This window comes from Microbacterium sp. NPDC090003 (assembly GCF_044748385.1).
Lineage (GTDB): Bacteria > Actinomycetota > Actinomycetes > Actinomycetales > Microbacteriaceae > Microbacterium.
Genome location: NZ_JBIVFW010000002.1, coordinates 1 through 54,882 on the forward strand (window position 1 = coordinate 1; position 54,882 = coordinate 54,882).

The 54,882-nt window shown below is 71.3% G+C and carries 53 protein-coding genes, 1 rRNA gene and 1 pseudogene (1 of these 55 only partly in view); 28 read left to right on the forward strand and 27 right to left on the reverse strand.

All coding sequences use genetic code 11. The annotated features are described in order from the left end of the window. Positions 1-85 (forward strand): 5S ribosomal RNA (gene rrf, locus ACIPVN_RS12840); the annotation flags it as partial. Positions 86-184: 99 nt separating this feature from the next. Here rrf and ACIPVN_RS12845 read toward each other — a convergent pair. Further along, on the reverse strand, positions 185-943 hold the full coding sequence (locus ACIPVN_RS12845; protein WP_400443398.1) for an IclR family transcriptional regulator: 759 nt from the start codon (positions 941-943) through the stop codon (positions 185-187). Positions 944-1,025: 82 nt separating this feature from the next. Between ACIPVN_RS12845 and hutH the strand changes: the two genes are divergently transcribed. From hutH to hutI, 3 genes are read left to right on the forward strand one after another with little or no spacing between them, the layout of a single operon-like run. Further along, positions 1,026-2,567, forward strand: a complete 1,542-nt coding sequence (gene hutH, locus ACIPVN_RS12850) for a histidine ammonia-lyase (protein WP_400443399.1) — start codon at positions 1,026-1,028, stop codon at positions 2,565-2,567. After that, a complete protein-coding gene (gene hutU, locus ACIPVN_RS12855) occupies positions 2,560-4,233 on the forward strand; it encodes a urocanate hydratase (protein ID WP_400443401.1) in 1,674 nt (557 codons plus the stop codon). Before hutH ends, hutU begins: the two co-directional genes overlap by 8 nt. Positions 4,234-4,265: 32 nt before the next feature. After that, positions 4,266-5,444, forward strand: coding sequence for an imidazolonepropionase (gene hutI / locus ACIPVN_RS12860; RefSeq protein ID WP_400443402.1), 1,179 nt, complete (start codon positions 4,266-4,268; stop codon positions 5,442-5,444). A 25-nt stretch (positions 5,445-5,469) separates the two neighbouring features. On the opposite strand, the gene ACIPVN_RS12865 is transcribed toward hutI, so the two are convergent. After that, positions 5,470-6,024, reverse strand: a complete 555-nt coding sequence (locus ACIPVN_RS12865; protein ID WP_400443403.1) for a TetR/AcrR family transcriptional regulator — start codon at positions 6,022-6,024, stop codon at positions 5,470-5,472. A 97-nt stretch (positions 6,025-6,121) separates the two neighbouring features. Here ACIPVN_RS12865 and ACIPVN_RS12870 point away from each other — a divergent pair, with 97 nt between their 5' ends. Beyond that, positions 6,122-6,832, forward strand: a complete 711-nt coding sequence (locus ACIPVN_RS12870; protein WP_400443405.1) for an MBL fold metallo-hydrolase — start codon at positions 6,122-6,124, stop codon at positions 6,830-6,832. A 29-nt stretch (positions 6,833-6,861) separates the two neighbouring features. Here ACIPVN_RS12870 and ACIPVN_RS12875 read toward each other — a convergent pair whose 3' ends face one another. Genes ACIPVN_RS12875 through ACIPVN_RS12885 form a run of 3 tightly spaced genes read right to left on the reverse strand, consistent with a single transcriptional unit; the run spans position 6,862 to position 10,217 of the window. After that, the gene (locus tag ACIPVN_RS12875) at positions 6,862-7,449 is read right to left on the reverse strand and encodes a cysteine hydrolase family protein (RefSeq protein ID WP_400443407.1); all 588 of its coding nucleotides are present in this window, start codon (positions 7,447-7,449) and stop codon (positions 6,862-6,864) included. Further along, on the reverse strand, positions 7,446-8,888 hold the full coding sequence (locus tag ACIPVN_RS12880) for a purine-cytosine permease family protein (protein ID WP_400443408.1): 1,443 nt from the start codon (positions 8,886-8,888) through the stop codon (positions 7,446-7,448). Before ACIPVN_RS12880 ends, ACIPVN_RS12875 begins: the two co-directional genes overlap by 4 nt. Positions 8,889-8,933: 45 nt before the next feature. Continuing rightward, positions 8,934-10,217, reverse strand: coding sequence for a M18 family aminopeptidase (locus ACIPVN_RS12885; RefSeq protein WP_400443410.1), 1,284 nt, complete (start codon positions 10,215-10,217; stop codon positions 8,934-8,936). A gap of 383 nt (positions 10,218-10,600) precedes the next feature. On the opposite strand from ACIPVN_RS12885, the gene ACIPVN_RS12890 reads away from it, so the two are divergent. Then, positions 10,601-12,235 carry a DUF222 domain-containing protein gene (locus ACIPVN_RS12890; RefSeq protein ID WP_400443412.1) on the forward strand — a complete coding sequence of 545 codons (1,635 nt, stop codon included), beginning with the start codon at positions 10,601-10,603 and terminating at the stop codon, positions 12,233-12,235. 311 nt (positions 12,236-12,546) lie between these two features. On the opposite strand, the gene ACIPVN_RS12895 is transcribed toward ACIPVN_RS12890, so the two are convergent. Beyond that, complete coding sequence (locus ACIPVN_RS12895; RefSeq protein ID WP_400443414.1) at positions 12,547-13,032, reverse strand: YfbM family protein; 486 nt, start codon at positions 13,030-13,032, stop codon at positions 12,547-12,549. Positions 13,033-13,239: 207 nt separating this feature from the next. Here ACIPVN_RS12895 and ACIPVN_RS12900 point away from each other — a divergent pair, with 207 nt between their 5' ends. Beyond that, complete coding sequence (locus tag ACIPVN_RS12900; protein WP_400443416.1) at positions 13,240-14,388, forward strand: alcohol dehydrogenase catalytic domain-containing protein; 1,149 nt, start codon at positions 13,240-13,242, stop codon at positions 14,386-14,388. 97 nt (positions 14,389-14,485) lie between these two features. Here the strand turns inward: ACIPVN_RS12900 and ACIPVN_RS12905 are convergent, their stop codons facing one another. After that, the gene (locus ACIPVN_RS12905) at positions 14,486-14,998 is read right to left on the reverse strand and encodes a CinA family protein (protein ID WP_400443417.1); all 513 of its coding nucleotides are present in this window, start codon (positions 14,996-14,998) and stop codon (positions 14,486-14,488) included. Continuing rightward, positions 14,995-15,543: an FHA domain-containing protein gene (locus ACIPVN_RS12910; protein WP_400443419.1), complete on the reverse strand. Its 549-nt coding sequence runs from the start codon at positions 15,541-15,543 to the stop codon at positions 14,995-14,997. The genes ACIPVN_RS12905 and ACIPVN_RS12910 overlap by 4 nt, the downstream gene beginning before the upstream one ends. A 200-nt stretch (positions 15,544-15,743) precedes the next feature. Here ACIPVN_RS12910 and ACIPVN_RS12915 point away from each other — a divergent pair, with 200 nt between their 5' ends. From ACIPVN_RS12915 to ACIPVN_RS12925, 3 genes are all read left to right on the forward strand, one after another. Then, positions 15,744-16,091, forward strand: coding sequence for an ATP-dependent DNA ligase (locus tag ACIPVN_RS12915; protein WP_400443421.1), 348 nt, complete (start codon positions 15,744-15,746; stop codon positions 16,089-16,091). Positions 16,092-16,217: 126 nt separating this feature from the next. Further along, complete coding sequence (locus ACIPVN_RS12920; protein WP_400443423.1) at positions 16,218-17,102, forward strand: SDR family oxidoreductase; 885 nt, start codon at positions 16,218-16,220, stop codon at positions 17,100-17,102. Positions 17,103-17,137: 35 nt separating this feature from the next. Further along, entirely contained in the window at positions 17,138-18,127 is a 990-nt protein-coding gene (locus tag ACIPVN_RS12925) for an EamA family transporter (RefSeq protein ID WP_400443425.1), read from the forward strand. Here the strand turns inward: ACIPVN_RS12925 and ACIPVN_RS12930 are convergent. Together ACIPVN_RS12930 and ACIPVN_RS12935 are read right to left on the reverse strand one after the other, a co-directional pair. Beyond that, entirely contained in the window at positions 18,099-18,899 is an 801-nt protein-coding gene (locus ACIPVN_RS12930) for a YidC/Oxa1 family membrane protein insertase (protein ID WP_400443427.1), read from the reverse strand. The two genes, ACIPVN_RS12925 and ACIPVN_RS12930, sit on opposite strands and share 29 nt — an antisense overlap. Before the next feature lie 72 nt (positions 18,900-18,971). After that, positions 18,972-19,244 (reverse strand): DUF6412 domain-containing protein, encoded by a 273-nt coding sequence (locus tag ACIPVN_RS12935; protein WP_400443429.1) that lies wholly within the window; start codon positions 19,242-19,244, stop codon positions 18,972-18,974. A 53-nt stretch (positions 19,245-19,297) separates the two neighbouring features. Between ACIPVN_RS12935 and ACIPVN_RS12940 the strand changes: the two genes are divergently transcribed. Beyond that, positions 19,298-20,341 carry an NAD(P)H-dependent flavin oxidoreductase gene (locus ACIPVN_RS12940; protein WP_400443431.1) on the forward strand — a complete coding sequence of 348 codons (1,044 nt, stop codon included), beginning with the start codon at positions 19,298-19,300 and terminating at the stop codon, positions 20,339-20,341. A 20-nt stretch (positions 20,342-20,361) separates the two neighbouring features. On the opposite strand, the gene purU is transcribed toward ACIPVN_RS12940, so the two are convergent. Next, entirely contained in the window at positions 20,362-21,213 is an 852-nt protein-coding gene (gene purU, locus ACIPVN_RS12945; RefSeq protein ID WP_400443433.1) for a formyltetrahydrofolate deformylase, read from the reverse strand. 94 nt (positions 21,214-21,307) lie between these two features. On the opposite strand from purU, the gene ACIPVN_RS12950 reads away from it, so the two are divergent. Further along, a complete protein-coding gene (locus ACIPVN_RS12950; RefSeq protein ID WP_400443435.1) occupies positions 21,308-21,775 on the forward strand; it encodes a glutaminase in 468 nt (155 codons plus the stop codon). Between the two features lie 45 nt (positions 21,776-21,820). Here ACIPVN_RS12950 and ACIPVN_RS12955 read toward each other — a convergent pair whose 3' ends face one another. The 6 genes from ACIPVN_RS12955 to ACIPVN_RS12980 all read right to left on the reverse strand — a co-directional run bounded on the left by ACIPVN_RS12955 (position 21,821) and on the right by ACIPVN_RS12980 (position 30,294). After that, positions 21,821-22,537: a GMP synthase gene (locus tag ACIPVN_RS12955; protein ID WP_400443437.1), complete on the reverse strand. Its 717-nt coding sequence runs from the start codon at positions 22,535-22,537 to the stop codon at positions 21,821-21,823. A gap of 46 nt (positions 22,538-22,583) precedes the next feature. Further along, complete coding sequence (locus ACIPVN_RS12960; RefSeq protein WP_400443439.1) at positions 22,584-23,312, reverse strand: LysR substrate-binding domain-containing protein; 729 nt, start codon at positions 23,310-23,312, stop codon at positions 22,584-22,586. A 56-nt stretch (positions 23,313-23,368) separates the two neighbouring features. Continuing rightward, positions 23,369-23,776 (reverse strand): DapH/DapD/GlmU-related protein, encoded by a 408-nt coding sequence (locus ACIPVN_RS12965; protein WP_247625234.1) that lies wholly within the window; start codon positions 23,774-23,776, stop codon positions 23,369-23,371. A gap of 82 nt (positions 23,777-23,858) precedes the next feature. Beyond that, a complete protein-coding gene (locus ACIPVN_RS12970; RefSeq protein ID WP_400443442.1) occupies positions 23,859-24,632 on the reverse strand; it encodes a DNA-formamidopyrimidine glycosylase family protein in 774 nt (257 codons plus the stop codon). Further along, positions 24,632-25,450, reverse strand: coding sequence for an EI24 domain-containing protein (locus ACIPVN_RS12975; RefSeq protein WP_400443445.1), 819 nt, complete (start codon positions 25,448-25,450; stop codon positions 24,632-24,634). The genes ACIPVN_RS12970 and ACIPVN_RS12975 overlap by 1 nt, the downstream gene beginning before the upstream one ends. Before the next feature lie 62 nt (positions 25,451-25,512). Continuing rightward, positions 25,513-30,294: an ATP-dependent helicase gene (locus ACIPVN_RS12980; protein WP_400443448.1), complete on the reverse strand. Its 4,782-nt coding sequence runs from the start codon at positions 30,292-30,294 to the stop codon at positions 25,513-25,515. A gap of 70 nt (positions 30,295-30,364) precedes the next feature. Between ACIPVN_RS12980 and ACIPVN_RS12985 the strand changes: the two genes are divergently transcribed. Together ACIPVN_RS12985 and ACIPVN_RS12990 are read left to right on the forward strand one after the other, a co-directional pair. Further along, the gene (locus tag ACIPVN_RS12985) at positions 30,365-30,772 is read left to right on the forward strand and encodes a DUF6157 family protein (RefSeq protein WP_400443451.1); all 408 of its coding nucleotides are present in this window, start codon (positions 30,365-30,367) and stop codon (positions 30,770-30,772) included. Between the two features lie 60 nt (positions 30,773-30,832). Further along, positions 30,833-31,924 carry a hypothetical protein gene (locus ACIPVN_RS12990; RefSeq protein ID WP_400443454.1) on the forward strand — a complete coding sequence of 364 codons (1,092 nt, stop codon included), beginning with the start codon at positions 30,833-30,835 and terminating at the stop codon, positions 31,922-31,924. 41 nt (positions 31,925-31,965) lie between these two features. Here the strand turns inward: ACIPVN_RS12990 and ACIPVN_RS12995 are convergent, their stop codons facing one another. Together ACIPVN_RS12995 and ACIPVN_RS13000 are read right to left on the reverse strand one after the other, a co-directional pair. Further along, entirely contained in the window at positions 31,966-33,567 is a 1,602-nt protein-coding gene (locus ACIPVN_RS12995) for an ABC-F family ATP-binding cassette domain-containing protein (protein WP_400443457.1), read from the reverse strand. 254 nt (positions 33,568-33,821) lie between these two features. Continuing rightward, positions 33,822-34,478 carry an alpha/beta hydrolase gene (locus ACIPVN_RS13000; RefSeq protein WP_400443459.1) on the reverse strand — a complete coding sequence of 219 codons (657 nt, stop codon included), beginning with the start codon at positions 34,476-34,478 and terminating at the stop codon, positions 33,822-33,824. Positions 34,479-34,572: 94 nt separating this feature from the next. Between ACIPVN_RS13000 and ACIPVN_RS13005 the strand changes: the two genes are divergently transcribed. Beyond that, entirely contained in the window at positions 34,573-35,184 is a 612-nt protein-coding gene (locus ACIPVN_RS13005) for a DUF4916 domain-containing protein (RefSeq protein WP_400443462.1), read from the forward strand. 27 nt (positions 35,185-35,211) lie between these two features. Here ACIPVN_RS13005 and ACIPVN_RS13010 read toward each other — a convergent pair whose 3' ends face one another. Next, complete coding sequence (locus ACIPVN_RS13010; protein ID WP_400443465.1) at positions 35,212-36,276, reverse strand: threonine aldolase family protein; 1,065 nt, start codon at positions 36,274-36,276, stop codon at positions 35,212-35,214. A 62-nt stretch (positions 36,277-36,338) separates the two neighbouring features. Here ACIPVN_RS13010 and ACIPVN_RS13015 point away from each other — a divergent pair, with 62 nt between their 5' ends. Beyond that, entirely contained in the window at positions 36,339-37,760 is a 1,422-nt protein-coding gene (locus ACIPVN_RS13015; RefSeq protein ID WP_400443468.1) for an MFS transporter, read from the forward strand. A gap of 28 nt (positions 37,761-37,788) precedes the next feature. Here the strand turns inward: ACIPVN_RS13015 and ACIPVN_RS13020 are convergent, their stop codons facing one another. Both ACIPVN_RS13020 and ACIPVN_RS13025 read right to left on the reverse strand, forming a co-directional pair. Beyond that, a complete protein-coding gene (locus tag ACIPVN_RS13020) occupies positions 37,789-38,430 on the reverse strand; it encodes an SDR family NAD(P)-dependent oxidoreductase (RefSeq protein ID WP_400443470.1) in 642 nt (213 codons plus the stop codon). 146 nt (positions 38,431-38,576) lie between these two features. Then, positions 38,577-40,016 carry a DUF6421 family protein gene (locus tag ACIPVN_RS13025; RefSeq protein ID WP_400443472.1) on the reverse strand — a complete coding sequence of 480 codons (1,440 nt, stop codon included), beginning with the start codon at positions 40,014-40,016 and terminating at the stop codon, positions 38,577-38,579. Between the two features lie 72 nt (positions 40,017-40,088). On the opposite strand from ACIPVN_RS13025, the gene ACIPVN_RS13030 reads away from it, so the two are divergent. The 3 genes from ACIPVN_RS13030 to ACIPVN_RS13040 are packed head-to-tail and all read left to right on the forward strand — an operon-like array spanning position 40,089 to position 41,899. Then, positions 40,089-40,544 carry an Lrp/AsnC family transcriptional regulator gene (locus tag ACIPVN_RS13030; RefSeq protein ID WP_400443474.1) on the forward strand — a complete coding sequence of 152 codons (456 nt, stop codon included), beginning with the start codon at positions 40,089-40,091 and terminating at the stop codon, positions 40,542-40,544. Between the two features lie 19 nt (positions 40,545-40,563). Then, the gene (locus tag ACIPVN_RS13035) at positions 40,564-40,854 is read left to right on the forward strand and encodes a DUF4287 domain-containing protein (protein WP_400443477.1); all 291 of its coding nucleotides are present in this window, start codon (positions 40,564-40,566) and stop codon (positions 40,852-40,854) included. Positions 40,855-40,903: 49 nt separating this feature from the next. Next, entirely contained in the window at positions 40,904-41,899 is a 996-nt protein-coding gene (locus tag ACIPVN_RS13040; protein WP_400443480.1) for a 1,4-dihydroxy-2-naphthoate polyprenyltransferase, read from the forward strand. A 6-nt stretch (positions 41,900-41,905) separates the two neighbouring features. On the opposite strand, the gene ACIPVN_RS13045 is transcribed toward ACIPVN_RS13040, so the two are convergent. Together ACIPVN_RS13045 and ACIPVN_RS13050 are read right to left on the reverse strand one after the other, a co-directional pair. Continuing rightward, positions 41,906-42,211, reverse strand: a complete 306-nt coding sequence (locus ACIPVN_RS13045) for a DUF4229 domain-containing protein (protein WP_400443483.1) — start codon at positions 42,209-42,211, stop codon at positions 41,906-41,908. Between the two features lie 47 nt (positions 42,212-42,258). Next, positions 42,259-43,116 (reverse strand): hypothetical protein, encoded by an 858-nt coding sequence (locus ACIPVN_RS13050; RefSeq protein WP_400443486.1) that lies wholly within the window; start codon positions 43,114-43,116, stop codon positions 42,259-42,261. A gap of 162 nt (positions 43,117-43,278) precedes the next feature. Between ACIPVN_RS13050 and ACIPVN_RS13055 the strand changes: the two genes are divergently transcribed. The 6 genes and pseudogenes from ACIPVN_RS13055 (at position 43,279) to ACIPVN_RS13080 (ending at position 49,451) form a co-directional block, all read left to right on the forward strand. Then, complete coding sequence (locus tag ACIPVN_RS13055) at positions 43,279-44,259, forward strand: glycosyltransferase family 2 protein (RefSeq protein WP_400443488.1); 981 nt, start codon at positions 43,279-43,281, stop codon at positions 44,257-44,259. Next, positions 44,256-45,632, forward strand: coding sequence for a polysialyltransferase family glycosyltransferase (locus ACIPVN_RS13060; protein WP_400443491.1), 1,377 nt, complete (start codon positions 44,256-44,258; stop codon positions 45,630-45,632). The genes ACIPVN_RS13055 and ACIPVN_RS13060 overlap by 4 nt, the downstream gene beginning before the upstream one ends. Before the next feature lie 13 nt (positions 45,633-45,645). Beyond that, the gene (locus tag ACIPVN_RS13065) at positions 45,646-46,866 is read left to right on the forward strand and encodes a cytidylyltransferase domain-containing protein (protein ID WP_400443494.1); all 1,221 of its coding nucleotides are present in this window, start codon (positions 45,646-45,648) and stop codon (positions 46,864-46,866) included. 105 nt (positions 46,867-46,971) lie between these two features. Beyond that, the gene (locus tag ACIPVN_RS13070) at positions 46,972-47,844 is read left to right on the forward strand and encodes an N-acetylneuraminate synthase family protein (RefSeq protein WP_400443497.1); all 873 of its coding nucleotides are present in this window, start codon (positions 46,972-46,974) and stop codon (positions 47,842-47,844) included. Then, on the forward strand, positions 47,841-49,262 hold the full coding sequence (locus ACIPVN_RS13075; protein ID WP_400443500.1) for a DUF6716 putative glycosyltransferase: 1,422 nt from the start codon (positions 47,841-47,843) through the stop codon (positions 49,260-49,262). Before ACIPVN_RS13070 ends, ACIPVN_RS13075 begins: the two co-directional genes overlap by 4 nt. A 113-nt stretch (positions 49,263-49,375) precedes the next feature. Then, positions 49,376-49,451, forward strand: a pseudogene (locus tag ACIPVN_RS13080). 23 nt (positions 49,452-49,474) lie between these two features. Here the strand turns inward: ACIPVN_RS13080 and ACIPVN_RS13085 are convergent. Together ACIPVN_RS13085 and ACIPVN_RS13090 are read right to left on the reverse strand one after the other, a co-directional pair. Beyond that, complete coding sequence (locus ACIPVN_RS13085; RefSeq protein ID WP_400443503.1) at positions 49,475-50,695, reverse strand: alpha/beta hydrolase family protein; 1,221 nt, start codon at positions 50,693-50,695, stop codon at positions 49,475-49,477. A gap of 22 nt (positions 50,696-50,717) precedes the next feature. Then, complete coding sequence (locus ACIPVN_RS13090) at positions 50,718-51,341, reverse strand: TetR/AcrR family transcriptional regulator (RefSeq protein ID WP_400443506.1); 624 nt, start codon at positions 51,339-51,341, stop codon at positions 50,718-50,720. A 70-nt stretch (positions 51,342-51,411) separates the two neighbouring features. Between ACIPVN_RS13090 and ACIPVN_RS13095 the strand changes: the two genes are divergently transcribed. The 3 genes from ACIPVN_RS13095 (at position 51,412) to ACIPVN_RS13105 (ending at position 54,011) form a co-directional block, all read left to right on the forward strand. Beyond that, a complete protein-coding gene (locus tag ACIPVN_RS13095) occupies positions 51,412-52,713 on the forward strand; it encodes an MFS transporter (RefSeq protein WP_400443508.1) in 1,302 nt (433 codons plus the stop codon). Between the two features lie 25 nt (positions 52,714-52,738). Then, a complete protein-coding gene (gene arfB, locus ACIPVN_RS13100; RefSeq protein WP_400443510.1) occupies positions 52,739-53,179 on the forward strand; it encodes an alternative ribosome rescue aminoacyl-tRNA hydrolase ArfB in 441 nt (146 codons plus the stop codon). A gap of 94 nt (positions 53,180-53,273) precedes the next feature. Beyond that, on the forward strand, positions 53,274-54,011 hold the full coding sequence (locus tag ACIPVN_RS13105) for a DUF4870 domain-containing protein (RefSeq protein ID WP_400443513.1): 738 nt from the start codon (positions 53,274-53,276) through the stop codon (positions 54,009-54,011). An 86-nt stretch (positions 54,012-54,097) separates the two neighbouring features. On the opposite strand, the gene ACIPVN_RS13110 is transcribed toward ACIPVN_RS13105, so the two are convergent. Next, positions 54,098-54,882, reverse strand: partial view of a Vms1/Ankzf1 family peptidyl-tRNA hydrolase gene (locus ACIPVN_RS13110; RefSeq protein ID WP_400443515.1) — the 3' portion only. The gene runs 364 nt beyond the window's last position; 785 of the gene's 1,149 nt are visible here — the last part of the coding sequence; its start codon lies beyond the right edge, outside the window; its stop codon occupies positions 54,098-54,100.

Below are 54,882 nucleotides of genomic sequence, written 5' to 3' on the forward strand. Positions count from 1 at the left end.
TTACATTCCGAACCCGGAAGCTAAGCCTCACAGCGCCGATGGTACTGCAGGGGGGACCCTGTGGGAGAGTAGGACACCGCCGGACTTCTTTTAAGAAAAAGAGCCACCCAATGCTGGGTGGCTCTTTTTCGTTTTACGGGCGTGTACATGCGATCGCCTGCGCATGCTGAGTGCGCACACACGTTCAGTGTGCAAGCCGCGCCTCGAGAACAGAGGCGGTGCCGCGCACGGCATCCGCCAGGTGCGCCTCCGAGACGTCGTTGCCTGCCCAGGTGACGGCCACAGCCGCCACCGGCCAGCCGTTGTGATCGCGCACCACGGCTCCGACCGAGCGCAGCCCATCGGCCACCTCGCTGTCCTCGGTCGCGTACCCGCGCGAGCGTGCGTCGCGCAGCACCTCGCGGAGCTCCCGCGGTGTCCGCGGCCCGACGCCGGTGCGATCAGGGAAAGCGGAGGCGCTCGGATACAGTGCGCGCACCTGCTCGCGGGGGAGCGCGGCCAGCATCGCCCTCCCGCTCGCGGTGAGATGCGCGGGCAGTCGCACACCGACGTCGGTGACGAGCGCCGGCCGCCGCGGTGCGCGCTCCTCGACGATGTACAGCACGTCGCCACCGCTCATCACGGCGAGGTGCGCGCTCTCGCCCAGACGGTCGGAGAGGGACGCCACCAGCGGGCGCCCGAGCCGAGCGAGCGGCTGCTGCCGGGCGTAGCCGCCGGCGAGTTCGAACGCCGAAGTTCCCAAGCCCCACCGACGATCCTCACGCAGGTGCACCACGAAGCCGTGCAGCGCCAGGGTGCTGAGCAGGTGATAGACGGTCGACCGGGGCAGTGCGAGGTCCCGCGCGATCGCCGATGCGGCGACCGGCGCCGGCCGTCCGGCCAGGTAGCGGAGGATCCGCAGGGTGTGCTCGGCCGCGGGTACCTGCGCGGGAGAGTCGGCCACGGTCTCCGGATTGTCTGGTATCACAGACACAGGATGTCACGATCCGCTGCCGCGGGCGACCCCGCCGGTGTGGAATCGAGACATGAGTGAACTCGCCCCCGTGCTCGTCGGCGCCGCCCCACTGACTCCCGCCGATGTCGTCGCCGTCGCCCGCCACGGCGCTCCCGTCGTGATCGCCCCCGAGGCGCTCGCGCGCGTCGCCGAGACTCGCGCCGTGATCGACGGGTTGGCTGCGGACCCGCATCCGCACTACGGCGTCTCGACCGGGTTCGGCGCCCTCGCCACCACGTTCATCGCTCCCGACCGTCGTCTGCAGCTGCAGGCGAGCCTCATCCGCTCGCACGCGGCGGGAACGGGCGCCGAGGTCGAAGCCGAGGTCGTTCGCGGCCTGCAGCTGCTGCGACTGCAGACGCTCGCCTCGGGTCGCACCGGCGTGCGCCCCGTGGTCGTCGAGACCTACGCGGCGTTGCTCAACGCGGGCATCGTCCCGGTCGTGCGCGAGTACGGATCGCTCGGCTGCTCGGGTGATCTCGCCCCGCTCGCCCACATCGCGCTGGCGGCGATGGGGGAGGGAGACGTGCGCACCGCCGACGGCGCACTCGCCCCGGCATCCGAGGCTCTGGCGGCCGCCGGCATCGCGCCGGTGACCCTCGTCGAGAAGGAGGGCCTCGCTCTCATCAACGGTACCGACGGGATGCTCGGGATGCTGGTGCTGGCGCTCCACGATCTGGAAGCCCTGCTCCTGACCGCCGACATCGCCGCCGCCATGTCGATCGAGTCGCAGCTGGGGACCGACGCCGTCTTCGCCGCCGATCTCATGGCACTGCGTCCGCAGACGGGGCAGGGCGTCTCGGCCGCACACCTGCGTGCGTTCCTCGGTGACTCGCCCATCGTGCACAGCCACAAGGGCCCCGAGGACGGCCGGGTGCAGGACGCGTACTCGCTGCGGTGCTCGCCGCAGGTGCACGGAGCCGCGCGTGACACCGCAGGGTACGCGGCGACGATCGCCGGCCGTGAGCTCGCGAGCGTCATCGACAACCCGGTCATCACGGTCGACGGGCGGATCGAGTCGAACGGCAACTTCCACGGGGCGCCGGTCGCCGCCGTCCTCGACTTCCTCGCGATCTCGGTCGCCGACGTCGCCTCGGTGTCGGAGCGGCGCACCGACCGAGCACTCGATCCGGCGCGCAACCACGGCCTCCCGCCGTTCCTCGCCGATGAGGTCGGCGTCGACTCGGGCCTCATGATCGCGCAGTACGCCGCGGCCGGCATCGTCTCGGAGCTCAAGCGCCTCGCGGTACCGGCATCCGTCGACTCGATCCCCTCGTCGGCGATGCAGGAGGACCACGTCTCGATGGGGTGGGCGGCCGCGCGCAAGCTGCGCCGCGCCATCGACGGACTCGGCCGGGTGCTCGCGATCGAGATCCTCACCGGTGCCCGAGCCCTCGACCTGCGCGCCCCGCTGCAGGCGGGTCCTGCCACCGGGGCCGTGCGCGACCTCGTGCGCACGGTCGCCGGCGGCCCCGGCCCCGACCGATTCCTCTCCCCCGACATGGAGGCCGTGACCGCGCTCGTGCAGTCCGGCGCCGTCGCCCGCATCGCACAGGAGCACGCGAATGACTGATCAGAAGCCCACCCTCACCGACACGACGCGCACCGTTCACGCGGCGCGCGGCAACCAGCGCACGGCGAAGAGCTGGGGTGCCGAAGCCGCCAAGCGGATGCTGATGAACAACCTCGACCCCGAGGTGGCGGAGCACCCCGAGAGCCTGGTCGTCTACGGGGGTACGGGCCGCGCCGCCCGCAGCTGGGAGGCGTACGACGCGATCGTGCGCACCCTCGACGAGCTCGAGCCCGACGAGACGCTGCTCGTGCAGTCGGGCAAGCCCGTGGGGGTCTTCCGCACGCACGAATGGGCGCCGCGGGTGCTCATCGCCAACTCGAACCTCGTGGGCGACTGGGCGACCTGGCCGGAGTTCCGCCGACTCGAGGAACTGGGTCTGCTCATGTACGGCCAGATGACGGCCGGCTCGTGGATCTACATCGGCACGCAGGGCATCCTGCAGGGGACCTACGAGACCTTCGCCGCCGTGGCCCGCTCGCTCGGCCGCGACTCGCTGCGCGGCACACTCACCCTCACCGGGGGTGCCGGGGGCATGGGTGGCGCGCAGCCGCTCGCGGTGACCATGAACGACGGCGCGGTGCTGATCGTCGACGTCGACGAGTCGCGCCTCGCCCGTCGGGTCGAGCACGGGTACCTCGACGAGTACACGACCGATCTCGACGCCGCCGTGGCCCGCGTCCTCGCGGCGAAGGATGCCGGAGAGGCGCTCTCGGTGGGTGTCGTGGGGAACGCCGCAGAGGTGTTCCCCGAGTTGCACCGCCGTCGCGTGGCGATCGACATCGTGACCGATCAGACCAGCGCGCACGATCCGCTCGCGTATCTGCCCGTCGGCGTCGCGGTGTCGGAGTGGAAGGCCGAGGCCGAGCGCGATGCCGAGGAGTTCACGCGGCGCTCGCGGGAATCGATGGCGGCTCATGTCGCCGCGATGGTCGCGTTCCAGGACGCCGGTGCGGCGGTCTTCGACTACGGCAACTCGATCCGTCGCGAGGCGGAGCTCGGCGGCTTCGACCGCGCGTTCGCGTTCCCCGGCTTCGTGCCGGCATACATCCGCCCGCAGTTCGAAGAGGGGCGCGGCCCCTTCCGCTGGGCCGCGCTCTCGGGCGACCCCGAGGACATCGCCAAGACCGATCGTGCGATCGCCGAGCTGTTCCCCGACGACACCGCGCTGCACCGCTGGCTCGAGAAGGCCGGCGAGAAGGTGCACTTCGAGGGTCTGCCGGCCCGCATCTGCTGGCTCGGATACAAGGAGCGGCATCTCGCCGGGCTGCGGTTCAACGAGATGGTCGCCTCGGGCGAGCTTTCGGCTCCGATCGTGATCGGGCGCGACCACCTCGACGCAGGCTCGGTGGCCTCGCCCTACCGCGAGACCGAGGCGATGAAGGACGGCTCCGATGCGATCGCCGATTGGCCGCTGCTCAACGCGCTGCTGAACACTTCGTCGGGCGCCTCGTGGGTGTCGCTCCATCACGGCGGAGGAGTCGGCATCGGTCGCTCGCTCCACGCCGGTCAGGTGACGGTCGCCGACGGTACCGACCTCGCCGCGCAGAAGCTCGAGCGTGTGCTCACCAACGATCCGGGCACCGGTGTGATGCGGCATGTCGATGCGGGCTACGAACACGCCCGTGAGGTGGCGCGCGAGCGCGGCCTGAACATCCCGATGCTCTGAGCCGCGCTCCTCGAACCTGAAAGGCTGACGCCATGACGACGCTCCTCACGAACATTGGCGAGTTGACGACGAACGCTTCGGCGGCGGGCGCATCGACGGGCTCGGAGACCCGGGTGGGCACGCTGCACGATGCGGCAGTGCTCATCGACGGCGACCGCATCGCCTGGGTGGGGGCAGCGGCGGATGCTCCGTCCGCCGACGAGATCGTGGATGCCGCGGGGCGGGCGGTGATCCCCGGGTTCGTTGACAGTCACAGCCACCTGGTGTTCGGGGGTGACCGCGCGGTCGAGTTCGAGGAGCGGATGGCGGGACGCAGGTACGCGGCCGGTGGCATCCGCTCGACCGTCACGGCCACCCGCGCGGCGACCGACGACGAGCTGCGCGCGCGGGTGCGCGGGTTCCTCGACGAGATGCTCGCGCAGGGCACGACGACCGTCGAGATCAAGAGCGGCTACGGGCTGAGCGTCGCCGACGAGGAGCGTCTGGTACGTCTCGCCGCCGAGGTGACGCCCGAGGTGACCTTCCTCGGCGCGCACGTCGTGCCGGCCGAGTACGCCGACCGCGGTGACGAGTACGTCGACCTGGTGATCGGCCCCATGCTCGACGCCTGCGCCCCGCACGCGCGGTGGATCGACGTGTTCTGCGAGACCGGGGCCTTCACGGTCGCCCAGTCGCGGCGCGTGCTGGAGGCCGGGATCGCTCGCGGTCTGGCGCCCCGTGTGCACGCCAGTCAGCTCGGGGCGGGGGAGGGCGTCGCGCTCGCGGTCGAGCTGGGCGCGGCATCCGTCGACCACGGCACCTACCTCACTTCCGACGACGTCGCGCTGCTCGCGGCATCCGACACCGTGCTCACCCTGCTGCCGGGCGTCGAGTTCTCGACCCGCCAGCCGTACCCCGATGCGCGCCGCCTCATCGACGCCGGCGTCACGGTCGCGCTCGCGTGCGACACCAACCCCGGGTCGAGCTTCACGTCGTCGATGCCGTTCTGCATCGCCGTCGCCGTGCGCGACATGGGCATGACCCCGGCGGAAGCCGTGTGGGCCGCGACCGCCGGTGGAGCCCGGGCTCTGCGCCGCGACGACGTCGGGATCATCGCTCCGGGGGCGCGGGCGGATCTCGTGCTTCTCGACGCACCGACCCGCATCCACCTCGCTTACCGCCCCGGCGTGCCGCTCGTAGCGCGCGTGTGGAAGGACGGCGTCGCGGTCTGAGTCGTCGCTTCGGGCTTTCCGGCGGTCAGGCGGTCAGCCCCGCGAGGAGCCGGCGCAGTCCGTAGTCGAAGGCCTGGCCGACGTCGCCGCCGAGCCGGAACGCCCCGGACAGCTCCATCTGCAGGAAGCCCGTCGCCCAGGCGGTGAAGAGGCGCGCGGCGTCGAGAGCATCCGCCTCGCCGACGAGCGCGGCGGAGGCGCGCAGCACGGGCTCCGATGTGCGGTGCAGCGCTTCGACGGGAGCGGATGCCGTGAACATCAACCGGAAGCTCTCGGGATGCTCGTGGGCGAACGCGCGGTAGACCTCGGCGAGGTGTGTGAGGTCGCTGCGGGCGGTGTCCGCGTCGGCGGCGTCTGCACCCGCGGTGTGCAGACGCGAGCCGAGCTCGTCGATCGCCGCTTCGGCCACCGCTGTGAGCAGGGCATCGCGGTCGCGCACGCGCTTGTAGAGCGAGGGTGCACGCACGCCGACGCGGGAGGCGACCGCCTGCATCGTCAGGCTCGCCGGCCCGGACTCCTCGAGGATCACACGCCCGGCGGCGACGATGGCCTCGGTCGAGGTGCGTTCGGGTGCCGGCATGGGCCCTCCTTGATGGCTATTGACAATAGCCATCATAGCTACGTATCGTAGCCTTCGCAATCGTCCACCGATCGCACGCGTCCCGAAAGGACCCACCATGCCGCTCGCCCCGCACCTCCACCGTCTCGGCAACGACATCGTCGCCTCGTACCTGATCGACGCACCCGAGGGAATCACCCTGATCGATGCCGGACTCCCCGGCCACTGGCGCGATCTGCAGCGCACCCTCGCCGAGATCGGGCGCCCGCTCACCGACATCCGCGGCGTCGTGCTCACCCACGGCGACAGCGACCACATCGGCTTCGCCGAGCGACTGCGGCGCGAGGTCGGGGTGCCCGTGTTCATCCATGCCGCCGATGCGCACCGCGTACGCACGGGCGAGAAGCCGAAGACCGCGATGGGGCCGGCCCGGATCGGACCGATGCTCGGGTTCCTTGGCTACGGGCTGCGCAAGAACGCCTTCCGCACACGCCACGTCGCCGAGGTGCGCGAGGTCGGCGACGGCGACGTGCTCGACCTGCCCGGCTCGCCCGTCGTGATCGGGATGCCGGGGCACTCGCCCGGCAGTATCGCCGTGCACGTCCCCCTCGTCGAGGCCGTCTTCGTCGGCGACGCGCTCACCACCCGGCACGTGCTCACCGGGCGGGTCGGCGCGCAACCCGCCCCGTTCACGGATGAGCCGGGGGAGGCGCTCGCCTCCCTCGATCGGCTCGCCGGGGTGTCGGCATCCTGGGTGCTGCCCGGGCACGGAGCTCCCTGGCACGGGTCACCCACCGAGATCGCCGCGGCGGTGCGGGCATCCGCCTGACGGGGCCGCCGCCGCTCCGCGTGCGGGACTCAGCGCCCGGCGAGCACCGTCGCTGTATCGCTGATCGTGATCTGCGGCGGGTAGAGGCCCATCACCTGGATCGCCGCGGCGTGGTTCTCGGCGGTCGACCCCGCACAGGCGTCGGCCGCGACGGTGACGTGGGCCCCGGCATCCGCGGCGGCCAAGGCCGTCGAGATCACGCAGCAGTCCGTCGAGACACCGGCCAGCACGATGTGCGCTCCGCGCCCGACGGTCCGCTCGATCTCGGCGCCCCACTTGCCGAACGTGGGCAGGTCGAGCGTCGGCAGCGGCGACAGCGCGGAGGCTTCGGGGACGAGCGCGAACAACGGGTCGGTCGGCGGCTGATCGGCGAACGGCCACGCGGCGAAGTAGTCACCCCACGAAGTCGTGCGATCGGCCGTCGGCATCCATCGCGTCACGAGCACGCGCTCGCCGAAGGACTCCGCAAGAGCCCGGATGCGGGGCATCGCGTCGGCGAAGAACGGCGAACCCCAGGCGGAATCGGGTGCCGCGAAGATCGCCTGCGGATCGATCACGACCAGCCACGGTGCGGTGCCTGCACCGCCCTCGGGTTCCGATCCCGCCGACGTGATCACACCTGCTCCTGCCGGCGGATCCTGCCCGCACGCGCGACGTACGTCACGAGGAACGACAGCACGAGGGCGAAGAACACGCCGAGGTTCGCGTAGGCCCACTCGCCGTCCTTGCCGCCGATCAGGAACAGCAGATAACCCTGCCAGTTGTTCCACGGAGCGTCGTCGGCGAAGTTGTTGACGACGAGGCCCCAGCCGATGACGCTGGTGACGACCATCGTGCCGATCGAGGTCCAGTCCCAGGCCCCGTAGCGGCCGCGGGCATCGAACAGCGCCTGCTCGTCGTAGTCCTTCTTGCGGCGGAGGATGTCGGCGATGAGGATGCCCGCCCACGACGCGAGCGGAACACCGAGCGTGATCAGGAAGCTCTGGAACGGGCCGAGGAAGTCGGTCGCGAAGAACACGACGAAGATGGTGCCCGCGGTGAGGATCGCCCCGTCGATCGCGGCGGCCGAGGGGCGGGGGATGCGGATGCCGAGGCTGAGCAGCGTGAGGCCCGAGGAGTAGATGCCGAGCACCGCGCCCGAGACGAGGGCGAGCACGGCGGTGAGCAGGAAAGGCACGAGCACCCACAGCGGCAGAATGGTCGCGAGCGCGCCGATCGGGTCGGCCTGCACGGCGGTGAAGAGATCGTCGTTGGAGCCCGCGAGCAGCAGACCGAACACCACCAGGATCACGGGAGCGACCGAGCCGCCGATCGTGTTCCACGCGACGATCGCTCCGTCGGATGCCGTGCGCTTCTGATAGCGCGACCAGTCGGCGGCGATGTTGATCCAGCCGAGTCCGAAGCCGGTCATCACCATGACGAGGGCGCCGATCACCTGCCCGATGCCGCCGTCCGGGCGGGCGAGCACGGCTTCAAGGTCGATGCTCGGGACGGCCAGGATCACGTAGAGGATCGTCACCGCGCCGGTGAGCCAGGTGAGTACCGACTGCATCTTCATGATGGCGTGGTACCCGAGCACCGAGGCGCCCACGATGAGCGCCGCGACGATGACGGTCGCCGTGATCCTGAGAGCGATGCTGTCGCCGTCACCGCCGAGCTGCGTGATGACGGTGGCGGTGGCGAGCACGGCCATGATGGCGAGGAACGTCTCCCAGCCGATCGACGTCAGCCAGGACACGATGCCGGGCACCTTCTGCCCGTGCACCCCGAACGCCGCACGCGAGAGCACCATCGTCGGCGCCGATCCGCGCTTGCCGGCGATCGCGATGAGCCCGCAGAGCAGGAAGGAGACCACGATGCCCACGATCGAGACGATCGTCGCCTGCCAGAACGAGATGCCGAAGCCGAGCACGAACGATCCGTACGACATGCCGAAGACCGACACGTTCGCCGCGAACCACGGCCAGAACAGGTCGCGCGGCTTCGCGGTGCGCTCGGACTCGGGGATGATCTCGATGCCGGCGCGCTCGATGAGGCCGGGCGGATTCTGCGTCATCCCCTCATCCTGGCACCGGCCACGGACGGGCGGGCGAAAAAGACCTCAGGACCGGAAGAACGCCTCGGCGGTGCGGGCGAGATCGTGCAGGTCCGAGACGCCGGCGAGCTCGCGCGCGGAGTGCATCGACAGGATCGGGATGCCGACGTCGACCGTGCGGATGCCGAGCCGGGTCGCCGTGATCGGTCCGATCGTCGAGCCGCAGGGCACCCCGTTGTTCGACACGAACTCCTGCGTCGGCACACCGGCCCGCTCGCACCAGGCGTGCCAGGCGGCGGCGCCGACGGCATCCGTCGCGTAGCGCTGGTTGGCGTTCAACTTGAGGATCGGACCCGATCCGAGCACCGGCTGCACCACGGGGTCGTGCTTGCCGACGTAGTTGGGGTGCACCGAGTGACCGACATCGCTCGACAGGCACCACGACGACGCGAAGGCACGGCGACGCTCGGAGGCATCCGCCCCCAACCCGTCGGAGATGCGCCCCAGGATGTCTTCGAGGAAGGGGCCGGCGGCGCCGGAGCGCGAGTTCGACCCGAGCTCCTCGTGATCGAAGGCCGCGAGCACCGCGATCGGGGCGCCCGCCTCGGCCTCGTACGCGGCGAGGGCGACGACGCCCGCATGCACCGAGGCGAGGTCATCGAGGCGGCCCGAGGCGAAGAAGGCGTCGTCCTTGCCGAACACGGCGCCGCGCGCGGTGTCGGCGATCACGACGTCGTAGCCGCGGATATCGGCGGCGTCGACACCGGCGGATGCGGCGAGCTCGCCGAGCACGTCCGCCTCCGTCGGGTCGCCGAGGCCCCAGACCGGCTGCGTCTCGACCTGCTTATCGAGCGCGAGCCCGCTGTTCGCGGTGCGGTCGAGGTGGATGGCCAACTGCGGCAGGCGCAGCAGTGCGCCGGTGTCGGCGAGCACGACGCGGCCGCCGGTCAGCGCGAGCCGGCCCGCGAGACGCAGCTCGCGGTCGAGCCAGGAGTTGAGAAGCGGTCCGCCGTACACCTCGACGGCGGCCTGCAGCCAGCCGCGGGTGCCCGTCGTCGGCTGCGGCTTGAGCTTGAAGCCGGGGGAGTCCGTGTGCGCGCCGAAGACGTGCACGGGCGTGGTGGGCGCGGCATCCGTCGGTACCACCCACGCGATCGTCGCACCGTCGCGCACGACGACGAAGCGACCGCCGGGCTGGGCCGGCCAGGCGTCCTCCTCGTTGAGGCGCGTGAAACCCGCGCCCTCGAGGCGGTGGGCGACCTCGGTCGCGGCGTGATAGCTCGAGGGGGAGGCGGCGACGAAGTCGGCGAGGTCCTCGGCGTGGGCGAGGGCGACCGGAGTGACGGGCATGGAGGGCCTTCCTGCAGACGGGCGTCCTTCGAGCGTACCCGCGGATGGCGACGGGCCCGATCGTTCACCGCGGGGGAGTGAGGTGCGCGTCGAGAGCGCCGATCGTTCCGGGGCTCGCTGTGTCCCGTGCTCGCGCAGGCGGCTGGGTCCGTGAGCTTGTCGAAGGGCCCCGCCGCGTCCCGTACTGGGTCCCTGAGCCTGTCGAAGGGTCCCAGCCCCGTCCCGCGACTGGGTCCCTGAGCGTGTCGAAGGGTCCCGCCGCGTGTGCACTCGTTCTGCACCGGTGTGGTGTGGTTGCGAGTTCTCCACCGATCACGTCGATATGTTCGTTGGTCTGGGGTTTTCGCGTCTGAATGTCGGTGGCCCCTGGTGGACTGGGGTGCATGAACAGCACCGCCGAGCTTCTGGATCGGGTCGCCGCCGACCTGGCCGTGGTGCTGCGCGCGGATGTCGTGGCGGGGTTGTCGGATGCCGAGAAGATGCAGGTGTTGCGTGCCGCCGGGGAGGTCGCCCGGCGGGTCGATGCGGTGGTGGTGGAGACGGTCGGGTCGGTGGATCAGCGTCCGGCGGGGTCGGGGGAGCTGGCGTTCTGCGGGAGGTTCGGATGCCGGAGCATGAACGAGCTCGTCCAGCGGGTGCTGCGCACGGACGCGGCCGGCGCGGCACGGGTCGTGAAAGCCGGGAAGATCGTCCGGCGGGAGTTGGACTTCTCCTCGGGGGCGATGCTGCCCGCCCGCTGGCCGGCGTTGCGGGAGACGTTGCTGGCTGGCGCGGTCGGGGTCGCGGGGCTGCTGGCGGCGACCGGGCCGGTGGAGCAGGCCGGCGTCAGGATCGGTGCGGCGGATCGGTTGCGCGCCGATGCCGAGTTGGCGGAATACGCGCGCGGGCTCGTCGCCGTCGACGATGGATCTGACGCGGATGGCCATGTCGAAGCGGGACCACCCGCGACACCCGAGGACTTGAAGCTGTTGTCGCGGGTGATCGTGACCTACCTCGATCCCGACGGCGCAGAACCCGCCGAGGAGCGGGCGATGCGCGCCCGCGGGATCGTCCTCGGGCGGGTGAAGGACGGGGTGATCCCGATCCGTGGGTCGCTGCTGCCCGAGACGGCGGGGCAGTTGCAACGCATCTTCGACGCCTACCTCAACCCGAAAGTCGACGGACCACCGATCCCTGCGACCCCGCTCCCGGACGACGGGTTCGAGGACGGAGTGCGTTTCGTCCCTTCCGCCGACGACGCTGCGCTCGGTGCGGATGACCATGCGCTGAACAGCCAGACGCATAGCCTCCTCGCCGACGATGTCCTCCCGCCGGGCGACCCGGGCGGGATGGTCGATGACCGGTCCCGGGCGCAGAAGCAGCACGACGCTCTCGCCGCCGTCCTCGGCATCGCCGCCCGCCACGGTGACATGCCCACCCTCGGTGGTGCCGCCCCCACCCTCGTCGTGTCGGTGGCTGCGGAGGATTATGCGTCCGGGCGGGGGTGGGCGCACGTCGACGGGGTCGACGACGCCCCCGTTTCTCTCGCGACCGCCCGGCACACCGCGTGCGGGGGCAGTATCCAACGCGTCACCTGCGACCCGGGCGGGCGCATCATCGGGATCGACACCACCGACCGGATCTTCACCGCCCACCAACGCCGCGCGATCGCCCTCCGCGACACAGAATGCCTCATCCCCGGCTGCCACGTCCCCGCAACCTGGTGCGAGATCCACCACGTCACCGAACACGCGCGCGGCGGACCCACCAGCACCGACAACGGCGTCACCCTCTGCTGGCACCACCACCGCACCCTCGACACCAACGGCTGGACCATCCGCATGCACCACGGCGTCCCCCACGTCCGCGGACCCGCCTGGTGGGACCCCCACCAACGCTGGCGCACACCCCGACCCACCACACGCACCACCACACGCCACCCCACACCCGCCACCATCACCACACCCACCATCACCACACCCACCACCAGACGCCACGCCACCCCGGCGCGCCCACCACGACCACCGATCCGCGCATGAACACCGCTCGTCGGCCCCGGCGACTCCCCGAGATCAGCCGCGAGCATCACCCGCCCGTGACCGGTTGCGTGAGCGGTGCCATGAGCGATGATTCCCCAGAACCGCGCCGCGGGGATCGCGCAAGGCAGCACCTGCGCGGTCGACCGCGCGCCGAGGCGCGCGCCTCAGAAGCGGCGCGCGCAGCGGAGGCAGAACGCGCAGCAGAGGCAGAACCCGCAGCAGAGGCAGAACGCGCAGCAGAGGCAAGACACGCCTCAGAGGCAGCACGCGCCTCAGAGGCAGCACCAGCCTCGCTAGGGGCAGGACGAGTCTCAGTAGATGCTGATCACCAGGTGACGCTCGGCATCGGCGGCCTGCTGGTGCACGCGCCGCAGTTCGGCGAAGGCATCCGTCAGCTCGGCCCGCAACTGCGCAGGGTCGTCGGTCCAGATGTTCGGGTAGACGCGCGCCGAGGTGAACGCGGCGAAGTCGACCGTCGCGAGCGCCTCGTCGAGATCGACCGCGTCGAGGGCTTCGATGATCGGCTCGAGCTCGTCGTTCTCCGTGCAGCCGACGAAGTCGTCACCGCCGAACGCGTGCACTCCCACGACGGCTTCGCTCAGCGGATCGTCCTCGCGCGGCGCGGATGCCGACACCCCCGTGAGCAGGAAGTGCAGACCATCCCACATCTTGTCGACGTAGACGGTCGTCGCGCCGGCCTCTTCGAGTTCCTCGAGCGTCGACAGCAGCACTTCGGGCGACAGCGACACCAGCCGATCGAGCGTGCCCTCATCGATCAGCGTGTATGCAGCCCTCATGCCCATCCGAACCCTCCCCGTTCGTCGCGGTACCGCTCCCAGCCTAGAGCGCACACGAGAAGCACCGAGCCACCCGGCGAATCCGAACCGGATGGGAGGTGAACAGCCTCTGAACACTCGCGGGTGCGCCCGAATGCGTCGTTCTCGTCCTGGAAGAGTCGGAGAAGACTCGGGGAACGAGATCGCGCAGCTGACACGGGGAGCGACATGGGAACGATGCTGACCCGCCCGCCCGGGCACCGGCGCGACGTGACGCTGCGACCGGCGGCCACCGCGATGGTATTCGTCGGCGAGGGGCAGCCCCACGAGACGATCGCCGTACCGGGCGTCGCCCTCGCCGACGGGGATGTGCTGGTCGCGGTCGAGCTGTCGACCATCTGCGGATCCGACGTGCACACGGTGCAGGGGCATCGACCAGCCCCGGTGCCGCTGGTGCTCGGACACGAGAGCGTCGGCCGGGTGATCGCGCTCGGCGACACCGGGGCGACCGCGACCGACGGTGCGCCGCTGCGCATCGGCGACCGCGTGGTGTGGTCGATCACCGTGTCGTGCGCGAGCTGCGACCGGTGCCTGTGCGGCCTGCCGCAGAAGTGCCGCACGCTCGGCACGTACGGCCGCGACCGCATCGGCGTGCACGGCGAGCTGACCGGAGCCTTCGGCAGTCACATGCAGTTGCGCGCGGGAACCACGATCGTGCGCGTTCCCGAGACGCTCCCCGCATCCGTCCTGGCGCCCGCGTCATGCGCGACAGCCACCGCCTGGGCCGCCGTCGCCCGCGCGGCCCGGCATCGCGATCTCGACGGCGCGCGGGTGCGCGTCCACGGTGCCGGCCTCGTGGGGCTGTCGGCCGCGGCCATCGCCGCCGAGCAGGGTGCGCGCGTCGAGGTGCTCGACCCGAACGATGAGCGCCGCGCCCGTGCCCGGGAGTGGCTCGCACCGAGGGGAACGCGTTCCCGGAGCGAGCGCAGCGAGACGCGGGACTCCGCGCCCTTCGATGCCGCAGGGACCCCGGAACCCGACATCGTGATCGAGGCATCCGGCCATGCCGTCGGTGAGGCGCTCGACGGGGTGGCCGTCGGCGGGATCGTCGTGCTCGTCGGCAGTGTCTTTCCCGCCGACCGCGTGCCGCTCGACGCCGAGAGCGTCGTGCGGCGCCTCGTCACGGTCGCGGGTGTGCACAACTACACGGGGAGCGATCTCGCCGAGGCGGTGGCGTTCCTCGCGGGGCGCGGACGCGCCTACCCTTTCGCGGATGCCGTGGGCGCCGTGCGGCCTCTGAGCGACCTCGACGGGGCGCTCGCCGAAGCATCCGTCCCGGGAGCGCCCCTGCGCATCGGACTGCTCCCGGGACGGTGATCGAGGCGGGAGAGACGGAGCGAGGGCACAGAGCCGGTGCTTCGGCCGAGCGCCGAACGCCGAGCGGATTCTCCGCGCGCGACGGGGCGGAGAGCGGTCAGGAACCCGCGCGGCGAGGGCCCGCAGCGTGCACGCCCTCGATCCGCACCGCGAGAAGACGCACGGCTTGGGAAACCGTCGACTCCAGAACTTCTGTGGGATCGCCGGACAGCATCAGGGCACGGTGACCGACACCATCGGCGGATGCCCAGCCGAGGAACACGGTTCCCGCAGGGTGCCCGTTGTCGTCCGGCCCCGGCCCGCCCACGCCCGTCGTCGCTACGCAGAGATCGGCATCGAAGAGCTTCCGTGCGCCCTCGGCCATCTGCTCCGCGACCTCGGCAGAGCACGGATCCAGCCCGGGGGTGACCCCGAGAACCCGCTCTTTCTCCGCGGACTGGTAGGCGACCGCTCCGCCACCGAACCAGCGTCCGGCATCGTCACCCCCGCCGACTGCGCTCGCCAGTCGCCCCGACGTCAGCGACTCGGCCACGCAGATGCGCAGCCCACGCTCGAGCGCCGTGCGACTCAGGTGCCGGAGGTCGTCGGACGCGTCGGCACCGTTGCTCACCGCGCGTCGTCCTCCGCGGAGTCGGCCGGACCCGGCGTGCCCTCTGCGGGTCCGTCGGGAGCCGCAGCCTCGTCGGGGCCCGCCGCCGCCTCGTCGTGCGCGTAGTCGGGCCGCGGCGGCTGCAGCGGCTGGTCGTCGAACTCTCCGCCCTTGCGGCCGCCGAAGGGCCGGCCATGATCGGCGAACTCCTCGCGGTGGTAGACGAACGTCCACGGGCCGGCGGTGAACCGCGCGCCCGTTCGCAGGGTCTCGGTGCTCGGGGCGGAGTGGGTGCCGTCGGCGTTGTCGCTCGCGTTGCGCTCGCCCTCACCGTGCAGTTCGAGCACGTACTCGTCGCGCTCGTCGTGGGTGATCGTGGCGTGCACGGGGTCGGTGTCGGCGAGACGCAACTCGTTGCCCGCCGCAGAGCCGATGCGCACGACGTCGACGTCGAGGAGGAACTCGGTGCGCTCGTCGTCTCGCGAGATGCGCAGCTTCGGTTCGCCTGCGCCCCACTCGGCGTGGGTCGTGGTGGGGGTGTAGCCCTCGGTGCCTGGATCGGTCATCCGTCATCGCCTCCTCAGCAGGTTGGATCTCGACTCTAGGGTCGGGCGCGGCGCCGTCGCAGGGGCTTGACTTCGCCTCGCCGGGGTGTTCATGTGACGACGGGTTCCACGCGGGAAACGATGAGGGCATACGCTTACTCGTATGGGGTGATCCCGACGGCCGGGTCGGAGAACCGAAGCATCGCACCAAGGAGCACCTGATGGGCAAGTTCGTCTACGAAGGCGGAGTCAAGACCGAGATCGAGGATCGGGCGCTCACGCACCTGCAACTCGTCATCACCGCCAAGCTGCGCCGGGGCGAGCCGTTCCCGTTCAGCTGGCGCGAGGACGCGAGTGTCGGCGGCGGCCGCACGACCGTGTGGATCCAGCCGGCGAGCTCGCTGGTCTTCAAGTACTTCGGCAGTCGACAGCCGTCGATCAACCGCGCGTGGATCGAGGCACTCGCTTTCACGGCCAACGCCCCGAGCGGACTGTACCTCGTTCCCGAGCCGGCCGAGAACGGTGAAGCGCCGGCGACGACCGAGATCCCGCCCGCACCGCAGAGCTGAGGGCTCCGGTCGGAGCATCCGCCTGTCAACCCCCTGGAGACGGGCCCGGGCTGACGGCATCGTCGGTATCTCGCGCACACAGACTTCTGCGCACCGAGACCGACGATACGGAACCCAGGTGACGAGATGACCGATTTCCCGACCGATCCCCGACACGCCCACCGCGAGGAGGGTTTCCCGGCGCAGCAGCAGGACCAGCCGGGCCTCACCGGATTGACGCTGCCCACCCCCGATCACGGGGAGGCGAGCTATGTCGGCCACGGCCGACTCGACGGCCGGCGCGCCCTGATCACCGGCGGTGATTCGGGCATCGGTCGCGCGGCGGCGATCGCGTTCGCTCGAGAGGGCGCCGATGTCGCGATCGCGCATCTTCCGGAGGAGCAGGCGGATGCCGATGACACGGTGCGCCTGATCCGCGACGCCGGACGCACGGGCGTGAGCCTCGCCGGAGACCTCCGCGACGACGACTTCGCCACCGCGATCGTGTCGCACACCCGCGAGGCTCTGGGCGGTCTCGACGTGCTCGTCCTCAACGCCGCCTACCAGCACGACATCGACGGATTCGAGAACCTCGACCCCGCCCGCATGCGCCGGGTGTTCGAGACGAACCTGGAGGGGACGCTGCTGACCGCCCGCGCCGCCTTCCCCGACCTCGAGCCCGGGGCGAGCATCATCGTCACGACCTCGGTCCAGGCGTACAACCCCTCGCCCGGGCTCGTCGACTACGCCATGACGAAGGCCGCGCAGGTCGCGTTCGTGCAGGCGCTCGCCGAGGAGGCCGGACCCCGGGGCATCCGGGTGAACGCGGTCGCGCCGGGGCCGATCTGGACACCGCTGATCCCCGCCACCGGCTGGGACGAGGAGCGCCTCGCGAGCTTCGGCCAGGACACCCCGCTCGGTCGCGCCGGCCAGCCGGCGGAGCTCGCGGGGGCGTACGTGTACCTCGCATCCGCGGAGTCGTCGTACACCTCGGGCATCGTGCTGCCCGTCACCGGGGGCAAGCACCTCTGACGGGGGCGCCGGGGCGGCGGAGCTACGCTGGAGGGGTGCAGAAATCCGCGTCGTCCCGGACCCTGACGGGCGTCGCCCTCGTCATCGGTTCCTGCCTCTCGCTGCCCTTCGGGGCGGCCGTCGCGGCACAGCTCTTCCCGGTGCTCGGCCCCTGGGGAGTGACGTCGCTGCGTGTGGCGATCGCCGCCCTGCTGCTGCTCGTCATCGTGCGCCCGCGCACCCGGCGCTGGACGCGACAGCAGTGGGCCGCGGCGCTGCTGTTCGGGCTCTCGCTGGCCGCGATGAACGGCTTCTTCTACGCCGCGATCGATCGCATCCCCCTCGGGCCCGCCGTCGCGATCGAGTTCCTCGGACCCCTCGTGCTGGCGGCGGTGCTCACCCGCCGGCTGCCGGACGCCGTCTGGGTCGGGGTCGCGGTGATCGGCATGGGGCTGCTCCTCGTCGACGGCGTCGTGGGCGCCGAACCGCTCGATCCGCTCGGCGTGGTGTTCATCCTCATCGCCGCCGCATTCTGGGCGATGTACATCCGCACCAGCGCGAAGGTCGGGGCGGTGATCCCGGGCAGTGGCGGGCTCGCGGTGGGACTCGTCGTCGCCGCGGTGCTGCTGCTCCCGGTCGGCATCCCGACCGCGACCGTCGTCGCCGCCGACCCGCAGCTCCTGCTGCTCGCGGGGATCACCGCCGTGCTGTCGTCGGTGATCCCCTACAGCTTCGAACTCGCGGCGCTGCGCCGTCTGCCGCAGCGTGTGTTCGGCGTGCTGCTGAGCCTGGAGCCCGCCTTCGCGACGCTCGCGGGGTGGCTCATCCTCGGTCAGGACGCCTCGCCGCTGCGCCTCCTCGCGATCGCCCTCGTCGTCGCCGCGAGCATCGGGACGACCCTCGGCATCCGGCGGGCCCGGCGGCGGGCGGACGATACCGAGTCCGCCGCCGATCCCGCCGCCGATCCCGCGACCGGGCCAGCGCCCGATCGCGGGAGCGGCCCCGAGACCGGGGTGTTCACCGCTCCGATACCGCTGCCCGACTGACCGGCGCCGCGGCGCCCGTCGCGGCCAGCGGGTAACGACGACGCAGCAGCATCCGCTGCACGAGCGTCCACACCACGGTGACCGTCAGATAGAGGGCTGCGGCGAGCGGCACGAACACCGCGAACACAGCCGTCAGGTAGTGGAGCGAGCCGAACACCCGCTGCATCGCGGGGGAGTTCATCGCCGCGCCCATCGACGATTCGTCATCGACCGGGGCGGGTCGGAACACGCGGCGCGTGACCTCCGCCGTCGCGATGATCACGAGCAGCAACGCCCCGAACACGATGAAGGTGGCCGGGGTCGCCGTGCCGCCGAACACGGCGGAGACGAGGCTCGTTCCCAGCGGCGCCCCCCACAGGTCGTGCGAGAGCAGCTCGTTCGGATGCCCGGCGATCTCCGGGCGGATGAACAGCGTGTACAGGATGCCGACGACCGGTGCCTGCGCGAGCACCGGGAGCATGCCCGCAAACGGGGAGGTCTTCTCGTCGCGGTAGAGCGCGAGCATCTCCTTCTGCAGCCGTTCGGGATTCTTCTTGTGGCGGCGCTGCAGTTCGCGCAGCTTCGGGGCCAATCGCGAGCGCGTCTGCTCGGCTTTGGCGGTCGAGAACCCGACCAGGATGAGCAGGGAACGCACGAGCAGGGTGACGAGCACGACGGCCAGCGCGGCGGCGGATGCCCCGGCGAGAGGTTCGAGCAGGGTGGAGAGCCCGGCGAGGGCGCCGTAGGCGGCGTCGAGAAGGGCGGCGAGGGGCGGGAAGGCGAAGAGGTCCATCGGAGTGTCCGTTCATGAGGTCGGGAGGGGTCGGCGAAAGCCGCGTGGTCCCTCCCGTTCTCGGGCGGAGGACTACGCGGGGATCGCGACTCCCGGCGCTCGCGGACGCGGGTGGCCGGGCGCATCGGGATCGCTCTGCGCGAGCAGCGCGGACGCATCGATCGCGCGCCAGGGATGCGGGGCGCGGGTGTCGATGGCCGTGCGGACACTCAGCGCGACGGCCAGCACGAGGGCGGTCACGGCGATGACGGCGATGGCCACACCGAGGGCGGCGGCATCGGGCATCGCGACGAGACCGAGGGTCGCGAGCAGCACGCTCAGCATCCGCTCGATCCACTCGCCCATGCTGCGAGGGTAGCACCGGGCCCTGGGGGCGAGGGCGGGAATAGGCTCGGAGCATGAGTGATCTGCGTGAGCTGTTCGGCGTCGAGCATCCGATCGTGCAGGGGCCGTTCGGCGGGCTGTCATCGGCCGCACTCACCACGGCGGTGAGCGAGGCGGGCGGGCTGGGCTCGTTCGGCCTCTACGGTTACGACGGCGACCGCATCCGCGCCGTCGGGGCGCAGCTGCACACCGCCACCTCGAAACCGTTCGCACTCAACGTCTGGCTGCCCACCGGCGACGAGGTCGAGCCGAACGCCCAGCACATGATCTTCGCCCAGGCGCTGCAGCCGTTCTACGACGCGGTCGGCATCGACGCTCCGGCCCGGCCGGAGCGGTACCTCGCCCCGCTCGACGAGCAGCTCGATGCGATCTGGGAGGTCGCCCCTGCCGTGCTCAGCGTCGTGTTCGGGGTGCCGAGCGCCGAGGTCATCGACGAGGCGCATCGGCGCGGCATCCGCATCGTCGGAACGGCCACGACGGTCGCCGAGGCCGTGGCCCTGGATGCCGGCGGCGTCGATGCGATCGTCGCGAGCGGCATGGAGGCGGCGGGGCACCGCGTGTCGTTTCTGCGGCCCGCCGAGGACTCCCTGGTCGGCACGTTCGCACTCGTGCCGCAGGTCGTCGATGCGGTCTCGGTGCCCGTCATCGCCGCGGGCGGCATCGCCGATCGCCGCGGGGCGGCGGCGGCGTTCGCGCTGGGAGCGAGCGGGGTGCAGGTGGGCACCGCCTTCCTCGCCACCGACGAGTCGGCGGTCACGGCCGCGCACCGGGCGGCGATCCATGCGACGGCCGCCGAGGAGACCGTGCTCACCCGCGCGATGAGCGGACGACTCGCGCGCGGCGCCCGCAACCGGGCCGTGCGCGCGATCGAGGCGAGCGGCACCATCGCCCCGTTTCCGATGCAGAACTGGTTGACCGGCACCTTCCGCGCGGCGGCGGGGGAGCAGGGGTTCGGCGAACTGCAGTCGCTGTGGATGGGTCAGGCGGCGCCGCTCGTACGCTTCGAGACCGCGGGCGAGGTGTTCGCCGAACTCCGGGCGGGTGTGCCGCGGGGATGACGCTCCGGCGAGCGGTCCGTCTAGAGGATGACCGTCGAGCGGCCGTGCACGATCACACGGTCCTCGGCATGCCACTGCACCGCGCGGGCCAGCACGAGGCGCTCGACGTCGGCACCGCGGCTCTGCAGGTCGGCGGCGGACTCGCCGTGCGTCACACGCGTGACGTCCTGCTCGATGATCGGCCCTTCGTCGAGGTCGGCCGTGGCGTAGTGGGCCGTGGCGCCGATCAGCTTCACGCCGCGATCCTTCGCCCGAGCGTAGGGATTGGCGCCGATGAAAGCCGGCAGGAACGAGTGGTGGATGTTGATGACCGGGGCGCCGACACGCTCGATGAAGTCGTCGGTGAGGATCTGCATGTAGCGCGCGAGCACCACGAGATCGACGTTGCCCTGCAGGAGCTCGAGCTGACGAGACTCCATGGCGCCCTTGTCGCCTGAGGGGATGTGCACGAACGGCACACCGAACGACCGCACCGACTCGGCGAGGTCGGGGTGGTTCGAGATGACCATCGTGACGTCGATGTCGAGCTGGCCGCGCTGCGTGCGCCACAGCAGCTCCATGAGGCAGTGGTCGTACTTCGACACGAAGATCGCGACGCGCTTGCGGCGGGAGACGTCGTGCAGCGACCACTCCATCGAGAAGCGCTCGGCGACCTGCGCGATGCTCGCCTCGAGCGCAGGGCGGGCGGCCGAGAGACCCGGCAGGTGGATGACGGTGCGCTGGAAGAAGCGTCCGCCCTCGGAGTCCGTCGAGTGCTGATCGAGCGAGATGATGTTCGCTCCGTGCTCGGCCAGAGCATTGGCGACCGCCGCGACGATGCCGGGCTGGTCGTCGCAGGCGATCAGAAGGCGAGCGGTATCGGGCTGTGACATGGCGTCTCCTCGGGGTGTGCATCGATTCTGCCGTGCGAGCGGCCGTCCCGGCGAATCGCGCCCGTCACGAGCCGCTGCTCGCTAGCCTGGAGGGATGCATCCGACCGCTTCCGACCTGCTGACCCGCGCGGTCGCCGACCTCGCGGGCGCCCCGAAGGAGGGTCTTGGCGAGGAGCGCGACTCGCGCTGGCGGGGCAAGCGGATCGTGCGCGTCGGCGAGGTCTGGCACCTGGGCGTGCTGCTGCTCACCGACACGCACGCGCTGGCGACCGCCGAGGTGCTGCGTGCGGCCGACCCCGGTCGCCGCGGCTACACGGCGGAGTCGGCGCGCGAACGGGCCGAGCGCCGAGCCGAGGCCCTCAAGGGCGGCTTCGATGAGGGCGAGGTCGTGCACGTCGGGTGGAGCGTGATCGACGTCGACGCGGTGGATGCCGGGGGCTCGTCGGGGCCGCTCGCGCTGGTCGACGGCGTCCCTTCGGTGCGATGGAGCACCGCCGGAGGCCTCATGCCGCTCGAGGCATACCTGCGCGAGCGCGTCGAGCTGCTGCGCGGGGCGAACTGAATCGGGCGTTTTTCTGGCCTCGGGTGCCCGCCTCAGGTGCCCGTCTCAGGCGAACGTCTCGGCGAAGCGGCGCAGGAGCGCCGCGCCCTCCGTGACCGATGCCGACAGCACCTGCCCCTGCACGCGATCGAACTCCGCCGGGTCGAAGTAACCGGTCGTGCGGTAGAACGTCATGCGGTCGGCGAAGTCGCGGGGCGTCGGCTCCGGGTGGAACTGCGCGGCGTACAGGTGGGTGCCCACGCGGTATGCCTGCACCGGGCACACGTCGTTCGTCGCGAGCAGCTCGGCGCCCGCCGGGAGCCCGGCGGCGCTCTCCTTGTGTGCGGTGAAGACGGTGAGCGCGGGTGCACTCGGACCGAACACGGGGTCGGCGGCACCGGCATCCGTCGTGCGGATCACGGTCGCGCTCGCCGATTCCGGCGTCGAGGTGACGACCTCGCCGCCGAGGAGGCGCGTGACGACGCCGATGCTGAAGCAGGTGAAGAAGACGGCGGTCTCGGCTGCGATCGCGCGGCGGGCGATGTGCTCGAGGTCGGCCTCGACCCGCAGCTGCACGGCGGACTTGGCGGTGTCGGAGACGTTGAACGGCGAACCGCCGACGACGATCCCGCGGTAGCCCTGCAGGCGCTGCTCATCCAGGGGTGCGTCGAGAAGATCGAGGCGATCCACGACGTCCACGCCCAGCGCGCGGCGGAAGGAGGCGTGCTCGGCATCCGCGGCCCCGATCTCGGGTCGCACGCAGACGTAGAGAAGCGAGGACATCAGAAGATTCTAACGAGAGCGCGGCGGCCGGCCGGTCGACGGTGACTCACCGTGACGACTGCGCCGTGCGGCCGCGGACGATGCCGACGAACGTCTCGACGTCGGGCGTCGTGCGCTCGCGCAGCCAGGCGAGGGCGACGGTCGATGTGGGACCGTCGACGAGCGGGCGGTAGTCGGCGTCTTTGCGGTGGTGCAGGCGCGCGAGAGACATCGGCACGACCACCGCGCCGGCGCCGGTCGCCGCGGTGGCGATGGCCTCCGCGGTCGACAACGGCGCGAAGCGCGGCGCGAGGGTACCCGGTGCGTCGATCGCGGGCAGGACGTCATCGGTCAGCGCGATGAGCACTTCGCCCGCGAGGTCGGCGAGGCGCAGTCCGTCGGCGGCGAGGAGGTGCGACTCGATCGACGCGACCACCACGGGAATCTCGTCGTACAGCGGGATGACGTGCAGCGTGTCGACGATCTCCGCACCGAGGGGCAGGCGCACGAGGGCGGCGTCCAGTCCGTCGATCGCGGCATCCTGATCGGCCGCCTCGACCGCCACGACCTCGAGGGGCACGTGGGGCATCCGCTGCTTCCAGGCATCGATCCACTTACCGGGAGTCGCGCCGGGCACCACCCCGAGGCGGAACGTGCGCGGCTCCTCCGGGACGGATGCCGGGGCGTCGAAGACGACCTTCTTCGACTGCTTCGGCTGACCGGGCCGACGCTTCTGCTGCGGCGGCTTCGTCGTCTTCTGCGGGCGCCGCTGCGGTCGCCGTCCCTGAGTCGCCATGCGATCAAGGGTATCCGGCGACCACGCGGTCGGCTGCCGCAGGGGTCAGCCGTGCGTCAGGCGGCGAGCCAGAGGCCCTTGCGGTTCGTCGCGACGGTGAGACCCGCCGCGACCGTCTCGTCGTCGCCGATGCGTGCGCCTCGCACGATGCGTGCGCCCGCGCCGATCTCGGTGCGGACGCCGATGTGCGCGCCGTCGCCGACGGCCGCGCCCTCTCCGATGTGTGCGTGCGCCTCGATGTGCGCTCCGTCGCCGATCACGGCGTCCGGTTCGATCCACGCGCCGCGCGCGATGGTGGCTCCGGCGCCGATGCGGGCGCCCGGTTCGATGTAGGCGCCGGCTTCGATGTGCGCCTTCGGGTGCACCTTCGCGCCGTGCGCGACGAGTCCTCGGCCGTTGGCGTGCTTGCGGTAGCGCAGCGTGTCGCCTCGGTCGTTCTCGATGTCGACGTAGTTCTTGCCCACGATTCCTCCCGTGCTCCGGGGTTTTCCCCAGTGATACCAATAACCACGTGCCTTCGGGATTCATTCCCCGGTATGGAACCGGTCAGCGCTGGCAGACGGGGCACCAGAAGGTGATCCGCTCACGCGTCGGATCCGCGCCCTGTTCGCCCCGCCGGATGAGGGTTCCGCACCGTCGGCACGGACGCCCCGCGCGGCCGTAGACCCAGGTGGCCTGGCCCGGACGATCGACGCCGGTGAACGTGCGATTGCGGCGGTCGCGGTTGGCGCGGATCGTGCGCGTGCCGAGATCGAGGAGGGCGGCGGTGTCGACGTCCGCGGCCGGCGTGGTCGGCAGTATCCCCCGCAGGAACAGGAGTTCCGCGGCGTACTCGTTGCCGAAGCCGGCCACGTTGCGCTGGTCGAGGAGTGCGACGTGGATGCTGCGCGCATCCGCCGACAGCCGCAGGGCCGCCTCTCGGGGATCCCAGTCGGCGGAGAGCGGGTCGGGGCCGAGGTAGCCCACGAGGTCGTCTTCGTCGCGGGTGGGCACCAGCTCGATCTCGGCGATATCGACTCCCACGGCTTCGCGCTCGGCCGTACCGACGATCGCGCGCACCTTGAAGGCCGGATGCCGCCACTTCTCGCCCGGCCGATACACGAACCAGGCGCCGTCCATGCGCAGATGGGAATGCAGGGTGCTCTCGCCGATGCGCAGGAGCAGGTGCTTGCCGCGGGGTACCGCGCCGTGCACCGTCTGTCCGGTGAGGTCGGCGGTGGCGAAGCGCGGCACGCGCAGGTCGAATCGGGTCACGGTGCCTCCGGCCAACGCCTCGTCGAGGCGCCGCGCCGTGCGGAAGACGGTATCTCCCTCGGGCATCAGCGGGGTCCCGCCGGGGGCTGGGGCGGGGGCGGGGGCGCGGAGAGGTTCTGGTCCTGCATGCTGCGGCTGCGTTCCTGCATGCTGCTGCTGCGTTCCTGCATGCTGCGGCTGAGCATCGTCGAACCGGCGACGGCGGCGGGCATGACCGCGACGGCACCACCGGGCACGAGGAAGCAGAGCTGGGTGGCGACGCCGAAGCCGAGCACACGCGCGCGACTGCCCGCGAACAGGGCGGCACGGTCGGCGGGAGTAAGATCTCGGGCGTCGAACGCGCGCCCGGTGAGCTCGCGCGCGAGGAGGCGTCCCGACAGGACCACGCCGAGCACGGGGCCGACGAAACCGCCCACGAGCGGCAGGAGACCGGCGATCAGCACGACGATCGCGATGAGGATACCCAGCACGACGAGGCGCAGGCCCTCGCCGATCGTCGTCCAGAAGCTGCCGCCGTCGGCCGGGGGCGGATCGCCGAGGTCGACCTCGACCGCGTGCCAGATGCGCTGATAGAACGGGTCGCCGATCGTGAGGGTCAGGGCCGTGAACACGGCGCTCGCGAGGAAGATGGCGGCAGCGACGATCACGAACCCGACCGCCGTGCGGAACAGCGACCGCCAGGGCTCGATCCAGCCGTCGGCGAACGGCGTGGCCCACGCGGTGATCGAGCCCATGCCCAGCACGAGCGGGAGGATCGCGGCGATCAGGAGCGCGAGGGCGATGACAGCCGGTACGAGCCCCAGCGCCATGAGCCCGGGGCGGGTGCGCCACACGGAGAACCCGCGCAGCAGAAGGCCGACTCCGGTGCTGAACTCTCGGATCATGACTCTCACAGTAGAGGGGGTGGGCGAATGGGCAGTGGCGGGCAGGAGCGGTCGGCCGGTGGTCAGACCGCCTTGCGGAGCGTGAAACCGCGCGGTGTGGCCACGAACCCGGCGTCCTGCAGGGCGAGAGCGAGCGGGGTGCCGTAGACGCCCTCGCCGTCGATCTTCTCGACCGTGAGGGTGTCGAGGCGTCGAGCGCGGGCGGTGTCGGCGAGGTCGGCGGCAGCGGATCGCAGCACCTCGGGGTCGTCCGTGAAGGACAGCACCGTGCGGCCGCCGCGCTCGAGGTACAGCACGAGCGCGCCGTCGACGACGACCACCAGCCCGCCGGCTTTGCGCCCGGGACGATGCGAGACGCCGTCGCGACGGGGCCAACCGAGCGCCGCGCCGTAGGGGTTCGCGGGGTCGGTCGCGGCGAGGGTCACCGCCGTGCGAGGCGGCGGGTCGGCGAGACCCGCGAACGTGCGCAGCCGGTCGACCGTGGCCGATGCCGCGAACTGCGCCGCCCCCAGCTTCTCGATCACGTAGCCGCGGCGGCAGTGCCCGGCCTCTTCGAAGCCGGCGAGAACCCGGTACGCCTGGGCGAACCCGCCCGGCACGCCCTCGGCCTGCACGGCGCCGCGTGTCACGACGCCGTACCGGTCGAGCAGGAGCCCGGCGGTCACCGTCGCACGGCGGGCGGGATCGGTCTCGGCCGCGGGGAGGAGCGACCAGCGTCCGCCGATCGCGGTGGGGCGTGCGGGTGTGCGCCCGAGGGAGACGCCGCGGTAGGTGCGCGTGCGCGGGGCGCGACGGGTCACCCGGTGCGCCTGCGATCCGCCCGCCAGGAGCGAGCGGATCGGAGCGAACGTGTCGTTGGTGACGTGCCCCGACCAGGTGAGCGACCAGAGTGCCTCGAGCACCGACTGCTCGTTCTCGGCACCGGTCATCTCCTTGAGCTGCGCCGCGAAGTACGCACCGCCCATCCCTCCGGCCGCTCCGATGCTCCCTCCGGCGCCGGGGTTCGCGGCATCGACGCGCGCACCCGGCCCGCCGAGGGCCCCGAGCAGGCGGGCTTCGAGCGAGTCGGCTGCGATCTCGGTGTCCGGCTCGGGCAGTGTGAACGGCGCGAGATCGGCGGGGTGCAGCGACACCCATCCATCGCGCCCGGGGAGAGTGCCGTGCCCCGACCAGATGACTTCTCCCGAAGAGGTGAGCTCGTCGAGCATGCCTGGGGCGTAGCCCCGGACACGGGAGGGCAGCACCAGCGACTCCCACGCACTCGCGGGAATCGGCACCCCGGCGAACTGCTCGATCACGGCGAGCACGCCGTCGATGCCTTCGAGCGGGCGGGTGAGGTGCTGCCACTCGGGCAGGAACCGCGCGTACGCCTCGGGCGAGACCGGTTCGACGCTGCCGCGGATGGCGGCCAGCGACCGCATGCGCAGGCGGCGCAGCACCTCGGCGTCGCACCACTCGATGTCGTCCCGGGTTCCCGCACCCGCTGCACCGGAGGACCCGGCGGCCGGGGCCGATGCCTCGGGCAGGAAGTACCCGCTCGTGAGACGGCCCGCGTTCTCGAGCCGCTGGAGCGTGTGCCGGGCGACGGCCGCGCCGATGCCGAAGCGGGTGGCGACGGCATCCGTCGTGAAGGGGCCGTGCGTGCGCGCGTGACGCGCGACGAGATCGCCGAGCGGGTCGGCGAGCGGCTCGAGGAACGCGACCGGGATGCCGGTGGGGAGAGCCGCGCCGAGTGCATCGCGCAGTCGCCCGGCGTCTTCGATCGCCGCGATGCGGACGGTCCCGGCGATCGTCACGGGGATCGCACGTCGGGCCTGCACGAGGGCGTCGAGGTGGGCCGCGGCGACGCTCTCGTCGGCCTCGACCTCGTCTTCCGGTTCGCGGTCGCCTTCCGGCGCGAGCCGCGCCGCGACCTCGGCGGCATCGAGCGGGCCGAGCAGCCGCAGCAGATCGGCCGTGCCCTCGAGCCCGCGCGCGCGACGCTCGGGGTCGAGGCGCTGCGCCTCGCGCTCGAACTGGGCGATGACCTCGGGATCGAGCAGTTCGCGCAGCTCGACCGTGCCGAGCAGCTCGCCCAGCAGCGCGGGATCGACGGAGAGCGCGGCGGCGCGGCGCTCGGCGAGCGGGGAGTCGCCCTCGTACATGAATGCGCCCACGTAGCCGAAGAGCAGGTCGCGGGCGAACGGTGAGGGCTGTGCGGGCTGCGTCTCGACGAGGCGGATGCGCCGGTCGGCGATGGAGGTCGTGAGCCGTCGCAGCGAGGGCAGGTCGTAGACGTCCTGCAGCACCTCACGGAGCGTCTCGAGGATCACCGGGAACGTCGGATGCCGTCGCGCGACCTCGAGCAGCTGCGCCGAGCGCTGACGCTGCTGCCAGAGCGGGGTGCGGCGGTTCGGGCTGGTGCGCGGCATGAGCAGCGCGCGGGCCGCGCACTCGCGGAAGCGCGAGGCGAAGAGCGCCGACCCTCCGACCTCCTCGGTGACCAGGTGCTCGATCTCGTCGGGGTCGAAGACGAACAGCTCGGCGCCGGGCGGTTCGGCCTCGGCATCCGGGATGCGCACGATGATGCCGTCGTCGCTCGCGACCGCCGACCCCTCGACGCCCAGGCGTTCGCGCACGCGGGCGTTGATCGCCAGCGCCCACGGCGCGTGCACCTTCATGCCGTAGGGGGAGTGCAGGATCACGCGCCAATCGCCGACCTCGTCGCGGCCGCGCTCGACCGTGAGCGTGCGATCGGTCGGGAGGGTGCCCGTGGCCTCGCGCTGCTCGCTGAGGTGGGCGAGCAGATTGGATCGGGCCTGTTCGTCGAGCCCGGCGTCGATGAGGCGCTGCGCCGCCTTCTCGGGGGTCGCCGCCGACACTTCGCGCGAGAATGCACCGAGCGCCTCGCCCAGTTCGAACGGTCGTCCGATGCCGTCGCCGTGCCAGAACGGCACCTTGCCGGGCTGGCCGTAGGCGGGGATCACATTGACGCGGTCATGCGTGATCTCGGCGATCCGCCAGCTGGTCGTGCCGAGCGTGAACACATCGCCCACGCGCGATTCGTAGACCATCTCCTCGTCGAGCTCACCGACCCGGGCGCCCGTCGACTCGCCCGCCACGAACACCCCGAAGAGCCCGCGGTCGGGAATCGTGCCGCCGCTCGTGACGGCGATGCGCTGCGCGCCCGGACGGCCCGTGAGGGTGCCGGCGTCGCGGTCCCAGACCAGGCGCGGGCGCAGCTCGGCGAACTCGTCGGACGGGAAGCGCCCGGCGAGCAGGTCGAGCGTCGCCTCGTACGCCGACCGCGGGAGTGAGTGGAACGGCGCCGAGCGGCGCACCGTCTCGAACCACTCCTCGACGCTGATCGCCCCCAGTGCGCTCGCCGCGACGGTCTGCTGCGCGAGGATGTCGAGGGGGTTGCGGGGCACCTGGATGGCCTCGATCTTGCCGGCGAGCATCCGCTCGGTCACGATGGCCGTGTGCAGCACGTCGCCCCGGTGCTTGGGGAACAGCGCCGCTCGGCTGATCTCCCCGACCTGATGACCGGCCCGGCCGACGCGCTGCAGGCCCGACGCCGCCGACGGTGGAGCCTCGACCTGGATCACGAGGTCGACGGCCCCCATGTCGATGCCGAGCTCGAGGCTGCTCGTCGCGACGACGCATCTCAGCACGCCCGACTTGAGCTCCTCCTCGACGAGCGCGCGCTGCTCCTTCGAGACCGAGCCGTGGTGAGCCTTGGCCAGCACGGGGTCGGCGCCCGCGGTCGCGCCTGCCTGCGCCATCATCTGAGCGGGGACGGTCTGGTCGGGCAGCTCGCCGCCGGTGCGCTCGGAATAGATCTCGTTCAGGCGGCCGGTCAGGCGCTCGGCGAGCCGACGCGAGTTCGCGAACACGATCGTCGAGTTGTTCTGCAGGATGCGGTCGACGATCGCCTCCTCGACGTGCGGCCAGACCGATCCCGTCACCTCGGTGTACTCGGCATCCGCCGTCTCGCCGGACCCGGTCGCTGAGCCTGACGACGTACCCGGAGGAGGCGGCGGATTCGTCATGTCGTCCATCGGCACGACGACGCCCAGCTCGAAGGTCTTCGATGCCCGGGGCGCCACGATCTCGACGGGCGCCGAACCGCCGAGGAAGCGGGCGACCTCGTCGATCGGGCGCACGGTGGCCGAGAGGCCGATGCGCTGGGCCGGTGCCTCGGCCCCGTACGACGACCGCAGCGCGTCGAGGCGCTCGAGGCTCACGGCGAGGTGGGCGCCGCGCTTGGTGGCGGCGACCGCGTGCACCTCGTCGATGATGACGGTGTGCACGCCGCGCAGCGTCTCGCCCGCACGGCTCGTGAGCATGAGGTAGAGGGATTCGGGCGTGGTGATGAGGATGTCGGGCGGATCCGAGACCAGCTTGCGTCGGTCGCTCGAGGTGGTGTCGCCCGAGCGGACGCCGACGGTCACCGCGGGCGACGGCGCCCCGAGGCGTCGGGCCGACTGCCCGATGCCGACCAGGGGGGAGCGCAGGTTGCGCTCGACGTCGACGCCCAGCGCCTTGAGCGGCGAGATGTACAGGATGCGGGTGCGCGGGGGATCCGTCGCCGCGGACTTCGCTGCGGCCTTCTTCCGGCTCGCACCCTTCTCCGCGGACTTCGCGGGAGCAGCGGTCTCCGCCATGCGCTCGCGGAAGACGCTGTCGATCGCCCACAGGAACGCCGAGAGCGTCTTGCCCGAGCCGGTGGGCGCGACCACGAGGGCGTGCTTGCCCGCCGAGATCGCGTCCCACGCGCCCGCCTGCGCGGGGGTGGGCGCGGGGAAAGCGCCCCGGAACCAGTCCTGCGTGGGCGGGGTGAAGCGCTCGAGCACGTCACTCATAGGTCCATCTTGGCCCGGGGCACCGACATCGGGCTCGACCGTTGTCGGATGCGGGGCGCATGCTGTACCCATGGCGCACACCACGAACTACATCGACACCTTCATCGAGGTCGCCGAGGACTGCCCGACCGAGCACGCGGTCGAGCCGCCCGCGACCGAGAACCCCACGATCGCCGCCCTGCACTACCGGCTGATCGCCGAGCGCCCCTACGCCCGCACGTCGGATGACGTGGTGTTCGAGACCTTCGCGCTGCGCGCCGGGATCGCCGTCGACGACGCCGCCGAACGCGCCCTGTTCTTCTCCGTCGGGCGCCCGTGCCTGCGCTCCTCGCCCCTCGGCAAGCGCTACGGATGGGGTCTCCACCACGACGACCAGGGTCGCGTCGCTCTCGTCGCGCGGGAGTCGGAGGAGTACGCGCTCCGCGCCGCCGACCCCGCGATCTCCCACACGCGGGCGATGCGGAGCCGACGCCCCTGACGGTGCGCGACCGAGTCGGCGTGACCGGTACGGTGGGTGCAGATCGACCAGGGGGAGACGATGACCGATCCGAGCACACCGCAGCCTGCCCAGCACGTTCCGGCGCCGCAGCATTCCGCGACGCCGCAGAATTCCGCGGCGCCGCAGCATCCGACGACACAGCATCCCGGCCCGCAACCCGCGCCGCCTCGCCGCCCCCGCGCGCGTGCGTGGATCCTCGTGTGGGTGTTCGTCGGAGTCGCGGTCGTCGCGGCAGTGGTCGCCGGCGTCCTGGTGGCGGTGAACGGCACGAACCGAGGGCCGAGCGCCGGCGAGGTCGCCGAGCAGTACCTCCAGCACATCGCCGACGGCGACGCCACGGCGGCCGCGGCTCTCGTGGCGCCCCAGCCGGAGGAGCTCGAGGGCCTCAGCGACCCGTCGATGCTGACCGACGAGGTGCTCGGCGCTGCGACCGAACGGATCCGGGCCATCGTCGTCGAGGCCCCCGTCGGCGCCGACGACTCCGCGAGCATCACGGACGTGGACGTGTCCTTCACCCTCGCGGGCGAGCAGCACGACACGACCATCTCGCTCGTCCGAGACGAGGACTCGGGGCAGTGGTGGGTGCGGACTGCGCTGACAGATCGCTTCATCGTCACGCAGGAGGACCCGGCGTTCCTGCTGAGCGGTGTCGAGACGCCGACGGTCGACTCCGGGGAGTACCTGCCGCTGGCGCTGTACCCGGCGGTGTATCCCGTCGCGGCGATCGATGACACCTTCTACGAGACGGACCGGGACGAACTCGTGATCACCGGTGCGCCCGGCAGCGTCGAGAAGGTCACCGTCGTCCCGAACGCCCGTTTCTCGGAGGAGGTGCAGCGTCAGGTCGACGCGCATCTCGACGAGTGCATCACCCAGGCCACCTGGCGGGTCGAGGGGTGCCCGCTGAGCGCCCCGTTGGATGCCCGAAGCGTCGCGGTCGAGTGGATCATCGACGCGTATCCGACCGTGGAGCTCCTGCTCGACGGCGAGATGTTCCTCGCCGAGGAGGGCGAGATCCGCGCCGTCTACACGCCGGAGGGCGCCGCGGAACCCGTGACCTTCGAAGACGACCTCTCGACCAGCGGCACGATCGAGATCGACGGCAGCGCGCTCGTCGTCACCTTCGGATGAGCGCGCTCGTCGCCAGCTTCGGATGAGCGCGCTCCCGAGGTTCACACCTCTCGCAGCATCCCCTCGCCATCGATCTCCAGTGTGAGGTCGAGAGCGAGACGGGAGAGGAACGCATCGTCGTGGCTCACGACGAGCACGGCACCCCGGTACGCCGTCAACGCGTCGACGAGCTGGTCGACCGTGTCGAGGTCGAGGTTGTTCGTCGGCTCGTCGAGCACCACCAGCTGCGGTGCGGGATCCGCCAGCAGCAGCGTCGCCAGCGCGACGCGGAAGCGCTCGCCGCCCGACAGCGCGGCCACGGGCCGGTCGGCCGTCGCACCGCGGATGAGGAAGCGGGCGAGCCGATTGCGCAATTCCTTCTCGGGCACGTGCGGGGCGGCCGCGGCGATGTTCCCGAACACCGTGAGCGTCTCGTCGAGTCCGTCGACCCGCTGCGGCAGGTAGCCGACGTGCTCGACGTGCGCCACGGCATCCGCCCGCGCGGTCTTCGGCTCCGCCCCGGCGACCAGACGCTCCAGCAGCGTCGTCTTGCCCGCGCCGTTGCGTCCGATCAGGGCGACCCGCTCGGGTCCCTGCACCACCCACGACCTCTCCGCGTCGCCGATCGAGGCGATGCGGCGGCTGCGTGAGACCTGCGGATCGGGCAGCTCGATCTTCATCGAAGCCTCGGAGCGCACGCGGCGCCCCGCTTCGTCGAGGGCGGCGCGCGCGGCATCCTCCTTCGCCCCGACCTCGGTGCGCAGCTTGCCGGCCGATACCTCCGCGGCCATCTTCCGGCCATGTGCCACGATCTTCGGCACGCGTTTCTCGATCTCGGCGGTGCGGGCGGTTCGCGCGCGATGCGCGAGCTTGGTCTCCGCCTCGATGCGCTGGCGCTTCTCCTTGCGCACGACCTGGGCGGCATCGCGTTCGGCCTGCCGTGCGGCATCCTGCTCGGCGTCCAGCCACGCGCGCCATTCGGAGTACGGCCCGCCGAACACGCTCAGCGCGCGGCCGAACAGTTCGGCGGTGTCGTCCATCTCGTCGAGCAGCGAGATGTCGTGGCTGACGACGATCAGCGTGCCCTTCCACGAGGCGATCATCGCGGCCAGTTTCGTGCGGGCATCGCGGTCGAGGTTGTTGGTGGGTTCGTCGAGGAGCGTGATCGGGGCGCGCCGCAGACGGATGCCGGCGATCGCCACGAGAACGGCCTCACCGCCCGAGAGCTCGCCGACGCGGCGGTCGAGGAAGTCGGTCGAGAGACCGGCCTCGGCGAGGGATGCCGCGGCTCGCGCCTCGATGTCCCAGTCTTCGCCGACCGCGTCGAAGTGGGCGGGGTCGACGTCGCCGGCCGCGATCGCGCGGACCGCGTCGAGCGCCGTGGCGACCCCGAGCAGGTCGGCGACGCGTCGTTCGACGTCGAGCGTGAGCTGCTGCGGCAGGTACGCGACGTCACCGGTGGTGGTCACCGTGCCCGCCGTCGGGTCCAGTTCGCCGGCGATGAGGCGGAGCAGGGTGGACTTGCCCGCGCCGTTGCGACCGATGAGGCCGGTGCGACCCGCGCCGAAGGCGCCCGACACGGAGTCGAGGGCGGTGGACCCGTCGGGCCAGGCGAAGGTGAGGCGGTCGAGGGTGACCGATGCGTGAAGAGTGGAGAGTGACACGGTGTGTCTCCTGTCGAGTGCGGAGTGCACTGACACCGGGCCTGCACGGCGGGTCTCCTGCGCGGCGCCGTCGAAGGCGTGCGGAGAGCGGCCGGGTGGAGTCGGCGATCGTCGGGTCAGCGCGCGGGAAGAGGAGCGCGGAGGCGACGGATCAGATCAAAGGACTTCCAGACACGGCGGACAGGACGACACGACGATACTCCGGCGGATGCGGTCGTGCAACCCGGGCGTGTCGCGCTCGAGCCCCACGCCGATCACTCGGCGGCGATGCCCTCGAGCCAGAGCGCGAGGAACTGGTGCACGTCACCGAGTTCCTCCTCGGAGATGCTGTGCGTGAGTCCGGTGTAGACGCGGCCGGACAGCGTGGAGTGATCGGGGAGCCACAGTGAGGTGTGCGTGATGAGCGCCTCGGGGATCACGTCGTCGGCCGATCCGCGACCCCAGAACACCGATGGACGCAGCTCGCGCAGCGCCTCGTCGTCGGCCAGGTCGCCCGGGGTGACGTAGCCGCTCAGGGCGACGACCGCGCCGAGCCGTTCGGGAGCGAGTCGCAGAGCCTGGAGGGCGACGGCCGCACCCTGCGAGAACCCGAGGAGTGCCACCGAGGGAGCGTCGGCGGCGGTGACGTCGAGCCACCGGAGGAGCGCCCGGGCCGCGACCGTGATGTCGTCGGACCGGCGACCGTTCAGACCCTCGATGGGGTACCAGGACCGGCCCGGGGTCGGGAAGGGCGGATCGAGGGGAGCGGCGACGGATGCCACGGCGATGCCGGAGGGCAGATACGGGGCGAGGCCGATGAGATCGTGCTCGTCGGCGCCGTAGCCGTGCAGCAGCACCAGCAGCGGCCTGCCTTCGCGGTCGCCCGGCACCCACCGGGTCGCGGCGTCGTCGATCGTCAGCTCCTCGCTCATGCCGTCCATCCTGCCAGGGGCTGCCGACACCGGCCCGCCCGCCGACTCCGGCCCGGTCATAGGGGAAGTCGGATGCTGCTGGTAGAAAGGACACATGGCGGTGCGCACACCTGATCCCGACCCCGAGCCCGACGACGACGGCCTCGGCGGCTTCGGCGACGGCGCCCCTCGACCCCCGGCGCCCGACGCGAATCCCGGGTGGCTGAGCGACGTCGAACTCGAGGAGGCTCGTCGTCACCTCCCGATGCTCTACGTCGAGGCGATCCCGGTGCGCACCGACGGCTCCGGCCAGGTGAGCGAGATCGGCATCCTGCTCCGTTCGACGCCCATGGGCGAGATGACGCGCACGATCGTCTCGGGCCGCGTGCGCTTCGGCGAGACCATCCGCGACGCGCTTTTCCGCCACGTCGAGAACGACCTCGGTCCGATGGCGTTCCCGCTGCTCCCGCCCCAACCGCTGCCGTTCACGGTGGCGGAGTACTTCCCGATCCCCGGAGTGAGCGCGTACCACGACGACCGGCAGCACGCCGTGTCGCTGGCCTTCGTGGTGCCCGTCACCGGCACCTGCGAGCCACGTCAGGATGCGCTCGAGGTCACCTGGTTCTCGCCCGAGGCCGCAGGCTCCGACGCGGTCTGGTCGGAGATGGAGGGCGGCCGCGGCACGCTCATCCGGCAGGCGCTCGCGAGCCTCGGGCTGCTGCGCTGAGCGCACTCGCCGAGGGTCCGCCGGACCTCAGGCCGTGAGGCGCGCGAGCTCCGCGACGAACGCGTCGACGTCGTCCTCGTGGGTGTCGAAGCTGCACATCCAGCGCACCTCGTTGCGTGCGGCATCCCAGTCGTAGAAGCGGAACGATTCGCGTAGAGCGTCGGCGACGCCGTCGGGCAGCGTCGCGAACACGCCGTTCGACTGGGTCGGCTGGGTGAAGACGACGCCGTTGATCGAACCCGATGCGATGCCCTGCTCGATCTCGTCGCGGAGGCGCGCGGCCATGGCGTTGGCGTGACGGGCGTTGCGCAGCCACAGGTCGCCCTCGAGCAGCGCGATCAGCTGCGCCGACACGAAGCGCATCTTCGACGAGAGCTGCATGTTGAACTTGCGCGAGTAGACCAGCCCGTCGGATGCCTCGGGGTTCAGCACCACGACGGCCTCGCCGAGCATGGCGCCGTTCTTGGTGCCGCCGAAGCTGAGCACGTCGACGCCGGCATCCGTGGTGAAGGCCGCGAGCGGCAGGTCGAGGGCGGCGGCGGCGTTCGAGAGGCGCGCGCCGTCGAGGTGCAGCTTCATGCCGCGCTCGTGCGCATGATCGGCGATCGTGCGGATCTCGTCGGCGGTGTAGAGCGTGCCGAGCTCGGTCGACTGGGTGATCGAGACCACCAGCGGCTGCGCGCGGTGCTCGTCGCCCCAGCCCCAGGCTTCGCGGTCGATGAGCTCGGGGGTGAGCTTGCCGTCGTCGGTGGGAACCGTGAGCAGCTTGAACCCGCCGATCTTCTCGGGGGCGCCGCCCTCGTCGACGTTGATGTGCGCGGTCGTGGCCGCGATCACCGCGCCCCAGCGGGGGAGCATCGACTGGAGGCCGGTGACGTTCGCGCCCGTGCCGTTGAAGACGGGGAAGGCCTCGGCGCGCTCGCCGAAGTGGGAGCGCACGACCTCCTGCAGGCGCGCGGTGTAGGCGTCGCTGCCGTAGGCGCCCTGGTGGCCGTCGTTGGCGGTCGCGATCGCGGCGAGCACCTCGGGGTGGATGCCGGAGTAGTTGTCACTGGCGAAGCCCCGGATCGCGGGGTCGTGCTGAATGGTCACCGACCCAGCCTATTCGCCAGAACCCGTATCGGATGTCGGTGGTCCTGAGTACCCTCGAACCCATGCAGCGGACCGCAGCGAATCGGGCGTTCCTCAACGTCCTCGTCAATACGCTGATCGCCAACGTGACGACCAGTTTCCTCTGGTTCGCGCTCACTTTCTGGGTCTACATCGAGACGCAGTCGGTGCTCGCCACCGGCGTCATCGGCGGCGCGTACATGCTGTTCGTCGCGTTCTTCGCGATGATGTTCGGCACGATCGTCGATCGGCACCGCAAGCACGCGGTCATGGTGCTCTCGAGCGTGATCTCGGCCGTGGCCTTCCTCGTCGCCGGCGCGCTCTACCTCTCGCAGCCCGAGGCGGCTCTGCTCGACCTGGGCGGCCCGTGGTTCTGGCTGTTCTCGGGTGTGATCCTGTTCGGCGGGGTGATCGAGCAGCTGCGCAACATCGCGCTCTCGACGACCGTCACCCTGCTCGTGCCCGACGAGAAGCGGGCCAACGCGAACGGCCTCGTCGGCACGGTGCAGGGCATCGCCTTCCTCGTCACGAGCGTGTTCTCGGGGCTCTCGATCGGGTTCCTCGGCATGGGGTGGACGCTCGCGATCGCGATCGCCGCGATGGCGATCACCTTCGCGCATCTGCTCTTCATCCGCATCCCCGAGAGCGAACCGCAGGCCGATCCCGACGCCAAGAGCGCGGTCGACTTCCGCGGCAGCGTGCGCGCGATCCGGCAGGCTCCCGGGCTGTTCGCGCTCATCATCTTCTCGACCTTCAACAACCTCATCGGCGGCGTCTATATGGCGCTTATGGACCCCTACGGGCTCACGCTGTTCGACGCGCAGACGTGGGGCTTCGCCCTGGCGTTCGCGTCGACCGGCTTCCTCATCGGCGGCGGCCTGGTGGCCAAGTTCGGTCTGGGCACGAAGCCGATGCGCACGATGCTGCTCGTCGTGATCGCGATGGGCTTGCTCGGGGCCGTGTTCATGCTGCGCGAGTGGTGGTGGCTGTACGTGCTCGGCATGTGGGTCTACATGGCATTGGTGCCGCCGGTCGAGGCGGCCGAGCAGACCGTGATCCAGAAGGTCGTGCCGTTCGAGCGCCAGGGCCGTGTCTTCGGTGTCGCCGCGGCGATGGAGGCGGCGGCCGCCCCCATCACGGCGTTCCTGATCGCACCTCTCGCCGAGTTCCTGATCATCCCCTACATGGACAGCCGCGAGGGGCAGCAGGAGTGGGGCTGGTTGCTCGGCGACGGAGAGGCCCGAGGCATCGCTCTGATCTGTCTGTTCGCCGGGCTCATCATGGTGGTCGCGGCGACGCTCGCGTTCTTCACGAAGTCGTACCGCAAGCTCACGGTGCTCTATGCCGAGGCGCCCGAGCAGAACATCTCCGAGGGTGGGGCGACCCCGGGCGGCGAGGGCAGCGACGAGGAGCGGGGCCGCGCCCCCGATGCCCCGCCGATCGTTCCGGGAGCGTCGCAGTTCTAGCGGCCTCGCTCGCGATCGCAACCCCCGCTCAGTCCAGGTCGATGACCCGATCGTTCAGCTCGGCGGCATCCGCATCCCACAGGCCGACGATGGGCGGTGCCAGAGACTCGGGATCGAGCGCCTTCGCGCGGAACACGACGGATGCCGCGCGCAGCGGCTCTCCCGCATCCCGAGCCGTCTTGGCGAACCCCTGCGCGACGGCGCGTGTCCAGGCCTCGCTCGCGGCCTTGACCGCGGCATAGTTCGCCCCGCCGGCGAGCGGTCGCGCGACGGCGGTCGACGACACGATCGCGAAGCGTCCGGCATCCGATGCCCGCAACGCCTCGTCGAAGGCGCGGCTCGTGGCGCGTACCGCTTCGAGCCCGGGCAGCAGCGCCGCGAAGTCCTCGTCGCTCTGGCCGGCGAGCCCGCCGCCCCCGCGCCACCCGCCCACGAGCGGTACGACGGCGTCGACCGTGACGCCGTCGGACACGAGCCGCTCGGCCAGCGCGCTCATCGCGTCGAGAGAGGTCGCATCGGCGACATCGGTCCGGGCTCCGGCATCGGCCAGCGGTCGCAGCCGATCCGCAGAGCGCCCGGTCGCGATGACGCGCATGCCCGCCGCGATCAGCGCGCGGGTCACGGCGAGGCCGGCGGTGCTCGTGGCCCCGGCGAGAACGATCGTCTTCATGTGCTCCACTCTCGCAAGAGTCCGGTTCGGGTGAAAGAACGCTTCCGCGGTCGGCGCGGGCGGATTCATCCGCAGAACCCGGACCGACCGCGGAAGCAGGGGCGCCCCAGCGTCACATCGTCACCGCACGCAGCGCGCGCGGGGGATCAGTCGTCGGTGCCGCGGATTCCCACGGTCGACTCGATCACGGTCTTCATCTTCTTGTCGAGCGCCTCGAAGAACATCGACAGCGGGAACTCGTCGTCGAGCACCGCGTCGGTGTAGCCCTTGGGGGCTCCCGCGAGGATCTCGTCCGACAGTCCGCGCGCCCAGGCAGACGCCGGGTGCGGCGTCAGCACCGAGCGGACGAGATCGTAGGCGGCCAGCCAGTGCGCCGTCTTCGGACGGTCGATCGAACGCCAGTACAGGTCGTCGATCGCATCGCCGAGCGCGACGACCGCGTCGGGCACGCCCTCCCAGTCGAACGCGAGCGCCGTGTCGGTCCAGTGCAGCACGCCGCGCTGGTGCAGCCACGCGAACAGCAGCTGGCCGCCGAGGCCGTCGTAGTTGCGCACGCGCGAACCCGTGATCGCGAAGCGGAAGATGCGGTCGAAGATCACCGCGTACTGCACGAGCGGCGCGTGCTCGAGCATCTCGCGCTCGGAATCGGTGAGGTCCTCGCCGGCCTCGCTGCGCGCGGTGAGCGTGCGCTCGATCTTCACCGACTCGCGGAACGCGGTCAGATCGCAGCGCATCTCTTCGAGCGAGTAGAGGAAGAACGGCATCCGCTGCTTGATCATGAACGGGTCGAACGGCAGGTCACCGCGCATGTGGGTGCGGTCGTGGATGATGTCCCACATCACGAACACCCGCTCGGTGAGCGCCTGGTCGTCGAGCATGTCGGCGGCGCGCTCGGGCAGGTCGAGCTTCGTGATCTCGGATGCCGCGCGCGTGACGCGACGGTAGCGGGCGGCCTCGCGGTCCTGGAAGATCGCGCCCCACGTGAACGAGGGGATCTCGCGCATCGCGACGGTCTCGGGGAACAGCACGGCCGAGTTCGTGTCGTACCCGGGCGTGAAGTCGATCAACCGCAGCGAGACGAACAGCTTGTTGCCGTAGTCGCCGGCCTCGAGGGCGCCGATGAACTCCGGCCAGATAGTCTCGACGATCAGGGCCTCGACGAGGCGGTCGCTCGAACCGTTCTGCGTGTACATCGGGAAGACGACCAGGTGGCGGATGCCGTCGACGCGGTGCTCCTGCGGCTGGAAGGCCACGAGCGAGTCGAGGAAGTCCGGCACGCCGAAGTCCTCGGCGGCCCAGCGGTCGAAGTCGACCACGGAGGCCGCGAGGTAGGCGGCGTCATGGGGGAATGCGGGCGCGAGGGCGCGGATGCCGGCGGTGATCGCGGCGACCAGCTCGCGAGCCGTCGCGTAATGCGCGGCGTCGGGGATCGATCCGTCCTTGATCTGCATCTCGCGGATCGCGATCGCGGCATCCTTGAGCTGTGCCCAGGCGGCGGAGGATTCCGCCGTCGAAGCATCCTCGACGACCTCGGGTTCGCCGACGATGGCCTGAACAGCGGAACTGTTGGCGGAAATGATGGACATCGGGACCTCCGATCGGAGAAATAGACGGAAACTTTCCTGTATATACGGAAAGCTAACGATATTCTTACACGCATGGATGACTCTGTCGACCGCGCGATCCTTGCCGAGATCTCCCGCGACGGGCGTGCCACGCTCTCGCAGCTGTCGGACGCCGTCGGGCTGTCGGTCTCGGCCGTGCAGTCGCGTCTGCGCCGCCTCGAGACGCGAGGGGTGATCACCGGCTACCGGGCGCTCCTCGACCCGGAGAAGGTGGGGACGCCGCTTTCGGCGTTCATCGAGATCACCCCGCTCGACCCCGCGCAGCCCGACGTCGCCCCCGAGCAGCTCGAGCACCTCGACGCGATCGAGGCGTGCCACTCGATCGCCGGTGACGCGAGCTACATGCTGTTCGTGCGCGTGGCCTCGCCCCGGGCGCTCGAGGAGCTCGTGCGCGACATCCGGCTCGCGGCATCCGTGAACACCCGCACGACGGTGGTGCTGCAGACCTACTATGAGCATCGACCGATCATCCCGATCGCCCACGACTGACCATCCGAAGGAGACACCGATGTCGTTCCAGGCCTACCTCGACAAGGTCGAGGCCCAGACCGGTCTCACACCCCGGCAGTTCATCGCGCTCGCGAAGGAGCAGGGGTTCGACGAGACGACGAAGTCGACCGTCGTGCTGAACTGGCTCAAGGAGACCTACGGCCTCGGCCACGGGCACGCCCAGGCGATGGTGCACGTGATCCTTAAAGGGCCGAAGATCAGCTCCACGCACGTGGGCAAGGGCGGAGCGCACGGCGACAAGAGCGACGAGCTGTGGCTCGACGGCAAGGACTCGAACCCGAATCCCTGACCCGCCGCCGCCCCCGGGCCGTCATCGGCTCGCACAGTAGGATTCCTCCGTGGCAGCATCCTCGAAGCGCAAGACCTCCGCGACCCGCAAGACGAACCCGACCCGCGTGAGCGGCAACCCGGCGAAGCGGGCGAGCGGCAACCCCGCCCGCCAGACCGTGATCGACGCCGGGCCGGTCACGCTCGGCGACTGGATCGGCGCAGCCCGTCTGCGCACGCTGCCCCTCGCGATCGCACCGGTGCTCATCGGCACGGGAGCCGCGCGCAGTACGGGCCCCGAGTTCCACTGGGTCATCGCCCTCGCCTGCCTCGCGGTGGCGGTGCTGCTGCAGATCGGCGTCAACTTCACCAACGACTACAGCGACGGCGTGCGGGGGACGGATGCCGTGCGCGTCGGTCCCACGCGCCTCACGGCCTCGGGTCGCGTGAAGCCGCGCACCGTGCTCATCATCGGGTTGGTGTTCTTCGCACTCGCCGCGGCGGTGGGCGTCGCCATCGTGGTGCGCACGGAGCAGTGGTGGATGCTGGCCGTCGGCGCCGCGTGCATCGTCGCCGCCTGGTTCTACACCGGAGGGAAGCGCCCCTACGGCTACGCCGGTCTGGGCGAGGTGTTCGTGTTCGTCTTCTTCGGGCTCGTCGCGACACTGGGCACGACCTGGGTGCAGATCTTCGACCTGCCGCAGCAGGCGTGGCTCGGGGCGATCGCCGCGGGACTGTTCGCCTGCGCCGTGCTGCTCGCCAACAACCTGCGCGACATCGACCAGGACCGTCTCGTCGGCAAGCGCACCCTCACGGTGCTCATCGGCCGCCGGGCGACGCAGGTGCTGTTCACGCTCTTCGCGCTCGCGCCGTTCGCGATCGCGATCCTGCTGGCGCTGCTCTTCCCGATCGCGTGGCTGTCGCTGCTCGCCCTGCTCGCGGGGCTCCCGGCGATCCTGATCGTCTGGACCTACCGCCAGCCCAAGGAACTCGTCATCGCTCTCGCGTTGACCTCGCTCACGTCGCTGCTCTACGCCGGGGCCCTGTTCTGGGCGTTCGTCGGCTGAGCGCGGTCACTTCTCGTCGCGGGAGCGCTCGCACGGGGCATCGCTCTCGCCGTCGACCACTGCATCCTCGGCATCCGCGTCCTCCTGGCGGCCGGAGACGCGCTCGCGGCGCTCGACGATTGCCGCCGACGCCTCGGTGAGCGGGCGGCGCAGGAACAGCATCGAGATGCTCGTGCCGATCAGTGCGGCGAAGATCGCGGCGAGCCACCAGAACTCCCGGAAGATCGGGAAGAAGAACCAGAGGATCGCGAGCGGGACGAGGAACGCCAGCAACCGGAGCACGGAGTAGACGAAGAAAGGTGCAGGCTTCACCCGACAAGTCTACGAGCGTTCGCCGGGTCGGACTTCTCGACCGGCCCTCACAGACCGATGCGCGCGAAGGGGATGCCGCGCACGACGCGGTGCCGTGGATGCTCGCCGAGCGTCCACAGCATCCGCTCCTCCGGATCGAGCGCGAGGTCCTCGCACCCGGCGGGCAGGGGTACGGCGTGGCGGGTCAGGCCGTCGCGCGTGCCGGTCCACAGCCGACCCGGCGTCTTCAGCGCCGACTGAGACACGAGGATCCGGTCGCCCCACCGCACGGCGCCCTGCATGCGCGCGATGCTCGGCGCGAACCGCTCGTGAGCGACGAAGACGTCATCGGTGGTCTCGGGGATCGTGAACTCGCCGATGCGTCCCTCGTCGTCGCGGCGGTACTCGCCGATCAGCACCCGCCGCAATGGTGCGCCGTCGGCGTCGAACACGCGCCCGAGGAACGAGCAGCGCAGATCCACCGGGTGCACGCGCGTGCGCACGGCGACCAGCGCGGAGCGCGACCACCATCGGCCGGCGATCCCGCGCACCCGCCGGGCCACCGGGCCGCGCACGCGGCGGATGTCGGACAGGTCGAACTCCCAGATGCCCTGCCCCGTCGCCGCGGCGAACAATCGATCGCCGAACCAGGCCAGCCCGCCGGTGTGGATCTGCGCGGGCTGGAGGTCCCCCGCCTCGTCCTCGATCGCGAGGGCGACATCGATATGACGCGCCCGCTCGGTGTCGATCAGCACGACGCGCGAGGCGAGATGGTGGCCGGTCCGATCCTGTCGGAACCAGCTGACCGCGAGCGTGCGGCGTCCCCCGCGCTCGCCGATATCGATCCCCTGCGGGTACCAGCGGGTCGTCCAGGCGCGCGCCGAGAGCCAGCGCAGTTCGTGGGTCTCGCGGCGGCGTCGCAGCATCCGACGACCTTTCGACCCGCGTGAGAAGAGCATCGCTCCATCGTGGCGGATGCGGGCGGCCCCGCGGGCCAAGACACCCCGCGTTCACCCGCGCGTCGCCGAGCGGCAAGGAACGCCTGAGACGATTCCCGACCGACCGACCCGACCATCCCCGGGAGCTCCGTGCGCAGCCCGCTCGTCACCGTCATCCTTCCCGCGAAGGACGCCGCGGCCTACATCGCGACCACGCTGGAGACCCTGACGCGCCAGTTCGACGACCCGGCGGCACTCAAGCTCGTGGCGATCGACGACGGATCCGGTGACGACACCGGCGCGCTCATGCGCCGCTACGCCGATCGGTTCCCGCACGCCGAGGTCATCCGCAACGACTCGGCCCGCGGGCTCGCGAGTGCGCGCAACCAGGGGCTCGCGCACGTCGAGGGCGATGCCTTCTGCTTCCTCGACGGCGACGACTGGATGCAGCCGCAGCGGCTCGCCGTGCTCGCGCGCCGGCTGCGCGAGCTGGATGCCGACTTCGTGCGCACCGATCACGTCACGGTGACGGATGCCGACCGCGTGCTCGTGCGCGCTCCGCACCCGTGGCGGGAGACCGTCGTCGCCGCCCGCGACGCGATCCTGCCGGCGACCGAGACCACGATGGTCGACTACCCGTTCGCCTGGGCGGGCATCTTCAGCCGCCGGATCATCGATCGCGGGCTCGCCGCCTTCCCCGAGGGGCTGCACACCGCCGAGGACCGGCCGTGGATCTGGCGGCTGCACCTGTCGGACGCCTCGTTCGCCGTGGTCGACGCCCCCGCACTCCTGTACCGCCGCGGGGTGCCGACCTCGCTCACGCAGGTGCGCGACCGCCGCCAGCTCGACTTCGCCCGCGCGATGGCCGATGCGGTCGCGATCGTCGAAGCGGATGCCGAGGCCGCACGATTCCTGCCGAAGATCACCTTCTCCTCCCTGGCGCTCAGCTCGCATCACCTCGTGCGGGCCCGGCGGATGCCGCGCGCGCTGCGCGGGGAGATGCGCGCGGGGATCGTCGAACTGCTGCGGGCGCTGCCCGACGCCGAGGTGCGGGCCGCCGTGCGCGGGCTCTCGGGGCCGCGGCGCCGAGTGCTGGCGCGGGTGCTCCGACAGGCGGGGCACGGCTCGTGACCCAGGTCTTCGCGCTGCACAGCGCCTACGGGCTCGCGACCGTCGCCGCGGCGATCGACGACGGGCTCGTGGCGCCGCGTCCCGGTGACGCGGGCGGTGACCGCGTGCTGGTGCCGTTCGTCTCGGCGCGGGTGCCCGAACTCGTGACGGGGATCGCCGCCGACCCGGCGCTCACCGCGCTGCGCGCCCGGTTCGACCGGATCGAAGACCTCGACGCGCTGCTCGGCCCCCGGCATCCGAGCGGATGGGAACCGGAGGCCGCCGACCTGCCGCTGCTCGAGCGCCTGCTCACCCGGACCTGGAACCTCGATGCCGATGACCTCGAGCTGTTCGTGCAGAGCCCGCAGGTCGCGCCGGCGCGCACGCTGATGTCGCTCTTCCCGCGCGCGAGGATCACGATCGTGGGAGACGGCCTCATGACGTACTCGCCGATGCGGGTGCCCCTCGACCACGCCGTGCGCAGCCGGATCGTCCGGGTGCTGCACGCCGATGTCGTACCCGGGGTCGCGCCCCTCGCCGGCGGCCCGGTCGCGGCATCCGTTCCCGTGCCCGTCGCCGCGCTCGGACGTGTTCTCGACGAGACCGATCTCGGGGAGCCCCTCGTCGACACGGAGGGGCATTCGCTCGACGACGGCACCCCCACGGCGATCGTGCTCGGGCAGTACCTCTCGGCGCTCGGCCTGCTCGCCCCGCGCGAGGAGATCGCGCTGCAGCGCGACCTGATCGACCGCGCGGCGGCCGCCGGGCCCGCCCGCATCGTCTTCAAACCGCATCCGGCGGCGCCGCCGCTGCAGACGGATGCCGTGCGCGAACGCGCTCTCTCGCACGGCGTGGAGTTCGCCGTGTACCGCGGTCCGCTCGCCGCCGAGGTCCTCGCGCGCCGCGTCGACGCCCGTGCGGTGGTCGCGGCGTTCTCGACCGCGCTGCCCACCGTGCAGGCTCTGCGCGGCACGACGATCGGATCGGCGGGGGCGGCGATGCTGCTGCGCCGCCTGCGCCCGTACGAGAACAGCAACCGGGTACCGCTCACGATCGTCGATGCGCTCACCCGGGAGGATTCCCCGTACGTCGATCCTGCACGTCTGCAGCTGCTCGTCGATGCGGTGGGCTACGCCATGCAGCCCGAGATCGCCGGACACCTGCGCGAGCGCGCGGAGCTGCTGCTGCGCGATCTGCCGCCGGCGGAGCGCGATCGGTACTTCGCTCCCGAGCGGCTGCGCGACCTCCGCCTGCCCGGGGCGCCGGCCGACGGCGGGGTGCGACGGATGCTGCGATCGGCCGGAGGCACCGGGCGCGTGGAGGAGCTGCGGTTGACGGCCATCGGGGCGCGACGGCGCGCGGGCCAGGCCTGGCGAGTGATTCGGGGGCGATGACAGGGATGACGACATGAGCGATGACATGAGCGAAGCGACGACCGAACCGATCGACGGGCTGACGGTCGCGATCATCCCCGCGCGCGGCGGGTCGAAGGGCGTCCCCCGCAAGAACCTGCGGACCGTCGGGGGCGTGCCGCTGGTCGTGCGCGCGATCCGGGCGGCCCGAGACGCCGCGGGCATCGATCTCGTCGTCGTCTCGACCGATGACGACGAGATCGCCGCCGTGAGCGCGGCGGCGGGCGCACGGGTGGTCCGCCGACCCGCGGAGATCTCCGGCGACACGGCGTCGTCGGAGAGCGCGCTCCTGCACGCGGTCGACGACCTCGAAGCCGCGGGCGACCGGGTCGGGATCATCGCGTTCGTGCAGGCCACCTCACCGTTCCTCCCGAGCGCCGCGCTCGCCGGAGCCGTCGCCGAGGTGCGCGCCGACCGTGCCGACAGCGTGTTCTCGGCGCACGAGACCTACGGCTTCCTCTGGCGTCGCGGGAGCGGTGCGGACGGCGACGGAGTCGGTGCACAGGCCGCGGCCGTCAATCACGAGGCCGCGCACCGCCCGCGCCGTCAGGATCGCGAACCGCACTACCTCGAGACCGGTGCCTTCTACGTCTTCCGCGCCCCGGCCTTCCGCACGATCAGGCACCGCTTCTTCGGGCGGATCCGCATCGCCGAGGTGCCGGAGTGGACGGCGATCGAGATCGACGACGCACAGCAGCTCCGCATCGCCGACGCGCTCGCCGCGGTGCACGATCGGGCAGGCGGTGCCCCCGGGCGCATCGAGGTGCGCGCCGTGGTCACCGACTTCGACGGCGTGCACACCGACGACACCGCGATCATCGACGCCGATGGCGGGGAACGCGTGCGGGTGAGCCGGGAGGACGGCATGGGCGTCGCACTGCTCCGACGCGCCGGTATCCCGATGCTGATCCTCTCGACCGAGCAGAACCCCGTCGTCCGTGCGCGGGCCGCGAAGCTGAGGGTGCCGGTGCTGCACGGCATCGACGACAAGGAGCAGGCGCTGCGCACATGGGCCGCGGATGCCGGCATCCGCCTGGGCGACATCGCGTACCTCGGCAACGACGTCAACGACCTGCCCGCGATGCGCATCGTCGGGTGGCCGGTCGCGGTGGCGAACGCGCACCCGCGCGTGCTCGCCGCCGCGCGGGTCGTGCTCACCCGCACCGGCGGCAACGGTGCCGTGCGCGAGCTCGTCGAACGGGTGTTGCCCGACTGACCGGTGCCGGTAACCCGGGCGTCGTCGGGTGTTCACCCCCGAGGCGTAGCCAGGAGGGGCGGGGTTTTTCCGCATCGCTCGACCCGCTCGACCACCGGAGGAACCATGACCGTCAGCATCGGATCGCGTGTGATCGGCGGCGGTCGCCCCGCCTACGTCATCGCCGAGATCGGCCTGAACCACAACGGCGACGTCGAGATCGCGAAGCGCCTCATCGACGTCGCGGCCAGGGCCGGTGCCGACGCCGTGAAGTTCCAGAAGCGCACCCCGGAGATCTCGACGCCCGCGCACATGCGCGACGTGCCGCGCGAGACGCCGTGGGGCACCATGAGCTACCTCGACTACCGCCGCCGCGTCGAGTTCGGCCGCGACGAGTACATCGCGATCGGCGACCACGCCACGATGCTCGGCCTCGACTGGTTCGCCTCGCCGTGGGACGTGCCGAGCGTCGCCTTCCTGGAAGAGCTCAACGTGGTCGCGCACAAGGTCGCCTCGGCGAGCCTGACCGACACCGAACTGCTCGTCGCCCTGCGCGAGACCGGCAAGCCCGTCATCCTCTCGACCGGCATGTCGACGATCGAGCAGATCGACCGCGCGCTCGACACGCTCGGCACCGATCGCGTCGTGCTCATGCACGCCACCTCCACCTACCCGCTCGAGCCCGAGGAGGCGAACCTGCGGGCGATCGCCACGCTGCGCGACCGCTACCCGGGGATCCCCGTCGGCTACTCCGGGCACGAGCGCGGCCTGCAGATCTCGCTGGCCGCCGTCGCCATCGGCGCCGTCGCCGTCGAGCGCCACATCACCCTCGACCGCACGATGTGGGGTTCCGACCACGCGGCCTCCCTCGAGCCGACCGGCCTCGAGCACCTCGTGCGCGACATCCGCGTGATCGAGAAGGCCCTCGGCGACGGCGTCAAGCGCGTCTTCGACAGCGAGCTCGCCCCCATGGCGAAGCTGCGGCGCGTTCCCGCATGACCGATCTGCGCGCCGGGGCGGCCGGAGGGCTGAGGGTCGTGGCGATCGCCGATGCCGACTCCTTCGTGAAGTGGTCGGCCTCGCTGCTCGCGGCGGTGCCCGGCATCCGTCCGCAGCTGCTGCTCGTGCGCACCCCGCTCACCGCGAGTGCGGCGCAGCAGCGCACGGCGCTCGCGGGCACCGGCATCCGTGAGTCCGATGTCGCGCGCATCGCATTCCGCGAGGCCGAGGCCTGGCTCACCCGGCACGAGCCGGACGTCGTGGTGCTCGCCGGGCGCGGGCCGTTCGTGCGCCTGATGGGGCGCGTGATCGACGCGCTGCCCCAGCGTCCCGTCACCGTCTCGGGCCTGCCGGGGATGGCGATCCCGGCGCAGCGCGGCGCCCTCGACTACCGGCGCCACACCGACGTGATGGTCGTGCACTCGCACCGGGAGCAGCGGGCTTTCGACGAGCTCGGTCGGCGCATCGGCGTTCAGGTGCCGACGGCTCTCGCGACGCTGCCGTTCGCGCGCGGCCGGGAGCGGATGCTGGTCGGCGACCGTGCGCGGGTGCTCGCCGCGGGAGTTGCGGGAGCGGCGTCGGCGGGCGCACTGGCGGTGGCGGAGCGTCCGCGTTCCGCGGAGCCCGCGGCTCACCGGCCCCCGGCGACCGACATCGTGTTCGCGGCCCAGGCGATGGTTCCCGCGGAGCGCGCCGAGCGCGAGAAGATCGCCGAGATGCTCATCCGGGCCGCCGAGGTCGACCCCACCCGCCGCATCGTGGTGAAGCTGCGGTCGCGGCCGGGGGAGGCCGAGACGCACCTCGAGCGGGACTCGTACCCCGAGTTGCTCGCGGGCCGGATGCCGTCGAACCTCGTCGTCTCGTACGCGTCCATGGCCGAGGCTCTCTCGACTGCCGCGGGTCTCGTCACCGTGAGCTCGACCGCTGCGATCGAAGCCGTGGCGCAGGGCGTGCCGGTGATCGCCCTCGACTCGTACGGGGTGAGCAAGTCGCTGCTCAACACGGTGTTCGTGGGCAGCGGCCTGCTCGGCGGCGGGCGCGAGGTGGTGGGCGGCAGGTTCCGCCAACCGCACCCCGACTGGCTGCGCGACAACTACTTCCACCCGTCGAAGGAGTCGACGTGGTGGGAGCGCGTCGAGGAGCTCGTCGCACTGCGGCGGGCGGGTGGCCTTCCCGCCCGGCGGGTGCCCGCCCCTCGCGGGGGTCGGCTGCACGAGGCGTGGCATCGGGCGAGCGTGCTCGGCCGCGAGGACCGGTCGGTGAGCGGTGCGCTCGCACTCGCGATCGGTGTGCCGGCGACCCGCCTGATCTCGGCGCTGCGCCGAGGACGTACGCAGGGCGGCGGGCGCACCTGGGCGGACGCCTCGACCGATTACACGCTCGAGCCGAGCCCGTTGCGCGACTCCATCCGGCGGTGAGGCGCCCGGGTGGTGTGACATCGAGCGTTCGATGACGTCACACGAAGTAGTCGAGTGTCACTTCGGGGAATGTCCTCGCTTTGCCGCGGACGCCCGGGTAACGTCAGTGCCATCGCGGCGATCCGGGCGGTCCCGGGCCTCAGCTCATATCTGACGGCGTTGCGGGTTCGACTCCCGCCGTCGCGTCCACTTCTCTCGACAGGACCCCCGGGTCACCCCACCCGCTCGTCCAACCAGTCGAACATCCGCTGCGCGGTGATCGTGCGGCCGAGCGGCTGGCAGTGCCCGTCGGCGCCCTCGGCCGCGGTGAAGTGCACGATCGTCGAGACTCCGGGCGTCAGGGCCGCGAGCCGATCGGCCTGACCGGGCCAGAACTGCTCGTTCTCGGGCGAGAGGATCAGCAGCGGGGTCGTGATCTCGGCGGCGATGTCGGCGACCGAGTACTGACGCACGGCATGGATCGTCTCGCCGTAGCCTCGTGTGCCGTAGGGGCGAGCGCGGAAGCGCCAGGTGCGTGCGGTCTCGGGGGAGAGCTTGAGTCCGAGCTCCATCTCGCGGTCGAACTTCTCGACCTGTCCCTCATCGAGCAGCTTCAGCAGCCCGTGCGGGAGGTGCCCGGTCCACGAGATCGAGACGTCGACGATCCCGGGGTCGGTGATCGCGGCGGCGAAGCGGTCCTCGAAGGCCAGGGCGCGCGCCACCCAGTAGCTGCCCTGGCTGATGCCGTACACGGCGATGCGCATCGCATCCACGCCGTCGAGGCGGGCGACCGTGTCGAAGACCGGGGCGAGCACGTGCTCCCAGTCGGGGCGGAACGGCACGTCCTTCTCGAACAGCTCCGACTGCTGGCCGGGCCCGTCGAACACGAGCACGTTGTACCCGCGGCGCAGAGCGGGCGCGACGACGGCGGCGTAGAGCGAGGCACGCGAGCCGTCGCTGCCGTTGACGGCCACCAGCGTCGGGGGCGTCGCATCCTCCGACGCGGGGGCGGGGCGGAAGAACCAGCCGGGCAGGGTTCCGCCGCCGCACGGGATCGAGACGTCCTCGATCACGCTCGACGTGTGCGCCACGAATCCGCGCCAGGCGGCCTCCTGCTTCGCGAACGTCGGTGACATCGCGTCCGGGTCGGCGAGTGCGCTCGCCGCGTTGACGGCGACGCCGTAGTACGCCGAGGCGCGCAGGTAGGCGGATGCCGCGCTCACCGCGTGCCCCGCCTCCGCGCTCGCGGATGCCGTGGCGACCGTGCGGTCGGCGAGGCCCTTCCAGGCGTCGAACCAGGCCTCGTGCTCGCCATTGCGGATGCCGGCGACGGCGGCGAGGACCTCGCCCGGTTCTGCGGCGCCCTCCACGCTCGCGCCGAGGGCGCTGCGGATCTCGAAGTCGAAGTCGGCGCTCTCGGAGAACGCGCGGATGTGTGCGGAGTGGTGGGTCATGGGAGACTCCCTTCCCCTTCCACTATCGGGCGTCGTCGGCGTCGCTGACAAGGCGCGCCTCGATCGGCGCCCAGCCGCTCTCGAGAACGTGGAACCCGGCGTCGAGCGTCGCGAGTTGGTCGTCACTGTCGGTGACGAGCAGCTGGAGCTGCAGCACGAAGCGCGCGTACACGCGGATCTCGGGGGTGGGTGAGGGCAGCCCGAACTCCTCCGCGATCACGTCGGAGAGCGCGTCCTCGTGGCGCAGCCACATCCGGGCGGCGTACTCGCGCAGCGCGGGCGTCTCGTTCAGGAAGCGCAGGAAGATGCGCGCGACGTCCTCGCCGTGCTCGTTCAGGTTCTCGCCGATCTCGGTGGCGTAGAAGTCGCGGATCGCACGGTTGATCGTGATGCCCTCCGCGCGATCGCGCACGGCTCCGACCAGGCGATCGCGCTGCTCGTCGTCCTCGTCGAAGACGAGCGCCTCCTTCTGCGGGAAGTGCGCGAAGACGGTGGTGGGGGAGACGTCTGCAGCATCCGCGACCTCGCGGATGCTGACGTTGTCGAAGCCGCGTTCGAGGAACATCATCGTCGCGACATCCGAGATGTTCTTGCGGGTCGCCGCCTTCTTGCGCTCCCGCCGGCCGAGGGGGCTCGTTTCGGTCATACCCTCACCTTACCCCGCACTCGGTACAAAACTGGCTTGACACCGAAACTGGTATGGATACACTTTCGGTATGACTTCACCCTCTCTCCTCTCCACGCGCTCCACGAACCGCGCCTGGATCATGCTCATCGTCCTGACGATGCTCACCGTCATCGGCATGACGGTCGTCCTTCCCGTGCTCCCCTTCGTCGTGCTGCAATATGTCTCGCACGAGAGCGACCTCGCCATCTGGGTCGGGGTCCTCGAGGCGATCAACGGTCTGTGCGCCTTCCTCGTCGCCCCGTTCCTCGGTCGGCTCTCCGACCGCTTCGGTCGGAGGCCCGTCATCATCGCCGCAGCTTTCGGAGCGGCGCTCTCGATGGCGCTGTTCGGGATCGGCGGCGCTCTCTGGGTGCTCGTGCTCGCGCGGGTGATCCAGGGTCTTACCGCCGGCGACCTGCCGGCGCTCTTCGCCTACCTCGCCGACATCACCCCGCCCGAGAAGCGCGCGCAGCGCTTCGGTCTGCTCGGCGCCCTCTCCGGCATCGGCATGATGGTGGGCCCGGCGGTCGGTGGACTCCTCGCGGCGATCAGCCTGCAACTGCCCGTGTTCCTCACCGCCGCCGTCGGCCTGACGATCGCGATCCTCAGCATCTTCCTGCTGCCCGAGAGTCTCGCCCCCGAGAACCGCATCACGCGGATCTCGGCTCCCGACGTGCAACCGTTCGCCGTGTTCCGCAACGCCTTCGCCCGCCGTGAACTGCGCGGGCTCCTCATCGGCTTCGCGCTGATCGCCCTGCCGTTCGGGTTCTTCGTCAACAACTTCAGCGTGCTCGCCCTCGATGCGATCCAGTGGGGTCCCACGCAGATCGGGCTCCTGACGGCCGGCGTCGGGATCATCGACATCCTCATCCAGGGCGTGCTGCTCGGCATCCTGCTGCCCCGGATCGGCGAGCGCGGCGTGATCATCAGCGGAATCGCCGCGCAGGCGATCGGTCTCGCCGGGCTCGCAATCGTCGCATCGGTGCTCGCTCAGCCGTGGGTGTTCATCGTCGGCGCGCTGATGCTCGCCGCAGGGCAAGGCGCCGCGACCGCCGCGATGGACGGCGCGATGTCGAACGCGGTCGGCGACGACGAGCAGGGCTGGCTGGGCGGGGTGACGCAGTCGCTCAACGCCGCGATGGGCACGGTCGCCCCGCTCATCGCCGCCGCGCTCTACACCGTCATCAGCCACTCCGCGCCCTACTGGCTGGGCGTCGCGCTCATGGTCGTCGCCGCGATCGTCATCGGACGCGCGCATATCGCCAACACCGCGAAGAACGAGGCGATCGACACCGCCGACGAGCAGAGTGACGCGCAGGGTGCCGCTGCCCCCACGCCGATCGCGGGATGACGCCGATCGCGGGATGATGGATGCCATGTCCGCCTCCGCTCGCCCCGGCCTCCGGGTCTCGTCGGGTCTCACGATCCCCGAGTCCGAGCTGTCGTGGCGGTTCTCGCGCTCGTCGGGGCCGGGCGGGCAGGGCGTGAACACCGCGGATTCCCGCGTGGAACTGGTGTGGGATGCTGCGAACTCCGCGCAGCTCTCCCCGGTGCAGCGGGCGCGGCTCGTCGAGAGGCTCGCCGGCCGGCTGGTGAAAGGCGTGCTCACGATCGCGGCATCCGAGCACCGGGCGCAACTGCGAAACCGTGAGGCGGCGCGGGAGCGGCTGGCGGCTCTCGTCGCCGAGGCGATCCGGCCGCCGGCCCCGCCCCGGCGCGCCACGAAGCCCAGTCGTGGGTCGAAGGAACGGCGGCTCAAGGCCAAGCAGCGACGCACCGACGTGAAGCAACTGCGTCAGCGTCCGCGAGACGTCTGACCCGTCCCTCGCCGGCCGCGGATGCGCGCGGCGTCTGAGATGATGGTCGCTGGCCCGCTCAGGGGGAGCGCGGTTCCGACCTTGGGAGTGACAGATGACCGAAGAGAACGACGCCGTCCAGCCGCCCGAGCCGCCCGCCGCGCCACAGCCGCCTGCGTACCTGCCGCCGTCCGGACAGCAGCCGCCGGCCGGATACCCGACTCCGGCGCAGCCGCCCTACGGTCAGGCTCCGGCGCAGCCGCCGTACGGCCAGGCTCCTTACGGACAGGCGCCCTACGGGCAGGCACCGGCCCAGCCGCCGTACGGTCAGGCTCCGGCCCCGTACCCGGGGCAGCCCGCGTACGGGCAGACGCCGCCTCCCTACGGTCAGGCTCCGACCGGCTACCCGGCGCCGGGCTACGCCCCCTACGGCTACCCGCCGATCAGCGGCCGTCGCTACTGGGCACTGCTGTTCCTCGTCTACATCCCGTACGTCGGAGCGCTCGTCGCCGCGATCGTCGCGATCGTGCAGCGGTCGTCCGCGATGCGCTCGCCGCATCCGATCGTGCGGGAGAACGCGCGCTGGGCGGCGAACTGGGCGCTGAGCTACCTGCTGTACCTCATCGCGCTCTTCACCCTGCTCATCACGATCGGCGTCGGCACGTCGCGGCCGCGCTCCTATGACGAGTACGGCTACAGCTCCGGCGGCGATCCCTCCGGCTGGATCGCCGTCCCGGGGCTGCTCCTCATCGGGGTCGGGATCTACTGCCTGGTCACCATGATCCGAGGAACCGTGATCTCCGACCGTGTCGTGCACCGGCCGGCCCTGGCGATCCCGTTCTTCCGGACCTGATTCTCAGACGCGACGGCACTCCGTACACGCGAAGAGGACGCGGACCCGCGATCGGGTCCGCGTCCTCTCTTCGCAGGGGGAACGCGTCAGCTCGGATCGGTATCCGCGTCGGCATCCGCCCATCGCAGTGAGGCGATCGGCTCGCGCACGGGCCGGTCCTCGCGGCGCTCGTCGGAGGCCACGTACTCGTCGTCTTCGATCAGCACGCGGGCGTCGGTGAGCAGAGCGGCGCGCGCGAGCGCCTCGGCGGCGCGGATGCTGCCGAGAACCTGAGTGTTCAGGCGCTGAGTCACGTCGGTCACCACCCACGGCGGGCCGTCGAGAGCGATCAGCGTGCGCTCGTCGTCGAGCAGGCGGCCATCGAGCACGACCGTGTCGACGCGGGCCTGCTGCAGCGCCTCGATCACCGCCGGGAAGCCCTCGGCGCCACCCGAGCCGTCGTCGGCCGCCGCCCGGTCGCGTACGTCGGCGATCTCCCGCCGGCGACGATCCTCGATCTCGCGGGCGATCGTCTCGTCGAGTGCCGTGCGATCGGCGCCGTCGGCCCGGGTGTTCGCATCGACGTCCACGAGCAGTGCGCGCTCGTCGCCCGTGAGCTCTTCGGCAAGCAGCTGCCGTGCGCGCACGTCGCCCGACACCGCGACGAACGCGGGCCGCTCCTCGCGGATGAGTGCGCTGAGGGCGGCCGCGACGTCTTTCTGGTTCTGCTTCCAGACGTTCTCGACGTAGTTCTGATACTTCGCGTCGCCCAGGCCGCCGGTGCGCACCTTGGAGATCTCGTCGGTGTCGCCCTCGATCTCGGTCTCGCGCTCGCTGCCGCCGCGCCCCGAGGTCTCGAGGCGGATGTCCGCGCCGTCGCGGCTCGTCTCGA

Coding starts and splice junctions, on each gene's coding strand:
- hutH (WP_400443399.1), top strand. CDS start 1,026: ATGAGTGAACTCGCCCCCGTGCTCGTCGGCGCCGCCCCACTGACTCCC.
- hutU (WP_400443401.1), top strand. CDS start 2,560: ATGACTGATCAGAAGCCCACCCTCACCGACACGACGCGCACCGTTCAC.
- hutI (WP_400443402.1), top strand. CDS start 4,266: ATGACGACGCTCCTCACGAACATTGGCGAGTTGACGACGAACGCTTCG.
- ACIPVN_RS12865 (WP_400443403.1), bottom strand. CDS start 6,024: ATGCCGGCACCCGAACGCACCTCGACCGAGGCCATCGTCGCCGCCGGG.
- ACIPVN_RS12870 (WP_400443405.1), top strand. CDS start 6,122: ATGCCGCTCGCCCCGCACCTCCACCGTCTCGGCAACGACATCGTCGCC.
- ACIPVN_RS12880 (WP_400443408.1), bottom strand. CDS start 8,888: ATGACGCAGAATCCGCCCGGCCTCATCGAGCGCGCCGGCATCGAGATC.
- ACIPVN_RS12885 (WP_400443410.1), bottom strand. CDS start 10,217: ATGCCCGTCACTCCGGTCGCCCTCGCCCACGCCGAGGACCTCGCCGAC.
- ACIPVN_RS12890 (WP_400443412.1), top strand. CDS start 10,601: ATGAACAGCACCGCCGAGCTTCTGGATCGGGTCGCCGCCGACCTGGCC.
- ACIPVN_RS12895 (WP_400443414.1), bottom strand. CDS start 13,032: ATGAGGGCTGCATACACGCTGATCGATGAGGGCACGCTCGATCGGCTG.
- ACIPVN_RS12900 (WP_400443416.1), top strand. CDS start 13,240: ATGGGAACGATGCTGACCCGCCCGCCCGGGCACCGGCGCGACGTGACG.
- ACIPVN_RS12910 (WP_400443419.1), bottom strand. CDS start 15,543: ATGACCGATCCAGGCACCGAGGGCTACACCCCCACCACGACCCACGCC.
- ACIPVN_RS12915 (WP_400443421.1), top strand. CDS start 15,744: ATGGGCAAGTTCGTCTACGAAGGCGGAGTCAAGACCGAGATCGAGGAT.
- ACIPVN_RS12920 (WP_400443423.1), top strand. CDS start 16,218: ATGACCGATTTCCCGACCGATCCCCGACACGCCCACCGCGAGGAGGGT.
- ACIPVN_RS12930 (WP_400443427.1), bottom strand. CDS start 18,899: ATGGACCTCTTCGCCTTCCCGCCCCTCGCCGCCCTTCTCGACGCCGCC.
- ACIPVN_RS12935 (WP_400443429.1), bottom strand. CDS start 19,244: ATGGGCGAGTGGATCGAGCGGATGCTGAGCGTGCTGCTCGCGACCCTC.
- ACIPVN_RS12940 (WP_400443431.1), top strand. CDS start 19,298: ATGAGTGATCTGCGTGAGCTGTTCGGCGTCGAGCATCCGATCGTGCAG.
- purU (WP_400443433.1), bottom strand. CDS start 21,213: ATGTCACAGCCCGATACCGCTCGCCTTCTGATCGCCTGCGACGACCAG.
- ACIPVN_RS12950 (WP_400443435.1), top strand. CDS start 21,308: ATGCATCCGACCGCTTCCGACCTGCTGACCCGCGCGGTCGCCGACCTC.
- ACIPVN_RS12955 (WP_400443437.1), bottom strand. CDS start 22,537: ATGTCCTCGCTTCTCTACGTCTGCGTGCGACCCGAGATCGGGGCCGCG.
- ACIPVN_RS12960 (WP_400443439.1), bottom strand. CDS start 23,312: ATGGCGACTCAGGGACGGCGACCGCAGCGGCGCCCGCAGAAGACGACG.
- ACIPVN_RS12970 (WP_400443442.1), bottom strand. CDS start 24,632: ATGCCCGAGGGAGATACCGTCTTCCGCACGGCGCGGCGCCTCGACGAG.
- ACIPVN_RS12975 (WP_400443445.1), bottom strand. CDS start 25,450: ATGATCCGAGAGTTCAGCACCGGAGTCGGCCTTCTGCTGCGCGGGTTC.
- ACIPVN_RS12980 (WP_400443448.1), bottom strand. CDS start 30,294: ATGAGTGACGTGCTCGAGCGCTTCACCCCGCCCACGCAGGACTGGTTC.
- ACIPVN_RS12985 (WP_400443451.1), top strand. CDS start 30,365: ATGGCGCACACCACGAACTACATCGACACCTTCATCGAGGTCGCCGAG.
- ACIPVN_RS12990 (WP_400443454.1), top strand. CDS start 30,833: ATGACCGATCCGAGCACACCGCAGCCTGCCCAGCACGTTCCGGCGCCG.
- ACIPVN_RS13000 (WP_400443459.1), bottom strand. CDS start 34,478: ATGAGCGAGGAGCTGACGATCGACGACGCCGCGACCCGGTGGGTGCCG.
- ACIPVN_RS13005 (WP_400443462.1), top strand. CDS start 34,573: ATGGCGGTGCGCACACCTGATCCCGACCCCGAGCCCGACGACGACGGC.
- ACIPVN_RS13015 (WP_400443468.1), top strand. CDS start 36,339: ATGCAGCGGACCGCAGCGAATCGGGCGTTCCTCAACGTCCTCGTCAAT.
- ACIPVN_RS13020 (WP_400443470.1), bottom strand. CDS start 38,430: ATGAAGACGATCGTTCTCGCCGGGGCCACGAGCACCGCCGGCCTCGCC.
- ACIPVN_RS13025 (WP_400443472.1), bottom strand. CDS start 40,016: ATGTCCATCATTTCCGCCAACAGTTCCGCTGTTCAGGCCATCGTCGGC.
- ACIPVN_RS13030 (WP_400443474.1), top strand. CDS start 40,089: ATGGATGACTCTGTCGACCGCGCGATCCTTGCCGAGATCTCCCGCGAC.
- ACIPVN_RS13035 (WP_400443477.1), top strand. CDS start 40,564: ATGTCGTTCCAGGCCTACCTCGACAAGGTCGAGGCCCAGACCGGTCTC.
- ACIPVN_RS13050 (WP_400443486.1), bottom strand. CDS start 43,116: ATGCTGCGACGCCGCCGCGAGACCCACGAACTGCGCTGGCTCTCGGCG.
- ACIPVN_RS13065 (WP_400443494.1), top strand. CDS start 45,646: ATGAGCGATGACATGAGCGAAGCGACGACCGAACCGATCGACGGGCTG.
- ACIPVN_RS13070 (WP_400443497.1), top strand. CDS start 46,972: ATGACCGTCAGCATCGGATCGCGTGTGATCGGCGGCGGTCGCCCCGCC.
- ACIPVN_RS13075 (WP_400443500.1), top strand. CDS start 47,841: ATGACCGATCTGCGCGCCGGGGCGGCCGGAGGGCTGAGGGTCGTGGCG.
- ACIPVN_RS13085 (WP_400443503.1), bottom strand. CDS start 50,695: ATGACCCACCACTCCGCACACATCCGCGCGTTCTCCGAGAGCGCCGAC.
- ACIPVN_RS13090 (WP_400443506.1), bottom strand. CDS start 51,341: ATGACCGAAACGAGCCCCCTCGGCCGGCGGGAGCGCAAGAAGGCGGCG.
- ACIPVN_RS13095 (WP_400443508.1), top strand. CDS start 51,412: ATGACTTCACCCTCTCTCCTCTCCACGCGCTCCACGAACCGCGCCTGG.
- arfB (WP_400443510.1), top strand. CDS start 52,739: ATGTCCGCCTCCGCTCGCCCCGGCCTCCGGGTCTCGTCGGGTCTCACG.
- ACIPVN_RS13105 (WP_400443513.1), top strand. CDS start 53,274: ATGACCGAAGAGAACGACGCCGTCCAGCCGCCCGAGCCGCCCGCCGCG.